The sequence below is a fragment of the Dyella psychrodurans genome, from assembly GCF_003363265.1.
Classification (GTDB): domain Bacteria; phylum Pseudomonadota; class Gammaproteobacteria; order Xanthomonadales; family Rhodanobacteraceae; genus Dyella_B; species Dyella_B psychrodurans.
In genome coordinates, this window is record NZ_QRBF01000001.1 from 280,723 (window position 1) to 336,282 (window position 55,560).

Sequence of the window (55,560 nt, forward strand, 5' to 3'; positions counted from 1 at the left end):
GCTCGTGAAAAAGCGCGGCTGGAATGGTGGAAGGCAAGACTTGGCTCATGGCAAATGGACGTCCAAACGAAGCACGACTATAACATGGGGCAGGAAAACGGAAATGCGAGTTATTCGCGAAAGCGGGGGAGCGGGTTGGACGGCGTTACGATGGTGGGAGTCGCCGCAGTCCTGCGGCAGGCACACTGTGATGAGGATTGTTATGTCCGGGCATGAAGATATCGAGTCACGTCGTCGTTTCCTCAAGCTGGCCGCTGGCGGTGCCGCGGCAGCCGTTCTGGTGGGTGGATTGCCGCGCGTCTCGCGCGCCGACGATCTGCCGCACGTTTCCGAATCCGATCCGACGGCCAAGGCACTGGGCTACGTGGAAGACGCGGCCACGACCAAGGATCCGAAGCACAAGGCCGGCGACACGTGCGCCAATTGCCAGTTCTATTCGGGTGCCTCGACGGGTTATGGCCCATGCCAGCTGTTCCCCGGCAAAGCGGTGAGTGCGAAGGGCTGGTGTATTTCGCACACGGCGAAGAAAGCCTGAGAGGAAGGTTTTAACGCGTTCTACAAAGGCCGGCCATGTGCCGGCCTTTTTCATGGCTGTCGCAGAAAAAGAAAACGCCTGTCCAGGACAGGCGTTTGATGAAAAACGAAGGGGTGATGCTGGAAGGTGCTACCCGGACGCGTCAGGCTGAGGAGCTGGCTCGCCTGACGCGCCGGGTCGCGATCCGGGGCCCACTGCCAAGTGATCAACCCGGGCTGGTGATGATACTCCGGTTGCTCGAAGTGGGGCGAACGGCGACGAGAAATTTGTGATGACGTTTTTATTTATCTATAAATAACAACGATTTACGTCAAATTTTAAAAGCCCGACGTTCAACTCATTAAAAGACCGTTCGCCGCAAGTTAGCCACAGATCGCGGCGCTTTCTCCACATTTCGCGGTAGATCGTCGACGATCACGCTTTTCGGGAGCTATTGGCAAGACGCAGGCGACTATGCCGAACCCCATAGGAGAAATAAATCGCAAAGCCGAACACGGTCCAGACGATCATCAGGGCCCAGTTGAACCAGTCGAAGGTAATGAGCAGGGCGGCACAGCTCAGCACGCCAGCGACGCAGATGACATGTGCCCACGGCACCCGGAAGGTGCGCGGCAACTCGGGCGCCGTGTAACGCAGGATCAGTACTCCCGCGCACACCGCAACAAACGCAATCAGCGTACCCATCGACGTGAGATTCGCCAGCAGATCGAGCGGGAATATTGCCGATAGTGCTGCGATGCTGGCGCCGGTGATAAGCGTGTTGATGTGCGGCGTGCGATGGCGTGGGTGGATGCGATTGAACACCTGCGGCAGGAGGCCGTCGCGCGACATGATCATGAAGATGCGCGGCTGCGCGATGATCATCACCAGAATCACCGACGACAGCCCGATCAGAGCACCGATTTCCACGATCATGCGCAGCCAGCCGAGTTCGGGGTGTGCCTTGATCGCCGTTACCACAGGCTCGTCTGTCCCGAGTTGTGTATATGGGATGAGACCGGTGAGCACGGCCGCCATCGCCAGGTAGAGCACGGTGCAGATCACCAGCGACACCAGCGTGCCAAAGGGAAGATCGCGTTGCGGATTCTTGCATTCCTGCGCGGCCGTCGAGGTTGCCTCGAAGCCGATATAGGCAAAGAACACCATGCCGGCACCGCGCAGGATCCCGTCCCATCCGTATTTGTGGTTGCCTTGCGCGGCGGGAATGAAAGGATGCCAGTTGGCTGGGTCGACATAGCGATAACCGGCCACCACCACGACAATGATCAAACCGACCTTCAGCGCCACCATCATCAGATTGATGCCGGCCGATTCGCGAATGCCGATGTAACACACCCAGGTGAGCGCGAGCACGATCGCTACCGCAGGCAGATTGAAAAGATGCCCCGTCGAGACGAGCGCACCGTTGGTGTATGCGAGCGGTGCATCGGTAAGCGTGACAGGCAGGTGGATGCCGACGTGATCGAGGAGACTGACGAAATAACCGGTCCAGCTCGTCGCCACCGCAGAGGCCGAGATGCCGTATTCCAGCACCATGTTCCAACCGATGAACCACGCCACCGACTCGCCGAGTGTGGCGTACGCATAGGAATACGAACTGCCGGAAATGGGGATCAGCGTGGCGAATTCGGAGTAGCACAAAGCGGTGAAGCCGCTGCAGATCGCCGCAAGAATGAACGAGATGAGTACGGCAGGGCCCGCATGATCCGCGGCGGCCTGGCCCGTCACCACGAAAATGCCGGTACCAATGACGGCGCCGATGCCCAACGCCGTGATGCCCCAGGGACCCAGTGTTCGTCGCAGGGCGGGGCCGTGCGAGGATTCGTCATCGGAAAAATCGGTCTTGCGAGCGAACAACTGTTTAAGCATAGGGCTTCCGGACATGAAACCGGCACGACGTCGTCGTGCCGGTGGCGTAACGTTTGGAATGCGCGGGTGCGGGAATCAGTCCACCTCGACACCGCGAGCCAGGTTGCTCTTGCGGTAGCCGTACAGGAAATACACCACCAGGCCGATCACGGCCCACGCGAAGAATGTGGCCTTCGCTTCCTTCGACAGGTTGAGGAACAGCAGCAGGCAGCCGAACACCGCCAGCGGGCAGACCAGCCACGGCATCGGGGTGCGGAACGGACGCGGACGGTCGGGTTGGGTGCGGCGCAGGATCAGGACGCCTATCGCGACCATGATGAATGCGAACAGCGTGCCCGAGTTGGTGATGTCGGCAAGGATGCCTACCGGGAACAGCGCGCCGAACAGCGACACGAAGGTGCCGGTGATCAACGTGATCACGTGCGGCGTGTGGAAGCGCGGATGGATCTTGGCCAGCGAGGTCGGTAGCAGGCCGTCGCGAGACATGGTGAAGAAGATGCGGGTCTGGCCGTAAGTCATCGTGAGGATCACCGACGGCAATGCGATGCCGGCGGCAAAGGCAATGAAGGCGCCGACGGTATTGTGGTTGAGCAGGCGTACCACATGGGCGAGCGCCTCCTTGCTGCACACCAGTGCCTGTGAACCGTTGCAGGCTGCGGCGAAGGCCGGCGTGCCCGGCTCGAGCGCCACGCCACTTGCGTCAAGCATGGGCTGCGCACCTACCGAACCCACGGCGGCGTAGCTCACCAGCAGGTAGTAGATGGTGCATACGCTCAGCGACGCTATCAGGGCGATCGGGATGTTGCGATTCGGGTTCTTCGTTTCCTCGGCCGCCGTGGAGATGGCGTCGAAGCCGATGTAGGCGAACACGATGGAAGCTGCCGCACCCAATACGCCGATGCCGCCCATCGGGCTACCCCAGCCGTTCGGCACGAAAGGCGTGAAGTTCTGGTCCTTCACCGCGGGCAGCGCGATGAAGATGAAAGCGGTGAGGGCGGTGATCTTGATCAGCACCAGTACGGTGTTGACCTTCGCCGACTTCGAGGTGCCTATCACCAACAGCCCAGTGATGGCCAGGCCGATCAGGCAGGCAAGCAGGTTGAAACTGCCGCCGTCCATCGGGCCCGCCTGCAGGAAATGCGGCAAGCCGAATCCTGCGTGCGAGAGGAGGCCGTTGACGTAACCGGACCAGCCCACGCAGACCGTGCTCGCGGCGATGGTGTATTCCAGCACCAGTGCCCAGCCCACTATCCACGCAGTGCCCTCGCCGAGCACGCCGTAGGTATATGTATAGGCCGAGCCGGCGACCGGCACCATCGAGGCCAGTTCCGCATAGGCCAGCGCGGCGAACGCGCAGACCACCGCGGCGATCACGAACGCGATCATCATGCCGGGGCCGGCTTTCTGTCCGGCTTCCGCCGTAAGTACGAAGATGCCGGTACCGATGATGGCGCCAATGCCCAACATCGTGAGCTGGAACGCGCCAAGTTGTCGGACGAGGCTCTTCTTCTCGGCTGTTGCAATGATCTGATCGAGTGGCTTGACGCGCTTGAAAAGCATGTAGGAGTGCTCCCGGTGTGGACAGACATCACACCTATCAAGCGTCGCGGCAACTCCTGGCGCATCGATCCGAGGTGACGCCCAACCATAGCCTAGCGGAGGGAGAGCGTACAAGTTGCATTGCGGCTAGATTCGGCGTGGGACGTATGGTTGGGTCCCCCAACGCCAGCTTTCCATGGGAGGCTGGCGATGGGCGAAACGTTTAGGGCGACTTGCTCAGAAAACCATGTTGACGGCGACTTGTGGAGTGATGAACGCGTCGCTGTTGCGCCCTGCTGCACTGAACTGCACGCCGCCGATCACGCCGATACGATCATTGAAGTTGTATTCGATTGCGGGTGCCAGGCTCACGACCTTGCTTGTGGGATTCCGACTCTCCAGCGGCACCAGTGCCGTACCCGTGTCCTGCACACCTTGCAGTTGCGAAGCGTATACGCGGTTGTAGGCAACATCGAGCGCAAGCACCCATTGGGGATCGATACTGTATTCGGCACCGACCGACACGCCGAACGAACTACCCAATCGGATCTGTCCACGAAAATCTTGCGGCGTACCGTAGACGCTTACGCCGTTTATAGCGACTTGATTCGGAGGCAAGGTGTAGGAGACGGCCGCGCGCACGCGCAACGGCCTGCCATTCGGAAACCAAATGTATTGCTGGGCAAGTACGGAAAAAGTATCCGTCGACGCACCGTTGCCCGTTCCGTTCAGCGGATTTGAACCAAGGTGATCGTAAGGGCCTGTGGGAAATTGATGTGAATATCGCACTGACACAGCGGGTATGTCCCGACTCTTGTCGGGTGCAATCAGCATGTATTGCGCAGAGATTGTCGTATCGGTCAAGCCAAAACCGCTCGTGTGCGATCCCGCCGAATCGCTGCGTGCCAGGCCGGCGGTGAGCTGCAGTTGGAGGCGATCGGTGACACCGTAAAAAACCGGGACGATGGTCAGCCATTGGCCGGTTCCCTCGTCTTTCGCGTAACGATCCCATTGATCGTTGTACGCATCGCTGCTGCTGTTATGAATCAGGTAGGGTTCCACCAGCCAAGTGCCGGCAGGGAGGTTTTGCGGGTTGGGTGTCAACAGCGGGCCGGTGAAATTGACCGCTGAGGTTGTCGCATCGGAAGAATCCGTAGCAGCGACCGTGCCGCAACAGAATGCTGGCACGAGCAAAAAAGTGAGCTGGCCGAGTGTTCGGCTGGAGCGTGTCATGGCTTGGGCACCTTGATAGTCCATTTGAAAGGTGTAGTCGTCTTCCTGAGGACTCAGAGACGGCGTGGCTTCAAGATAAGGAGCGCCATGAACGCGATCTATGGTACAAATCTTAAATTGCCATACGCACGATCGTGCGCGTTGCTATCGCACCATGTATCGGATGCAATCTTTCGCATCATGGATTTTCGAATTCACCCAAGAGCTTCGTCATGAGTTTGTACGAGTCGTTGCGCGGTTACGCCGCGCATTATCCGAACGATTCGCACGTAGTTGCGTGCATGACCTTTCTGAAGGAGACCGAACGCCCCTTCGATCGAGATCATGCGGCCGGGCATTTCACCGGTTCGGCTTGGCTCGTCGATCCAGAAGGTCAGCATGTGTTGTTGACCCATCACCGCAAGTTGGATCGGTGGCTGCAACTGGGTGGTCACGCGGATGGCGACAGCGATCTCGCCGCTGTTGCATTGCGCGAAGCGCACGAGGAGTCGGGCATGACCGGATTAAGCGTCGATCCGGCTATTTTTGATGTCGACCGGCATTGGATTCCCGCGCGCAACGATGAACCAGGTCACTGGCATTACGATGTGCGCTATGTGGTGCGAGCGCGTGCCCGGGACGCTTTCGTTGTCAGCGATGAATCGCTGGACTTGGCTTGGGTATCGATCCGCGCGCTAGCGGACGACGACGCTACCGACGAATCGCTGCGGCGCATGGCGCGCAAATGGCTGGCGCGCGATCGCTAACCGTATCTGGCCGGTGCGGTATTCAAATGACCGCACTTGCCGCAGGTTCGTGCGTCGCGCGATGCGTAGAAGCGATCGAATACCGGCGGAAAATCGGTTTCGATGTCATGCAGCGTGAAATATTCTTCGTAGAGCTTGTGGTTGCATTTTTCGCAAAACCATAGCAAGCCGTCTTTTTCGTGACCGAGCCGTCGGCGTTCGATCACCATGCCTATCGAATCGGGCATGCGTTGCGGCGAATGAGGTACGCGCGGCGGCAGGTAGAAGATCTCGCCGGCGCGGATCGGAATGTCGCGCGCCACGCCATCGTCCTGCACCTTCAACACCATCTCGCCTTCGATCTGGTAGAAGAATTCCGGACCTTCGTCATAGTGATAATCGGTGCGCGCGTTCGGCCCGCCGACGATCATGATGATGAAGTCGCCGTCCACAATGCATTTGTTGCCGACCGGCGGTTTGAGCAAATGGCGGTGCTCGGCGATCCAGCGTTGCAAGTCGAAGGGAGGTGTCAGGGCCATAGGGACGATCCGTTGGAGTTCGCTTTCGCTTCTCAGACCTCGAGCGTAGCCAGGTCGCCTTTCTCTTCCAGCCAGTTCTTGCGGTCCGAAGCGCGCTTTTTGGCCAGCAGCATGTCCATCAGCTTGGCCGTGCCGTCGTTATCTTCCACAGTGAGCTGCACCAGACGACGTGTATCCGGATAGATGGTCGACTCGCGCAACTGCGAGGGGTTCATTTCACCCAAACCCTTGAAGCGCGTTACCGTGACTTGCCCCTTGATCTTTTCGCGCTCGATGCGTTGAAGCATCGCTGCTTTTTCGTTCTCGTCGAGGCAGTAGAACACTTGCTTGCCTACGTCGACGCGGAACAGCGGCGGCATGGCGACGAAGACGTGCCCTTCGCGCACCAGCGACGGGAAATGACGCAGGAAAAGCGCGCTCAGCAAGGTGGCGATGTGCAGGCCGTCGGAGTCTGCGTCCGCAAGAATGACGACCTTGCCGTAACGCAGGCCGCTCAGATCGTCCTTGCCCGGATCGCAGCCGATCGCCACGGCCAGATTGTGCACTTCCTCCGAGGCGAGCACCGACGTGGATTCCACTTCCCACGTGTTGAGGATCTTGCCGCGCAGGGGAAGGATCGCCTGGAACTCCTTGTCTCGTGCCTGCTTGGCGCTACCGCCCGCCGAATCGCCTTCGACCAGGAAAAGCTCGGTGCGCGTGAGATCGGTTGCCGTGCAGTCGGCAAGCTTGCCGGGCAGGGCGGGACCTTGCGTGATCTTCTTGCGGACGACTTGCTTGGCGGCCTTGAGGCGGGCGCTGGCGCGTTCGATCGCCAGCTGCGCGATGCGCTCGCCGAGATCGACATGCTGGTTGAGCCACAGGCTGAAGGCATCGTGCACCACGCTTTCCACCAGCGCGGCGGCGTTGCGCGACGACAACCGCTCCTTCGTCTGACCCGCGAATTGCGGGTCCTGCAATTTCGCGGAGAGCACGAAAGCGAGCCGCTCCCATACGTCTTCCGGCGCAAGCTTCACGCCGCGAGGAAGCAGATTGCGGATGTCGCAGAATTCGCGCACCGCATTGGTGAGGCCCGTGCGCAAACCGTTGACGTGCGTACCGCCCTGCACGGTCGGGATCAGGTTGACGTAGCTCTCCTGCACCAGTTCGCCTTCCGGCAGCCAGGTGAATGCGGCATCGAGGCCTTCCGTGTCGCGAGCGACGTGATGCACGAACAGGTCGGCAGGCAGGCATTCCGCGCCGTCGAGTTCGCCGCGCAGGTAATCGCGCAGGCCGTCTTCGTAATACCATTCGCTGACTTCGCCGGTGGCTTCGTCGACCAGCTTTACATTGAGTCCGGCGCAGAGCACCGCTTTCGCGCGCAGCAGATGCTTGAGCTTGGGCAGCGAGATCTTTGGTGAATCGAAATATTTCGGGTCGGCCCAGAAGCGCACCGTGGTACCGGTCTTCTTTTTCGGTACGGTGCCGAGGGTTTCCAGCGGGCTCGCGCGATCGCCGTTGGCGAATGTCATGCGATATTCGTTGCCGTCGCGGCGGATGGTCACTTCCACCTTGTTCGACAACGCATTCACCACCGACACGCCCACACCGTGCAGGCCGCCGGAGAAGTTGTAGTTCTTGCCGGAGAATTTGCCGCCCGCATGCAGGCGGGTCAGGATCAGTTCGACACCCGGAATGCCTTCCTCCGGATGGATGTCCACCGGCATGCCGCGCCCATCGTCGGTGACTTCCACCGAGCCATCAGCGTGGACGACCACTTCGATGGATTTCGCGTGGCCGGCCAGCGCCTCGTCCACCGAGTTGTCGACGACTTCCTGCACCAGGTGGTTCGGGCGCGTAGTGTCGGTGTACATGCCCGGGCGGCGCTTGACGGGGTCAAGACCGGAGAGGACTTCGATATCGGCGGCGTTGTAGCGACTGCTCATGCGGAGATGCGGACTTCCATGGAAGTTAAGCGCGGGAGGATGGTTGGCGGCTCGATGGAGGTCAAGAGTGTGCTCGCCATCCTCGTCGATTCAAAGCGGTGCGCAATGTTTTTCCAGCCAGGCCAGATCGGCATCTTCCAGCAGCGGCGCAAGCGCCGCGCGCACGGAAGCATGGTAATCGTCCAGCCAGGCGCGTTCTTCGGGATTGAGCAGTCCGGGTTCCAGCGCACGCCGGTCGAAGGGGCAGAGGGTCAGTGTTTCGAAAGCGTAGAACTCGCCGAATTCGCTCTGTTCGGCCTCGACCACGACCGCGAGATTTTCGTGACGGATACCGTGACGAGCCGGCTTGTACAGTCCGGGCTCGATCGAACTGATCATGCCCGGCTCCAGCGCCACCAGCGCGCCGCCCGAGATCGGCGGGCGAATGCCGTGGGGGCCTTCGTGCACATTGAGGAAGTAGCCTACGCCGTGACCGGTGCCATGGCCGTAATCCATGCCGGAGGCCCAGAGCGGCGCGCGAGCCAGTGCGTCGAGCTGCGGACCGCTGGCCCCTTTCGGGAAGCGTGCCCGCGACAGCGCGATCATGCCTTTCATGACCAGGGTAGCGTCGCGTCGCTGCTCGGCCGTGGTCGGACCCAGCGCCAGCACACGGGTGATATCTGTCGTGCCGCCCAGGTATTGCCCGCCGGAGTCGACCAGCAGCAAGCCGTGACGCTGCAAGGTGTTATGCGACTCTTGCGTGGCGCGGTAATGCGGCAGGGCACCGTTTTCCATATAGCCGGCAATCGTGGAGAAACTTTCGCCAACGAAATTCGGCTGCGCGGAGCGTTCCTCGCGCAGCAAGGTGTCCACATCCAGTTCGGTTTGCGTCATGCCCGCGGCGAGGCGCTCCTCCAGGCGGCGGAACGCGCGCACCAGCGCGACGCCGTCGCGACGCATGACTTCGCGAATGTGGCTCAGTTCGGTCGTGCTCTTGCACGCCTTGAACGCCGTGGACGGATTGGCGCCTTCGATGCGTTTCGCCGACGCTCCCACGGTCTCCAGCACGGAGCCGACGACGCGGCCGGGATCGAACAGCAATGTGTCGTTGGCGCCGAGTTCTCCCAGCACAGTTCCCAGCGTGGCGTAGTTGGCGATGCGGATGCCGTCGCCAGCCAGCGCCGCGACGAGAGTGTCACTGAGCTTGGCGCGATCGACGAACAGCGTGGCATGACCCGCCGTCTCGATCAGCAGGTGTGCCAGGAACACGGGATTGCATTCGACATCGCTGCCCCGAAGATTCGTCAGCCAGGCGATGTCGTCGAGGCTGGAGACGAGATGGTGCGTGGCGTGCTGCTTGCGCAAGGCGCTGCGCAGCTTGTTGAATTTCTCTGCGCGAGGCGTTCCGGCATAGGCAAGCGGGTGCTCGACCACGGGTGCCTTGGGCAGAGCGGGGCGCTCGGGCCAGATGATGCCCGGCAGGTCCAGATCGACGCGCAGCTTCGCACCCACGGCGTCGAGCAGGCGCTCGATCTGCCGTTGCGTGGCCACCGACACGCTATCGCCGGCGACAGCGACGACATCGCCCTGGTGCATGTGCTGCTGCAGCCAGGTCAGATGTTCGGGAGCGTGAGCGACGCGCTGTTTCATCAGCGCGATGCCGCTGCCGGCAAGTTGCTGCTCGGCTTGCGAGAAATAGCGCGAATCGGTCCACAGCCCGGCGTCGGTGGCGGTGACAAGCAAGATGCCGGCGGAACCGGTGAAGCCCGAGAGCCACTCGCGCGCCTGCCAGTGTGCGGGCAGGTATTCCGACAGATGCGGGTCGGCCGTGGGAACGAGACAGGCAGCGACACCATGCTTGACCATGGCCTCGCGCAAGGCGGCAACGCGTGCAGGAATCGGGTGGCTCATTCGCGCATGTTAGCAGGCCGCCGTGTCGCTGCCGCGTGCGCGTGAAAATAAGCGATTTCGCGTTCGAAATCGACGAATTTCGATTCACGCGTTATCGGGTTGCGAATGTCAACAAAGAAATGATAGAGCGCAACGAAAAGCGCGACATTCTGTCCCGGGCTGGTCAATGCTTGCTGCGGCGCGATATTCTATGCAGGTCGTCCCCGCGACAAATCCCATCAGCCTGTCTAAGAGTCGTACGTGAACAAGCGCACCTTTGTGTCCGCTTTGCGCTGGTCGTGCGCAAGCGTCGCCGTGTTTCTCAGCGGCTGCAGTTTGGATGTCCTGGCGCCCGAGGGTGATATCGGAGCGCAGGAAAAGTCTCTGATCCTTATCGCCACAGGACTGATGTTGGTGGTCGTGGTGCCGGTCATCGCGATGACCCTGTTTTTCGCTTGGCGCTACCGCGCGTCCAACACCAAGGCCACGTATGCACCCAAGTGGTCGCATTCGACCGCCATCGAAGCGGTGGTGTGGACCATTCCGTGCATCATCATCGCGATTCTCGCGACGATCACGTGGCGAACCACGCATGCGCTCGATCCGTACAAGCCGCTGCAGTCCCAGGCCAAGCCGATCACCATCCAGGCCGTGGCGATGGATTGGAAGTGGCTCTTCATCTATCCGGACTACGGCGTGGCCAGCGTCAATGAACTCGCGTTCCCGACGAACGTGCCGGTGCATTTCGAAATCACCTCCGATTCGGTGATGAATGCGTTCTTCATTCCGCGACTCGGCAGCCAGATCTATGCGATGGCGGGCATGGACACGCAGCTCAACCTGATCGCGAACGAACCGGGCAGCTACGCCGGCCTGTCGTCGAACTACAGCGGTCAGGGCTTCTCGGACATGCACTTCACAGCGATCGCGACGTCGCAGCAGGGCTTCGCGGATTGGGTCAACAAGGCCAAGGCCAGCTCGGCCAACCTCGACGACCAGGCGTATCACACGCTGACGCAGCCGAGCGAGAAGGTGCCGGTGTCGTACTACACCAACATCAAGCCTGGCTTGTTCGGCAGCATCATCAATCAGTACATGGGCGATATGTCGATGGACAAGATCGGCACGCCGTCGCCTGCGCAAGCGAGTGCCATTCCCTCGCATAACGATCACGCCAAGGCTTCGGAGTAGGCCATGTTCGGAAAACTTTCTCTATCGGCCATTCCTTACAATGAGCCGATCATCATGGGCACCCTGCTTATGGTGTGCCTCGCCGGTGCGGCGTTGCTTGGCTGGGTGACTTACCAGCGCAAGTGGGGCTATCTGTGGACCGAATGGTTCACTTCGGTGGACCACAAGCGTATCGGTGTCATGTACGTCATCATGGCGCTGGTCATGCTACTGCGCGGCTTTGCCGACGCCATCATGATGCGCGCGCAGCAAGCGATTGCGGCGTCCGACGCAGCGGGCTACCTGCCGCCGCATCACTACGACCAGATCTTCTCCGCGCACGGCGTGATCATGATTTTCTTCGTCGCCATGCCGTTCGTGGTGGGGTTGATGAATCTGGTGGTGCCGCTGCAGATCGGCGCGCGCGACGTGGCGTATCCGTTCCTGAACTCGCTCAGCTACTGGCTCACCGCTTCCGGTGTGGTGCTGGTCATGCTGTCGATGTTCGTGGGCGACTTCGCCGCGACCGGCTGGCTGGCCTATCCGCCGCTGTCGGAGCTGAAGTTCAGTCCGACCGTGGGCGTCGATTACTACATATGGGCGTTGCAGCTATCCGGTCTCGGTACAACGCTTAGCGGTATCAACTTCGTCGTCACCATCCTGCGCATGCGTGCGCCCGGCATGACGTTGATGAAGATGCCGGTGTTCACCTGGACGGCGCTGGTCACCAACATCCTGATCGTGGCCGCGTTCCCGGTGTTGACGGTGGCGTTGGCGCTGCTGGCGGCAGACCGTTACCTGGACATGCATTTCTTCACGAACGAGCTCGGCGGCAACGCCATGCTCTACATCAACCTGATCTGGATCTGGGGTCACCCGGAGGTGTACATCCTGATCCTGCCGTGCTTTGGCGTGTTCTCCGAGATCGTGTCCACCTTCTCGGGCAAGCCGTTGTTCGGTTACAAATCGATGGTGTACGCCACGGCGGGCATCGGCGTGCTGTCGTTCGTCGTCTGGTTGCACCACTTCTTCACGATGGGCTCGGGTGCGGACGTCAATGCCTTCTTCGGCATCTCGACGATGATCATTTCCATCCCGACCGGCGTGAAGCTGTTCAACTGGCTGTTCACCATGTATCGCGGCCGTATTCGCTTCACGGTGCCGATGCTGTGGACCGTTGGCTTCATGGTCACCTTTACCATCGGTGGCATGACTGGCGTGCTGATGGCGGTGCCGGGTGCGGACTTCGTGCTGCACAACAGCCTGTTCCTGATCGCGCATTTCCATAACGTGATCATCGGCGGCGTCATCTTCGGTTGCATGGCGGCGATCAACTATTGGTTCCCGAAGGCGTTCGGCTTCAAGCTGGAAGAGCGTTTTGGCCGATACTCGTTCTGGTGCTGGCTGGTCGGCTTCTATATGGCCTTCATGCCGCTGTACGTGCTGGGCCTGATGGGCATGACGCGTCGCATGAACCACTACGCCAATCCGGCGTGGCAGCCATACCTGATCGTGGCCGCCGTCGGCGCCGGCATCATTGCGCTGGGCATTGGCTTCACCATCCTGCAGATTGCGGTGAGTATCCGTAATCGCGCCGAGAACCGCGACCTGACCGGCGATCCGTGGGGTGGCCGTACGCTCGAGTGGTCCACCAGCTCGCCGGCGCCGTTCTATAACTTCGCCGTGGTGCCGCAGATCGAAGAGCTGGACCAGTTCCAGGCCGACAAGGAACACAAGCGCGCCTACAAGCTCCAGTCTCAGTACGCGGATATCCATATGCCGCGCAACACCGGAGTTGGCGTGTTCATGGCCGCGTTCGGCACCGTCCTGGGCTTTGCCATGGTGTGGCATATCTGGTGGCTCGCCATCTTCGGTCTGGTCGGCATGGTTTCTTCGTTCATCAGTCGCGCTTACGACACCGACGTCGATTACTACGTGCCGGGTGCTGAAGTGCTGAAGACCGAGCGTGCACGTCTGGTGCCGCTGCAGAAGTTGGTCGATCACGTGGATCCGGCATCGGCCGGCCAGAAGGTTGCTTAAGCCATGAGCAGTTCCGTTATTACCGCAAATCACGGCGTCGTCGCGCACGGCGACGCCGGTCACCACGAGCATCACGACGACGGATCCAAGACCCTTCTGGGGTTCTGGATCTACCTGATGAGCGACTGCCTGATCTTCTCGGCGCTGTTCGCTTCGTTTGCCGTGCTCTGCAATGCCACGGCCGGCGGCCCGACCAGCAAGGAACTGTTCGAGCTGCCTTACGTGCTGGGTGAAACCATGCTGCTGTTGTTCAGCAGCTTCACGTTCGGCGTGGCGATGCTGAACATGCATGCCGGCAAGCGCAACAAGGTCATCGGCTGGCTGTTTGTGACGTTCCTGTTCGGCCTGGGCTTCATTGCGATGGAAGTCCACGAGTTCGCACACCTCATCCATGAGGGTGCCGGTCCGAGCCGCAGTGCATTCCTGTCGTCGTATTTCGCGCTGGTGGGCACCCACGGCCTGCACGTGAGTGCTGGCCTGATCTGGATCGTGGTGATGATGCACATGGTCGGCAAGTTCGGCCTGAACGACGTCGTGCAGCGCCGCCTGTCCTGCCTCAGCCTGTTCTGGCACTTCCTGGATGTGGTCTGGATCTGCGTGTTCACCATCGTTTACCTGCGGGGAGTGCTCTGATGTCCGCTCATCACAGTCATGCGCACGTTGCGGATCACCAGCACGCCAATCACGGCTCGCTGAAGTCCTACATCGTCGGTTTTGCGCTCTCCATCATCCTGACGTTCATGTCGTTCGGCTGCGTGATGTCGGGTGCGGTGCCGCACGACCTGGTCATGCCGGGCATCATGGTGCTCTGCGTCGCGCAGGTGCTGGTGCAGTTGGTGTTCTTCCTGCATCTGAGCGCCAAGCCGGGCCAGCGAGACAACCTCTCGATCGGCGTGTTCACGGTGCTGATCATCGCGATCGTCGTGGTGGGCTCGCTGTGGGTGATGCACAACATGAACGTCTACATGATGCATCCGGCCACGCAGTCCATGTCGTCCAGCATCGGCTGATGCCGGCTCGCGGTCCCGTCCGCCATGGACGGGACCTTGGCCCCGGTTTGGGGCCCTGTTTTCGGTGGCCAAGCCTGAGATTGCCCTGACACCACCTCGGGCACCCAGCGGACGGAACCTCACGACAACGCCGGATTGTCACGATAACTGAACTTTTTTTCAGACTTCGACGACACAGCATCTCGCGGCTGGAGCGATCTACCGCTAAAATGCTGATTTCCAGCACGGCTGCTTTCCATGACCCCCCTGATTTTCGTCACTGGCGGTGTGGTGTCCTCGCTTGGCAAGGGCATCGCGGCGGCGTCGCTTGCGTCCATTCTCGAGGCCCGCGGCCTCTCGGTCACCATGATGAAGCTCGATCCCTACATCAATGTGGATCCGGGCACCATGAGCCCCTTTCAGCACGGCGAGGTCTATGTGACCGACGACGGCGCGGAAACCGACCTGGACCTGGGCCACTACGAACGCTTCGTTCACACCCGTCTCACCGGCAAGAATTCGATCACCACCGGCAAGATCTACGAATCGGTGATCCGCAAGGAACGCCGCGGCGACTACCTGGGCGCAACCGTTCAGGTCATCCCGCACATCACCGACGAGATCAAGCATTGCATCCACGAGGCCACCCGCGGCTTCGACGTGGCCCTGGTGGAGATCGGCGGCACGGTCGGCGACATCGAGTCCCAGCCGTTCCTGGAGGCCATCCGCCAGCTGCGCATCGAACACGGCCCGGAAAAGTGCCTGTTCATGCACCTTACCCTGGTGCCGTACATCAAGGCGGCCGGCGAGATCAAAACCAAGCCGACCCAGCATTCGGTGAAGGAACTGCGCTCCATCGGTATCCAGCCGGACGTCCTGCTGTGCCGCTGCGAACAGCCGCTGCCGGACGGCGAGCGCCGCAAGATCGCCCTGTTTACCAATGTGCCGGAGCAGGCGGTCATCAGCGCGGCCGACGTGGACATCATCTACAAGCAACCGTTGTGGCTGCACCAGCAGGGGTTGGACGACATCGTCGTCAAGAAGCTGGGCCTCGACGCCAAGCCGGCCGATTTGTCGGGTTGGCAGCGCACGGTGGATGCCGTCGAGCATCCGAAAGACGAAATCACGATCGCCATCGTCGGCAAGTACGTCGAGCACAAGGATGCCTACAAGTCGTTGGGCGAGGCCCTGCGTCATGGCGGCATCAAGCAACAGACACGTGTGAACTTGGAGTGGATCGATTCCGAGCAGATCGAAGCCGACGGTGCGGCCAAGGTGCTTGGCGGCGCTGATGCGATCCTTGTTCCGGGCGGTTTCGGCAAGCGCGGTTTCGAAGGCAAGGTGCTGGCCGCCAGATATGCCCGCGAACATGGCGTGCCGTATTTCGGCATCTGCTACGGCATGCATGCGGCAGTGGTGGATTTCGCCCGCAACGTTGCTGGGCTGACCGACGCCGATTCCAGCGAGAACGACCGCCATACGCCCAACCCGGTCATCGGGCTGATCACGGAGTGGACCACGGCAACCGGCGAAGTCGAGCAGCGCAACGAGCGCTCCGATCTGGGCGGCACCATGCGCCTGGGTGCGCAGGAATGCCGACTCAGGGCCGGCACGCTGGCGCGTCAGTTGTACGGTCAGGACATCGTGCGCGAGCGTCATCGCCATCGCTACGAATTCAACAATCGCTACCGCCAGACGTTCGAAGATCTCGGTTTGGTGATCTCCGGCAAATCGATGGACGACCTGCTGGTGGAAATCGTCGAACTCCCGCTGCAGAAGCATCCGTGGTTCCTCGGTTGCCAGGCGCATCCGGAATTCACCTCCACGCCGCGCGACGGCCATCCGCTGTTCATCGGCTTCGTCCGCGCCGCGCGCGAATACAAGGCGGTGCGCGATGGTCAGAAGTTGGCGAAGGAGTCGGTCGCATGAAGTTATGCGGTTTTGAGGTCGGCCTGGACAAACCGCTGTTCCTGATCGCCGGCCCCTGCGTGGTGGAATCCGAACAACTTCAGATTGACACCGCCGGCACGCTGAAGGAAATCACTACCAAGCTCGGCATCAACTTCATCTTCAAATCCAGCTTCGACAAGGCGAATCGTTCCTCGGGCGGCAGTTTCCGTGGCCCCGGCATGGAAGAAGGTTTGCGCGTGCTGAGTGAAGTAAAGCGCCAGCTCGGCGTGCCGGTGCTCACCGACGTGCACGAGTACACGCCGATGAACGAAGTGGCCGCGGTCGTCGACGTGCTTCAGACGCCTGCGTTTCTCTGCCGCCAGACCGATTTCATCCAGAACGTGGCCCGCGCCGGCAAACCGGTGAACATCAAGAAAGGCCAGTTCCTCGCGCCGTGGGATATGAAGAACGTTGTCGAAAAGGCCAAGGCCGTCGGCAACAGCGACATCATGGTGTGCGAACGCGGTGCCAGCTTCGGCTACAACAATCTGGTGTCGGACATGCGCTCGCTAAGCGCCATGCGAGATACCGGATGCCCGGTCGTGTTCGACGCCACTCACTCGGTGCAACTGCCGGGCGGGCAGGGCACCAGTTCCGGTGGCCAGCGCGAGTACGTACCGGTTCTCGCGCGTGCGGCCGTGGCCGTGGGCGTCGCCGGTCTGTTCGCCGAGACCCATCCGGACCCCAGCAAGGCGCTCAGCGATGGACCGAACGCCTGGCCGCTCGCCAAGATGGAAGCCCTCCTGCAAACCTTGCTGGAACTGGATGCCGTGACCAAGCGCCACGGATTCCTGGAACAGACTGTCTGATGTCGATGCGCGATTGCCGCGCAGCGATGTCTCTTTTTCCTTTGAACTGGATAGGACATGAGCACCCAAATTACCCGCATCCATGCCCGCGAAATTCTCGACTCCCGCGGTAACCCGACGCTTGAAGCCGAAGTGACACTGGCCGATGGCGCATTCGGCCGCGCCGCGGTGCCGAGCGGCGCGTCGACCGGTACGCGCGAGGCGGTGGAGCTGCGCGATGGCGACAAGTCGCGCTATCTGGGCAAGGGTGTAAAAAATGCGGTTGCCAACGTCAACGGTGCGATTGCCGACGCGCTGAAAGGTTTCGACGCCGCCGACCAGAAAGGCCTGGACGCCAAGCTGATCCAGCTGGATGGCACGCCGAACAAAGGTCGCTTGGGCGCCAATGCCTTGCTGGGCGTTTCGATGGCTGCCGCGCATGCTGCCGCTGCGTCGCGCCACGAGCCGCTGTGGAAGTACCTGTCGAACGGCAAGCCGGGTGCGCTGCCCGTGCCGATGATGAACATCATCAACGGCGGTGCGCATGCCGACAACAACGTCGACGTGCAAGAATTCATGGTTCTCCCCGTGGGTCTGCCGAGCTTCGCCGAAGCGCTGCGCGCCGGCACGGAAATCTTCCACGCGCTGAAGAGCGTGCTGAAGGGCAAGGGCCTCAACACCGCCGTCGGCGATGAAGGCGGTTTCGCGCCGAACCTGCGCTCCAACATCGAAGCGCTCGATACGATTCTCGAAGCGGTCAACAAGAGCGGCTACAAGATCGGCAGCGACATTCTGCTTGGCCTCGACGTGGCCAGCTCCGAATTTTTCAAGGACGGCAAGTACGATCTCGAAGGCGAGGGCAAGGTCTACACGCCGGCCCAGTTCGTCGACCTGCTTGCCAGCTGGGCGCAGCAGTATCCGATCGTCACGATCGAAGACGGCATGGCCGAAGGCGACTGGGACGGCTGGAAGCTGCTCACCGACAAGATCGGCAGCAAGGTGCAGTTGGTGGGCGACGACCTGTTCGTGACCAATCCCGCGATCTTCCGCGAGGGCATCGAAAAAAAGATCGCCAACGCGATCCTCATCAAAGTGAACCAGATCGGCACGCTGTCCGAAACGCTGGAAGCCATCGCCATGGCCGATGCGGCCAAGTACGCGGCGATCGTGTCGCACCGTTCGGGCGAAACCGAGGACACCACGATCTCGGACATCGCCGTGGCCACCACCGCCACCCAGATCAAGACGGGTTCGCTGTGCCGCACCGATCGCGTGGCGAAGTACAACCAGCTGCTGCGCATCGAAGAACAGCTGGGTGCCGCAGCGCGCTATGCTGGCCGCAACGCATTCCCGAACTTGGCTCATTTGCCTAGCTAAACGAGGTAAGCCGCGACGATGCTGCGTTGGGTCGCTTTGATCCTCCTGCTTTTGCTGATCGGACTGCAGCTCAAGCTGTGGTCCAATCACGGCGGCATGTCCGAAGTGAACAGCCTGCGCGTCGCCGTGAAAAAGCAGAGCGACGAGAACGACAAGCTGGTCCAGCGCAACCAGGCGCTGGCCGCTGACGTCAACGATCTCAAGCACGGCGAACAGGCGGTCGAGGCGCGTGCGCGCGGCGAGCTGGGCCTGATCAAGCCGGGCGAAACCTTCTATCAGGTCGTCGAAAAGCCTGCCAACGCCGCCAGTGCCGCCGCACCGGCGGCTTCGGGTACCAGCGGCAACTAGGTCGCTTCGGTCGATATTGACTGCCTTCGCTGTTGAAAACCGCTTCGGTGCCAGCCGGAATGTCGGTTTGGCGAGCGTTACCCTCTCCAATAGGTTGTGATTCTCGCAACCGAACGATCAGAATCGCATTCATGACATCCGAATCAGAGCTACCCCGTGCCTACGGTCCGCCGCCGCTGACGGCTGAATTGCGCCGTACGCCCGAAGATTTTCGCGTTGAAGAAATTCTTGGCTACGAAGCCGACGGCGACGGCGAGCACGCGCTTCTCTGGGTGGAAAAGCGCGAAGCGAATACCGATTGGGTCGCGCGCGAGCTGGCGCGCTTCGCGAATGTGTCGCCAGTCAATGTGGGCTATGCCGGCCTCAAGGATCGTCACGCGGTAACCCGGCAAGCTTTTACCGTGCAGCTAGCGGGCAAGCCCGATCCCGACTGGGCCACTTTCCCGCACAGCGAGGTCAAGGTGCTGGCCAGCACGCGGCACAAACGCAAGCTCAAGCGCGGCGCGTTACGCGGCAATCGTTTTGTGCTCGTTCTGCGCGATGTTCGTGGCGATCGTGCACATGCCGAACAAGTGCTGCAGTCGATCGTTACGCGCGGCGTACCCAACTATTTCGGCGAGCAGCGTTTTGGTCGAGAAGGCGGCAATGTCGCGCAAGCCCGTGCGATGTTCGCGGGGCGGCGCGTGGACCGTGACAAGCGGTCCATCCTCCTTTCAGCAGCGCGTTCGCACATCTTCAACAGCGTTCTTGCAGCGCGCGTCGAGCGCGATGTCTGGGACAAACCGCTGGACGGTGAAATCTGGTCGTTGGCCGGCTCTCGCTCGTGGTTTGGACCGGAACCGTTCGACGACGTGCTTGCCGCGCGCCTTGCCCAGGGCGATATCCATCCGTCCGGACCGCTGTGGGGGCAGGGCGAATCACCTGCCGCCGGTGCAGTGGGCGAACTGGAACGCGAAGTTTCCGCCGCATTCAGCGATCTGGCCGATGGTCTTGTTGCAGCGCGCATGGATCAGGAGCGGCGCCCTTTGCGCCTGCTTCCAAAGGAATTGCGCTGGCGCTGGCTCGACGACGAAACGCTCGAACTAGGTTTCGAATTACCTGCGGGAGCCTACGCCACTGTCGTGGCGCGTGAATTGATCGCGTAAATATTCACGCTTTCGCCGCAGGCGCATACATCCACAGCGTAAGTAAAGCGCGCGCGACACGATGACGCGTGGATTCAAACCCGCAATCTATCCGGCTTGACTTAGTTTGACGACGTTGAACGCACCAAAGTCGCAATATCATTGATCAGCGCGCCATGCGTGGCGGGCTGTTCGTTGTTGGGGTCGTTGTTGCTTTTGAATGGCCGGCTACGCGGCAGCCAATACGGCGCTGTCACATAGAACGGGATGCGATGGAATGCCTCTGTTGTGGACACCGGCGTCAGGGCGAGATGGATGTTGGCAGGACCCGTGAACCGATCTGCTGAGCCAGGGATCGGCGAGCTGCTTTTCCAGTCATTGGCTTGGACTGGATTTGTGCCCCACGCACCAGATGTACCCGTGATGGATAGCACAGGCATGCCAGCCAGCTTCGGCAATGGCGTGGCGACATTCTGTGCGCCAATTTGAGACGACAGCGCCAGTCCAAAAACAAACCAAGCGGTGGCGATGACTTTGTTTTTCATCGGTACACTCCTTTGCAATTCCAATGGTTGTTCCGGCACGACGGCTTGCCTGCATCCGCCGCCTGACGGCCAAGGCTAGCAAAAGACCGCGTGGGTGGTGGTCACCGCCGACGGATCATAGGGGCATTGTTCATAGACGCGCTTTCGATTTCAGCAATACGACCACCGCCCCAGTCCCGCCCTGCATCGGTCGCGCCGAGGCAAAGGCGATGACATCATCCCGGCGGCGCAACAGGCGATCGGTAAGCACTTTCAGCACCGGCCCGGCGGCCTTGGAGCGCAACCCCTTGCCGTGCACGATGCGGACGCAATGCAGATCGCGCGTGGATGCTTGGGCCAGGAAATCGGCGATGGTTGCCTGCGCGGCGGCGGCGTTCATCTGGTGCAGATCGATCTCATCCTGCACGCTGTACTGGCCGCGTTTGAGCTGGCGCAGCAGCTTCGGCGAATAGCCGTCGCGGAGGTAGCTGAGTTCCTCGCCGACCTCCATGAGGCCGGGATCGAAAGCCATGTTCAAAAGCTCGCGCGGAACGGCTGCCTCGTCGGCCTCGAGCATGTGAGGATGAGGTTCCGGCTTGGGGCCGGCTGGCGGCGGTGCGACCGGATCCATACGGCGGACCTCGCCGATGGCCTCGCGAAACAGTCGGCTGTCGTCTTCGTTGACAGTGGCGGGCGTGCGGCGCTTCATGGAATTCATCCTAACGAATGAGAGACTGTTGCGGCGAGGTTTCAGCCTGAAATCGCGGCCGCGGCGGTGAAACCGGCGGGCCGCTCGGTTAGACTCCAGAGTTCAGGGAGCGTGCGATGAAGCCTCCGGGCCGCACACCGTAAAACAGCTTTGAACGGATCACGATGCGAGTTCTTGTCAGCAACGACGATGGCGTGGATGCACCGGGCATCCGCGTGCTTGCCGAGCGCCTTGGTGCGGTCGGCCAGGTCACGGTGGTGGCCCCGGACCGCGACCGCTCGGGCGCGAGCAATTCATTGACGCTCGATGCGCCCATCCGCGCCCTGCGCATGGAGAACGGTTATTACCGCGTAGCGGGCACGCCCACGGACTGCGTACACCTTGCGCTGGCCGGCATGATCGACCACGAGCCGGATATCGTCGTTTCGGGCATCAACAATTCCGCCAACCTTGGCGACGACGTGATCTATTCCGGTACGGTTTCAGCGGCGATGGAAGGCCGATTTCTGGGGCTGCCGGCGATTGCCGTATCGCTGGTGAGCAAGGATCACCAGGGCGAACATTACGAGTCCGCCGCCAAGGCCGTGTTGCTGCTGATGGAACGCCTGCTGGTCGATCCACTGCCGGCCGACACCATCCTCAACGTCAACGTACCGGATCGCCCGTGGGATGAAATCCGCGGTTTCGAGGTAACCCGGCTGGGCAAGCGGCATCGTTCCGCGCCGTGCATCAAGCAGACCGATCCGCGCGGCAAGACCATCTGGTGGATCGGCCCCGCGGGCGATGTCGACGACGCAGGCCCCGGCACCGACTTCCACGCCGTGCAGCGCGGCTATGTGTCGGTCACGCCGATTCACGTGGATCTCACGCGTTTCCAGGCGTTGGAGAAGGTGAGCAGTTGGGTGCATGCCTTGACCGACGGCATGGCCGACAAAACCGATGGCAAGGCAGCGTGAGGTGACCGTGCATCCCCTGCCTCCATCCGCACTCAAAGGCGAAGGCATGACATCGCAGCGTGCGCGCGATCGTCTCGTCGCCAAGCTCAAGGAAGAGGGCATCCACGACAAGCGCGTGCTCGATGTCATTCGCAATCTTCCGCGTCATCATTTCATCGACCAGGCGCTGCACTCGCGTGCCTACGAGAACACCGCGCTGCCGATCGGCCACGGTCAGACGATCTCGCAACCCTGGGTCGTGGCGCGCATGACCGAGGCCTTGCTGGAACCGTTCGACCAGAAAGACGGGCGGCCAAAGAAAGTGCTGGAAATCGGTACCGGCTCCGGTTACCAGGCCGTTGTGCTCGCCAGCCTGGTTCCACAGGTTTTCACGGTCGAGCGCATCGAGGAACTGCTGCGCCAGGCGCGCCGCCGCTTCCGCCAGCTCGGCATCGAGAACATTCGTTCGCGCCATGACGACGGCAAGCTGGGATGGGCCGTCGAGGCACCGTTCGATGCAATCATCCTCACCGCTGCCGGCGATGCGATTCCCACCCAGATACTCGATCAACTGAGTCCCGATGGCGTGCTGGTCGCACCCGTCGGTTCCCCGAGCAGTCAAACCTTGATCCGCATGCGCGGAGACGGCAAAGGCGATTTTGTGCAAGAAGAACTGGCTGCAGTGAGTTTCGTACCTTTGCTGGGTGGCATCGGCTGATGCGTCTTTTTGGAAAGCTTTACGCGCGCGTTCTGGTCTGGGCGCGCGATCCCAGAGCGGTTCATTACCTTTGCGGTCTGAGCTTCGTCGAAGCCTTCATCTTTCCGGTCATGCCGGAGGTGATGTTGGCGCCGATGATGCTGGGCAAGCGGCACCGCGCGTTCTTCTACGCCAACATCAGTTTGCTGTTTTCGCTTCTTGGATCATTGGTCGGTTATGCGCTGGGGCATTGGGCGTTTCATGCTCTGACGCCGTTGCTGCAGTCGTTGCATCTTTACGACCCTATCCAGCGTGGCGTGGACAGCCTGCGTTCGCAGATGAACGAGCATTGGCTGGAGCTGCTGCTGGTGCTGATGCTTGCGGCACTGCAGCCGGTGGTGCCGATGAAGTTTGTGACCTGGGCATCGGGCATTGTCGGCGTGCCCATCATGCCGTTCCTGGTTTGCATTCTGCTTGGCCGCGGCAAGCGCGTTTGGCTGCTCGCGCTATTGATCCGTCTGTTCGGCGAGCGTGCCGAGCGGATGCTCCACAAGCATATCGAATGGATTGGTTGGGCTGCGCTGGTGGTGCTGGCGGCACTCGCGGCTTGGTGGGTGCTGAAGCATTAACGCGCGGCAATCTTTTCCGATGGGGTCGTATGAAAACTCCGCGTGACCCCGTTATGCTCCAGCGCATGAAAGGATTGATGCGATGGTCCGTACTTGCCACTACTGCACTCCTCATGACCGCCTGCAGCACGGTCGTGGTCCAGCCGCCGCCCGGCGGATCCGCGACGCCCGAGTCGCCTGTGCCGAATGCAAGCGCCGTGGGTACCTACACGGTCGTCAAGGGTGACACGCTTTATTCCATCGCCTTTCGCAATGGCACGGACTTTCGCGATCTGGCGCGGGTGAACGGTATTTCCGCGCCGTATACGATCTGGCCTGGCCAAGTACTCAAATTACCGGGTCATGGCGCAGCAGTTCCTACGCGCGCACCTGCGACCGTGGTGGTCGCCAAAGCGCCACCTCCCGCACCGAATACCGGTCCCCAAACGGGTGGACCTGCGTTGCCGCCACCTGCGCATACGGCGACGACGTCACCTGCCACCGTGGCAACAGCTCCCGTCCCGTCATCGATGGCCGTCGCGACGACCAACGTGCCACCGCCGACCCCCATTGCAACCCCCGTTGTCGCAAGCGGCGGCACTCGCACGGCAGGTGGCGTGAAATGGCGCTGGCCGGCATCAGGGCAGGTTGTCGGTCGCTTCCAGGCCAGTGCGGCAATTCCGGGGGTCGACATTGCCGGCAAGGAAGGCGACCCGGTGGTCGCTGCAGCGGACGGCGTCGTCGTCTACAGCGGCAATGGCCTGGTCGGCTACGGCGAACTCGTCATCATCAAGCACAACGACAGTTTCCTGTCTGCTTACGGCCACAACCGCAAACGCCTGGTCACGGAAGGCCAGCAGGTGAAGGCCGGCCAGGAGATCGCCGAGATGGGCTCCAGCAGCAGTTCGCGCGACGAGTTGGAATTTCAGATCCGCAAGGATGGCAGCCCGGTCGATCCGCTGGATTACCTGCCTTCGCGCTAAGCCTTCTTATCCGCCTGGAAGAATGAAGGCGACGACGACCCGACGTCCTTCGGCGGCAAGCAGGTCGTAGGTGCGCGCGGCGGCGGCATTGTCCATCACTTCGATGCCCACGCCTCGGCGCAGAAAACCTGCAAGAAAAGACGCCGGCGGAAACTGCTGGCGTGCACCGGTGCCGAGCAAAACCAGTTCGGGTTTCAGTTCAAGAATGCCTTCGACATGGCTCTCGTCGAGCGCGAGCGCGCTTGAAACAGGCCATTGCTCGATGGCGCGATCAGGCGCCAGCACGAAGCTGTCGCTCAACTCGCGGTCCACGACTGTTACGGCATGGGGTGTGACACGGCGGACGAACAGGAATCCCTCCGGCCGATCCAGCGACAAATCCATGATGCGTCCTTACCGGGGCAGGGCGAGCCGCGGATCGTCTTCGTTGCGCCGGAACAGCACCACGATATGACCGATCTGTTGCACGTTTTCGGCGCCGGTGCCGTCGATCAGGGTGTCGATCTGCGCATCGCGTTCGTCCTTGTCGCCGCCTGAAAGCTTCACTTTCACCAGCTCGTGGTGAGACAGCGCAAGGTCGAGTTCCTTCACCACCGCCTCGGTTGCACCCTTGGCTCCGAGCAAGATCACCGGATGAAGATCGTGGGCGAGGCTGCGCAGATAGCGCCGCTGGGAAGGGGAAATTGCCATTCGTTCAGTCTCGGATTCGCGACGAGGGGATCGCAAAGGGTATCATGGGCACCCCTGTTCCCGGCCGTTGCCGACCATGCCTCGCAGCAAGAGCAGTTCCCGCTGGCTGCGGGAGCATTTTGATGACGTCTACGTCAAGAAGGCCCAGGCCGAAGGCCTGCGTTCGCGTGCCGTATTCAAGCTGGAAGAGCTGATCGAGCGGGATAACCTGCTCAAGCCCGGCATGCGGGTCGTCGACCTTGGCGCCGCCCCCGGGGGCTGGTCGCAATTGGTTCGTCAGCGTCTGGGCGATAGTGGTACCGTGGTGGCCCTGGATATCCTGCCAATGCAGGGCATCGCCGGAGTGGACTTTCTGCAGGGCGATTTCCGCGAGGAGAGCGTGCTGCATGCCCTGGAAGCTCGCCTGGATGGCCAGAAGCTCGATCTTGTGCTGTCTGACATGGCCCCCAATATGAGTGGTGTGGCCCTGGCCGACCAAATCCGGGCGATGGATTTGGCCGAACTGGCGCTTGATTTCAGTAGGCACTGGCTCAAACCGGGCGGAGCGTTTCTAATCAAGCTGTTCCAGGGAACGGGCTTTGACGATTACTTGCGAGGCTTGCGCGCGGATTTCACGCGCGTAAGCATGCGTAAACCCAAGGCCTCACGTGCGCGTTCACGTGAGGTGTATGCGCTGGCAACCGGTTTCAAACCGGGAAGCCGGCAGAATGGCGAGAACCGCGCATGAATGAGACATGGAAAACCCTGTTGCTCTGGCTGGTCATCGCGGTGGTGCTCATCACCGTGTTCCAGAGCTTCAACCCGCACGGTGGCGCCTCATCGGACCTGCCTTACAGCAGCTTTGTACAGAGCGTGGATAGCGGCAACGTCGCTACCGCCACCATCAGCGCCGAAAACCCTGCCACCATCAGCGGCAAGCTGAAGGATGGCAGCAACTACCGTAGCGTCGCGCCTGTGCTCGGCTTCTCCACCAGCACGGTGGTCAAGCAGATGCAGGACAAGAACGTCATCGTCACCCAGGATTCCGGCACGGGCTTCTCGCTGATCGGCCTGCTGGTGAACTGGTTGCCGGTGATCCTGATCGTCGGTGTCTTCATCTGGTTCATGCGCCAGATGCAGCAAGGCGGTGGTGGACGCGGGGCGATGAGTTTCGGCCGCTCGCGTGCCAAGCTGCAGGGCGAGGATCAGGTCAAGGTCAATTTCAGCGACGTCGCCGGTTGCGATGAAGCGAAAGAGGAGGTCGGCGAACTGGTCGAGTTCCTGCGCGACCCAGGCAAGTTCCAGCGCCTGGGCGGCAAGATTCCGCGCGGCGTGCTGATGGTTGGCCCGCCCGGTACCGGTAAGACCCTGCTCGCGAAGGCCATTGCAGGCGAAGCCAAGGTGCCGTTCTTCTCAATCTCCGGTTCCGATTTCGTCGAGATGTTCGTCGGCGTGGGCGCGTCGCGCGTTCGCGACATGTTCGATCAGGCGAAGAAGCACGCACCGTGCATCATCTTCATCGACGAAATCGATGCCGTGGGTCGTCATCGCGGCGCCGGTCTCGGCGGCGGTCATGACGAGCGCGAACAGACGCTCAATCAGCTGCTGGTCGAAATGGACGGTTTCGAAGGCACCGAGGGCATCATCGTCATCGCCGCCACCAACCGTCCGGACGTACTCGATCCCGCACTGTTGCGCCCGGGTCGCTTCGACCGCCAGGTCGTCGTCGGCCTGCCGGACGTAAAGGGGCGCGAGCAGATCCTCAAGGTGCATCTGCGCAAGGTGCCGACGGCGAGCGACGTGGATCCGATGGTGATCGCACGTGGTACGCCGGGTTTCTCCGGTGCGGACCTGGCCAACCTCGTGAACGAGGCGGCCTTGTTCGCCGCGCGCGAGAACGCCCGCGAAGTGCGCATGAACCACATGGACAAGGCACGCGACAAGATCTTGATGGGCACCGAGCGCCGTTCGATGGCGATGAGCGAAGACGAGAAGAAGCTCACCGCCTATCACGAAGCCGGCCATGCCATCGTCGGTCGCCTCGTTCCCGAGCACGACCCTGTTTACAAGGTCACGATCATTCCGCGCGGCCGTGCGCTGGGTGTCACCATGTACTTGCCGGAAGGCGACAAGTACAGCATGAACAGGACCGCGATCGAATCGCAGCTGTGTTCGTTGTACGGCGGCCGCGTGGCGGAAGAGCTGATCTTCGGCACCGACAAGGTCACCACCGGCGCATCGAACGATATCGAACGTGCGACGAAGATGGCGCGCAATATGGCGACCAAGTGGGGCCTTTCCGATGAACTGGGTCCGGTCACCTACGGCGAGGAGGAGGACGAAGTCTTCCTGGGTCGCTCGGTCACGCAGCACAAGAACGTATCCAACGAGACAGCGCGCAAGATCGATGAGGTTGTGCGCGACATTCTCAATCGCGCTTACGGGCGTACCAAGCAGATCCTGACCGACAACATCGACAAGTTGCACGTCATGGCCGATGCGTTGCTGCAGTACGAAACCATCGATGCGCGCCAGATCGACGACATCATGTCCGGTCGCGTACCGGGTCCACCGGCGGACTGGTCGAAGACGGCTTCGTCCGGCCCGTCCGTGCCGCCTCCGCCGCCGCGCGGTGATGCCGGAGCGAAGGTGGGAGATCCGGCGACGCAGACCCGAGTCTGATTCGCAGTCCGTAACGTAAAAGGCCGCCTTTGCAGGCGGCCTTTTTGTTTGCGCGGGGAGTGTCGACTCGAATCATTTTACCCGGACGACAAAGCCAGGTTTGGCGATTACGCTGCGTAAACGGAACGTCAGAGTATCTGCAATACAGCTTCCGGCGGACGACCGATAACCGCCTTGCCGTTCGACACCACAATGGGGCGTTCGATCAGGCGCGGATGCTTCGTCATCGCGTCGATCAATGCTTCGTCATCGAGCGAAGGATCGTCGAGACGCAGCTCCGTGTAGATATCCTCGCCGCTGCGCAGCAACTGTCGCGCGGTCATGCCGAGCAGCGACAGCAAGGTCTTCAGCTCGCTGGCACTGGGCGGCGTTTCGAGATAGTTGATGATCTCGAAAGGTTTGCCATGTTCTTCAACCAGAGCCAGCGCGCTGCGCGATTTCGAGCAGCGGCTATTGTGGTAAATGCGGATCATGCCTGGCGCAGATTCCTGGAATCAGCGGTTGCCTGAGCGATTACCACCGCCGCCGCCATGAGGCCGGCCACCGCCGTGCCCATGCGGACGATTGCCGCGACCTTGCGGGCGTCCACCTTGGCCGGGACCTTGACCGGGACGACCTCCACCACCGCCACCACCACGATTGTTGCGATTATTGCGATTGGCGTTGCCGCCCGCGTTGAAACCGCCATAGGGACTCGCGTTGCCGGTACCGCCGCGGCGATTGCCAGCGCCAGAGGCATTGGCACTACCGCCACCACTGCGCCCGCCTTCGCGACTTTCGCCGGCGAACCATGTGCGCGCCGGCGGCAGCTCCTGGCCTGGACCGATACCACGCTTTTTCTTGTTGCGGTTGTTGGCGGGACGATCAGGCTTGGCGATGTTGCCGTTCACTTCGCGATTTGGATTCGCGCGGCGACGTTGTTGCTTGCCGCGCGCGGGTTCCTCGCGGATGCGGTCGAACGCGCGCAACTCGCGGGCTTCGTCGTGATACCCGCCGCTCCAAGCGGTACTGGAGCCTTTCTCAGGACGGTACTCGGTGACATTGCGCGGTGCGCGGCGCTGGTGCAGCACGGGACTGAGCGTCAGCACCGGTTGCGGCGCGCCGAGACCGGCGACTTTGCGCAGTTCTTTTACCGTTTCTTCGTTGAGCGCTTCGCAGTCGCTGCGGCGCAGGGTGCGCGGCAACTCGATGTTGCCGTAGCGGATGCGCTTGAGGCGACTCACCAGGAAACCCTGCGAGTCCCACAGGCGGCGCACTTCGCGGTTGCGGCCCTCGCGGATCACCACGCGGAACCAGCTATGGCTGCCGCCGCGGCTGATGATGGCGATTTCGTCGAAACGGGCGGGGCCGTCTTCCAGTTCCACGCCGGCTTTCAGTTTTTCGATGACTTCATCCGGCACTTCGCCGTGCACGCGGCACAGGTATTCGCGTTCCAGGCCGCTGCGCGGATGCATCAACGCGTTGGCGAGTTCGCCATCGGTGGTAAGCAGCAACAGGCCGGTGGTGTTGATGTCCAGGCGTCCCACTGCGACCCAGCGCGCGCCTTTCAGTCGCGGCAGCTGTTCGAAAACGGTCGGGCGGCCTTCGGGGTCTTCACGCGTGGTCACCACGCCTTCGGGCTTGTGATAGACCAGCACTTCGGCATCGTCGCGATTGTCGGTGGCCACGACGAACTGCTTGCCGTCGACCACCACGCGATCACCGGCGCGGACGCTGGCGCCGATGTTGGCGGCGCTGCCGTTGACTTCGACTTCGCCTGCCTGGATGCGTTGCTCAAGCATGCGGCGCGAGCCAAGACCGGCATTGGCGAGCACTTTGTGCAGGCGCTCCTCGATCTGTGGCGTGTTTTCGTCGGGCGCGGCGGGGCGCTTGAGGCTCAATACGGATTTTTGCGGCGCATTCATGCGCGGTACTCCTCGGTGTCTTGCGTGTGGCTGCCTTCGTCGGCATCCACACTGTCCGCTGCCTCGTCGGCAGTGGCGGGATGGGTTTCGACCTGATCGTCCGCTTCGTCGGCGGGTTCGTCGTGATGCGATTCGGTAATGCCCGCGTGATCGTGGTGATCGTCTTCGACGTGGTCGTGTTGGGTTTCTTCGGCGTGATGTTCGCTTTCGGTTTCTTCGCCCGCTTCAGTTTCATGCTCTTCGGCATCAGGATCGATCGGGAGATCGCGAATGATGCGGGGCGGGAAGGGCTCGTCGTCCAGACGGAGTTGCGGATCTTCCATGTCGCGGATTTCCGAGAGAGGCGGCAACTCGTCCAGCGATTTGAGGTTGAAGTAGTCGAGGAAGGCGCGTGTGGTGCCAAACAAGGCCGGCTTGCCGGGTACGTCGCGGTGGCCGACCACGCGAATCCACTCGCGTTCTTCCAGGGTCTTGACGATGTTGGACGACACCACCACGCCGCGGATCTGCTCGATTTCCGGCCGCGTGATCGGTTGGCGATAGGCGATCAGCGCCAGCGTTTCCAGCAGCGCGCGCGAGTAGCGGCTGGGCTTTTCGCTCCACATGCGCGATATCCAAGGATGCACGTCCTGGCGAACCTGGTAGCGGAAACCGGAGCCGACTTCCTTAAGTTCGACACCACGGCCGTTGCAATCCTCGGCGAGCGCTTCGAGCGCCATGGCGATCTGCGCACGGTCGACGCCATCTTCTTCGACAAACAGCTCGCTCAGTTGCAGCACGCTCAGCGGCTGGCTGGCGGCAAGCAGGGCTGCTTCGATAATCGCTTTCAGTTGCTCGATCTGCATAAGCTTAGGATCGGGTGTCCATGACGGGTTGTGCGCTGTTTATTCGGTGCCGGACGCGGTCTGCTGCTCTTCATCAAAGGCATCGTCGTCGGCGGCCACTTCGGCTTCTTCCTCGGCCGAGCTGGCGTTGGCCTTGACGTAGATCGCGGCCAGCGGTTCTTCCTGCACGATGTTGATCAGGAATTCCTTGGCCAGCTCCAGCATGGCCAGGAAGGTGACCACCACGCCCAGGCGCCCCTCGGTGACGTCGAACAGGGTTTCGAAACGGTGGAACTGATCGTCGTCCAGCTTGCTGAGCAGCTCGCCCATGCGCTGGCGCACACTCAGCGCCTCGCGCTTGATGGCGTGATGCCCGAACAGTTCGGCCCGGTGCAGCACATCCTTGAGGGCCAGCAACATTTCCTTCAGATCCAGCGGCGGCGGCAGCTTGATCACGTTGCGCTCGCCCACGTCGGCCTGTACCGCCACCGTGTCGCGCTCCATGCGGGGCAGGGTGTCGATGTCCTCGGCGGCTTTCTTGAACCGCTCGTACTCCTGCAGGCGCCGCACCAGCTCAGCGCGCGGGTCCTCTTCCAGGCCTTCTTCCGTGGGCGGCCTGGGCAGCAGGAGGCGGGATTTGATCTCGCCCAGGATCGCTGCCATCAGCAGGTATTCCGCGGCCAGCTCCAGGCGCATCACATCGCGCATCATATCGATGTATTCCATGTACTGCCGGGTGATTTCGGCAATCGGAATGTCGAGGATGTCCAGGTTCTGTCGCCGGATCAGGTAAAGCAAAAGATCCAGCGGTCCCTCGAAGGCTTCCAGAATGACTTCCAGCGCATCCGGGGGGATGTAAAGGTCCTGCGGCATTTGCAGGATCGGTTCGCCGCGCACGATGGCCAGCGGCATTTCCTGCTGCTGCGGAACCCCTGCAAACGCGTCGTGCGTTGCTTGTACAGGCTGAGACTCGGTTGGCTCAGTGCTCATCAATGCATGTCATTGGGCCGCCCGACAGGGCTGGCGTTTCGTTCTGTTGATGATCAGAACCTGTCTGTCGATCCTTAATCGAAGAAAGGTTCATGCCCGGAATGCCTGGATTGCGGAGGCGATTCCCATGAAACCAAATCCCGCGGTGTCCAGCCGGTCGTGCGGTTTTCCGCTGTTGCAAGTCCTGATGAAGCCACGTGTCGCGGTTCGGTCAGGTGTGCGGTCGCTGGTGCCGGGCTGGTCGTGATGGGAGCGATCAGGCTGAAACCACGCGTGACGCCGCCGGCGTCGCCCGCGAATCGTAATAGTCGGCTGGATACATCGGGTGGAGGCCATCCCGACCGGGATCCCCGGCGGACATCCGTTTTTGGCTCCACACGCGGGTTACAGATTAACTGCAGTCCGAAGGCATGTCCAGCGAGTGCTTCAGCTGCGGTAGGGGTTGGAAGGAGAGGGAGCGGCAGGTTGCGGCAGCATGTGACCTATCGCGTCTATCTTCGTTTTTGGCAGTCCGCTGAAATACGCGGAACAGGCCTTTGAAACCTGGTTGTAGCAGTGGCATGTGGCTTGCTTCATTATAGGGAGATATGCGGGCACCTCGGCCGACAAGGCCGTTGCGCACGCGATAAGGCCGGGCCGACGGAGGGCTTGGTTCTTGGCGCGAAACGGAACAGGGGCTGGCGTGCGGCGGTAACGCTGCGCGGGAGGGAGACGAAAGACATGATGACTATGGGTGACGATGCCATGGACGGTTCCGACAGCGAGCATCTGCGTCCGGCGCGCATGCGCATCAAGACGACGGTGCTGATGAGTCATGGCGACGAATCGCATCCGACCGACCTCATCGACATTTCCGCGACAGGCGTTCTGCTGCGCAGGCCGCGCGAGTGGGGCGGCAAGGCCGGGGAAAGCTGGGTGCTGGACATGATTTTCGGCCACGATCTGCATATCCACCTCGAAGCCAAGGTGGCGCGCGTGTCGGAAAAGCACATCGGTTTTGCTTACACTCGCATTCCCGAAGACAAACAGGTGCCGCTCTGGAACCTCTTGGGCGGCTACGCCGACATCCTGGAGATGTGGCACGACGAATGAGCGTGCCTACACCCTGCCAGGTGAGCTGCAGGGTGTGCGTTTGTGATGCTTTTATCGACGACGATCAGCCGGCGGTGACGGTTTTCTTTTCGTCGCGCAATTCGCGACGCAGGATCTTGCCGACATTGCTCTTGGGCAACGCATCGCGGAATTCGATCACCTTCGGGCGTTTGTAGCCGGTCAGGTTCTCGCGGCAGAATTCCTTGAGCTGTTCCACCGTCAGATTCGGGTCCTTGCGCACCACGAAAAGCTTCACCACTTCGCCGGAGTGCTCGTCCGGTACGCCGATTGCGGCGACTTCGGCCACGCCCGGGTACTTCATCACCGTATCCTCGATCTCGTTCGGATACACGTTGAAGCCCGACACCAGGATCATGTCCTTCTTGCGGTCGACGATGTAGATGTAGCCCGATTCATCCATGCGGCCGATATCGCCGGTTCGCAACCAGCGATCTGCACTGAGCACCTTGCTGGTCTCGCCGGGCTGATTCCAATAACCCTTCATGACCTGCGGGCCCTGGATGCAAATCTCGCCGACTTCTCCGATTCCCAGATGCTTGCCATCCTCATCCTGGATGCTGATGGATGTGGACGGAACCGGGAGACCGATGGAACCACTGAAATGCGCGCCGTCCACCAGCGGATTGATCGTGGCGACCGGCGAACTTTCGGTCATGCCATAGCCTTCGATCAGCGCACAACCCGTGATTTTTTCCCACTTTTCAGCCACGGCGCGCTGCACGGCCATGCCGCCGCCGAAGCTCATGCGCAAGCTGGAGAAATCGATCTGATCGAACCCGGGCGTGTTCAACAGGCCATTGAACAGCGTGTTGACGCCGGTAATCGCCGTGAACTTCGTTTTGCTCAGTTCCTTCACGAAGCCCGGCATGTCGCGCGGGTTGGTGATCAGCATGCTGCGGCCGCCGAAGCGCAGGAAGATAAAGCAGTTACAGGTCAGCGCGAAGATGTGATACAGCGGCAACGCGGTGATGATCGTTTCCTCGCCGGCTTTGATCTTCGAGCCGAACCATGCGCCGGCCTGCAGCATGTTTGCGATCATGTTGCCGTGCGTGAGCATCGCGCCTTTGGCCACGCCGGTGGTGCCGCCGGTGTATTGCAGGAAGGCGATGTCGTCATGACTCAGTGTTGGCTTGGGTACGTCATGCTGCGCGCCACGTGCGAGCGCGTCGCTGAAGCGCACGGCATGCGGCAACGAATAAGGGGGCACCATCTTCTTGACGTGCTTCAGTACGAAGTTGACCAGCACGCCCTTGGCACCGAGCAAATCGCCGATGCCGGTGGTGACGATGTGTTTGACGCCAGTCTCGCCGACAACTTCCTGCAGCGTCGAGGCAAAGTTGTCGAGCACCACGATCGCCTGTGCGCCGGCATCGGTGAGCTGATGCTTGAGCTCGCGCGCCGTGTACATGGGGTTGGTGTTCACCACCACCAGGCCGGCGCGCAGCGCGCCGAACAGGGCGATGGGATACTGCAGGATGTTGGGCAGCATGATTGCGAGGCGATCACCCTGCTTGAGCTTGAGTTCGCCGGTCAGGTAGCCCGCGAACTGGCGGCTGAGCGCGTCGATCTCGCCGTAGGTCAGGCTTTTGCCGAAGTTGGAGAACGCGATGCGCTGCCGATAGTGTTCAAAGGCTTCGTCCAGTACCGCAGCCACGGAAGCGTATTGATTGATGTCGATTTCCGCAGGTACGCCATCCGGATAGTGATTCAGCCACGGACGCTCATTGCTCATGTTCAATCCCAAGCTCCAATAGTGACGATCCGATGGTGACGACGGCAGGCATCAGGCATCATGCGGGCGAGGCATTGGAGCATACGCCCGCGTATAGCGGCAAGCGGCGCTGCAGCGAGATTCGAGCATGTCGAAACTAAACCAGATGTGCCGATTTGTATGCCTGTTGGCCCTCTTGGCCGTGGGTGTCGTCGGCTGCCACCGGGCGCCCGACGAAGTGTTGATCCGGCAGGCCATCGACACGTCCTCGCAGGGTGTCCAGCAGGTCGATGCGTCCGTGGTCACGGGGCAGCTCGCGGACGACTTCGATGGAAACAGCGGCGATATGAGCCGGAAAGACATCGGCAACCTGCTGCGCGTGGCAAGCTTTCGAGGCGAGACCTTGCACGCCGTGCTTGGACCGGTGGATGTCCAGCCGCGAGGGGATCGTTACGTGGCCGACTTCACCGTCACCCTCACGAGTGGCGGCAAGTTGTTCCCTTCGCAACTGGGCGTCTACCACGTCGAAACAGCCTGGAGGCGCGACGGACACGATTGGCGCTGCTACCAGGCGACCTGGACACAACAGCTTTGAGGCGAGCGTTCAACTGAAGACGCTGCCCCAAGAGGCAGCGTCTTCACGGCCTGCTGATCAGGCAGCCTTCTTGCCGGCCAGCTGACGCAGCACGTACTGCAAGATGCCACCGTGACGGAAGAACTCGCGTTCCTTCGGCGTCAGCAACAGCACTTTCACCGTGAACTTCTTCTCGCCGCCGTCGCCCTTGGCAACCACCGTGGCTTCCTTCGATTCGCCATCCTCGAGTCCGGTGATCTCGAAGGTTTCCTTGCCCGTCAATCCCAGCGACTTGGCGTTCTCGCCGTCCTTGAACTGCAGCGGCAGCACGCCCATGCCGACCAGGTTGGAGCGATGGATGCGCTCGAAGCTTTCGGCGATCACCGCCTTCACGCCGAGCAACAAGGTGCCTTTCGCCGCCCAGTCGCGCGATGAACCCGTGCCGTACTCCTTGCCTGCGATCACGATCAGCGGCGTCTTGTCGGCCTTGTACTTCATGGCCGCGTCGTAGATGGCCATCTGTTCGCCCGAGGGCACGTACAGCGTGTAGCCACCTTCCACGCCGTTGAGCATCAGGTTCTTGATGCGAATGTTGGCGAACGTGCCGCGGACCATCACGTCATCATTGCCGCGGCGCGATCCATAGGAGTTGAAGTCCTTCGGTTCCACGCCCTTGGAGATCAGGAAGCGGCCGGCAGGGCTGTCTTTCTTGATCGAGCCGGCCGGCGAGATGTGGTCGGTGGTGATCGAATCGCCGAACAATCCCAGCACGCGTGCACCGTGGATGTCCTCGATCTTGCCCGTCTCCATCGTCATGCCCTCGAAGTAGGGCGGGTTCTTGATGTAGGTGGAATCGTCCCACTTGTAGACCGAGCCGTCCGGCGAGGCGATGTTGTTCCAGCGGCTGTCGCCCTTGAATACGTCGGCGTAGTTCTTCTCGAACATCTGCGGATTGATCGCACCGGCGATCACGTCGGAGATTTCCTTGTTGCTCGGCCAGATATCTTTCAGATAGACCGGCTTGCCATCCTTGTCCTGGCCGAGCGGATCTTTCGAGAGATCCACATCCAGCGAACCGGCGAGCGCATAGGCAACCACCAGCGGCGGAGAAGCGAGATAGTTCATCTTCACTTCCGGATGCACGCGGCCTTCGAAATTGCGATTGCCGGACAGCACGGATGCGACGGCAAGATCGCCCTCGGCAATACCCTTGCTGATTTCCTGCGGCAGCGGACCGGAGTTGCCGATGCATGTGGTGCATCCGTAGCCGACAATGTAGAACCCGACTTTTTCCAGTTCCTTGAGCAGCCCGGTTTTTTCCAGATAGTCGGTCACCACGAGTGAGCCAGGCCCGATCGAGGTCTTCACCCAGGGCTTCGCCGTCAGGCCCTTGGCAGCGGCTTTTTTAGCGAGCAGGCCGGCGCCCAGCATCACGGCAGGGTTGGAGGTGTTGGTGCACGAGGTGATCGCCGCGATCACTACCGCACCGTCACCGAGCGTGAAACTTGCGCCGTCCTTTTCTACGCGCACGCCCGTGTTGGTGATGTTGTTGGCCACGTTGCCGATGGCGGCGGCGCCACCTTCATTCTGGAAGCTGCCGCCATCGCCGTTGGATTTGCGGTTCGCGACCAGCGGCCCCAGAGCATCGTGGAAACTCTTCTTCACGCCTTCGAGCAGCACGCGATCCTGGGGACGTTTCGGGCCGGCGAGCGACGGCTTCACATCGGCGAGGTCGAGTTCCAGCGTGGTGGTGAATTCGGCATGAGGAGTGTTCTCGTCGTGCCACAATCCCTGAGCCTGCGCGTACGCTTTGACGAGTTCGATATGGTCTTCTTTGCGACCCGACAAGCGCAGGTAATTCAACGCTTCCTGGTCGACGGGGAAGATGCCGCACGTCGCGCCGTATTCCGGCGCCATGTTGCCGATGGTGGCGCGATCGGCGAGCGGCAAGTGCTTCAAGCCGTCGCCAAAGAATTCGACGAACTTGCCGACGACGCCAAGCTTGCGCAGCATCTGGGTAACGGTCAGCACCAGATCGGTGGCAGTCACGCCTTCGGAGAGTTTGCCCGTGAGCTTGAAGCCGACCACTTGCGGAATCAGCATCGACGACGGCTGACCCAGCATGGCCGCTTCCGCTTCGATGCCGCCCACGCCCCAGCCCAGCACACCGATGCCGTTGATCATCGTGGTGTGCGAGTCTGTGCCGAATACGGTGTCGGGATACAGCCAGTTCTCGCCGTCGACTTCTTTGGCGAATACCACACGGGCAAGATGCTCGAGATTGACCTGGTGCACGATGCCGGTGCGCGGCGGCACGACTTTGAAGTTATTGAACGCCTTCTGGCCCCAGCGCAGGAAGGAGTAGCGCTCCTGGTTGCGATGAAATTCGATCTCGACGTTCTGCTCCAGCGCCTGCTCGGAACCGTAAACATCGACTTGTACCGAGTGGTCGATTACTAGTTCGGCGGGAGCGAGCGGATTGATCTGCTTCGCATCGCCGCCTAGCTTCACCACGGCATCGCGCATCGCGGCAAGGTCGACCACGCAGGGGACGCCGGTGAAGTCCTGCAGCACCACGCGTGCGGGCATAAAAGAGATTTCGGTGTCGGGTTCGGCCTTCGGATTCCATTTTGCCACCGCTTCGATTTCCTTCGCGGTGACGTTGACGCCGTCCTCGTGGCGCAACAGGTTTTCCAGCAGGATCTTCATGGAGTAGGGCAGTCGCTTGATGTCGAAGCGCTGTCCCAGCTTGGTCAGACTGGCGATGTGATACGAGCTGCCGTTGACCTTCAGGGTGTCGCGGGTGGCGAATGAATCCAGCATGGGGATAACTCCTGTTGCTTGAAGTCAGGCGGACGCACGGGGCGTAGCAGAGCAATGCTAGACCAGCGTACGTTAGGGGAATTGAAAAGGGGATGCTTCTTCCGTTTTGGGGATGCCGCAAAGTTTGGGACAAATCGAAAGGCCCGCAAGCCACCTTTGAGGCATTTCGACACGATCACATTGCAAGATTTCGAACGCAGCCGGAAATGCCATCTCCGATTGCGGCACTTGCGGCGCGGCTGGCAAAATATGCGTCTGAAATAAGGCCCGAAACGGCACGAGGGCGGGCTTTCCGGCTTGCCCGACCCAGGCAGCGGTCATGCCGAACCTAATTTACGGGGACGTTCCGCCTTTACCGGTGGAGGCAGCCCCTTTGTCAGCCAAAGGACGAGATCACATGCTCCAAGCCTATCGCCAACATGTTGCCGAGCGCGCCGCGCTGGGCATTCCCCCGCTGCCCCTGTCGGCCCAGCAGACCGCCGATCTGGTCGATCTGCTGAAGAACCCGCCGGCTGGCGAAGAGGCGTCCCTCGTCGAACTGATCGCCTATCGCGTGCCGGCCGGCGTGGACGACGCGGCCAAGGTCAAGGCCTCGTATCTCGCCGCCGTGGCGTTCGGCACCGAGAAGTGCGTGCTGATCACCCGCGAGAAGGCGACCGAACTGCTCGGCACCATGCTTGGCGGCTACAACATCCACCCGCTGATCGAACTGCTCGACGATGCGCAGGTGGGCGGCATCGCTGCCGAAGCACTGAAGAAGACCTTGCTGATGTTCGACTCCTTCCATGACGTGAAGGAAAAGGCCGACAAGGGCAATGCCAACGCGAAGGCCGTGCTACAGAGCTGGGCCGATGCCGAATGGTTCACCAGCCGTCCGGAAGTGCCGCAGAGCCTCACCATCACCGTCTTCAAGGTACCGGGCGAAACCAACACCGACGATCTCTCGCCGGCTCCCGACGCGACGACGCGCCCGGACATCCCGCTGCACGCGCTCGCGATGTTGAAGAACAAGCGCGACGGCGCACCGTTCCAGCCGGAAGAAGACGGCAAGCGCGGCCCGATCCAGCAGATTCTCGATCTCAAGAATCAGGGCCATCTGGTTGCCTATGTCGGCGACGTGGTCGGCACCGGTTCCAGCCGCAAGTCCGCTACCAACTCCGTGCTGTGGTGGACGGGCGAAGACATCCCGTTCATTCCGAACAAGCGCTTCGGCGGCGTGTGCCTGGGCAGCAAGATCGCGCCCATCTTCTACAACACGATGGAAGATGCCGGTGCACTGCCGATCGAGCTCGACGTGTCCAAGATGGACATGGGCGACGTGATCGAGCTGCGTCCCTATGAAGGCAAGGCGTTGAAGAACGGCCAGGTCGTCGCCGAATTCCAGGTGAAGTCCGACGTGCTGTTCGATGAAGTGCGAGCCGGTGGCCGCATTCCGCTGATCATCGGCCGCGGCCTGACCGCCAAGGCGCGCGAAGCGCTGGGCCTGGCGCCGTCGAACCTGTTCCGTCTGCCGCAGAGCCCGGCCGATACCGGCAAGGGTTACACGCTGGCGCAGAAGATGGTCGGCCGCGCCTGTGGCCTGCCGGAAGGCAAGGGCGTTCGTCCGGGCACCTATTGCGAGCCGAAGATGACCTCTGTCGGTTCGCAGGACACCACCGGCCCGATGACGCGCGATGAGCTGAAGGATCTGGCCTGCCTCGGCTTCTCGGCCGATCTCGTCATGCAGTCGTTCTGCCACACCGCCGCTTATCCGAAGCCGGTGGACGTGAAGACCCACCATGAGCTGCCCGCTTTCATCTCCACCCGCGGCGGCATCAGCCTGCGTCCGGGTGACGGCGTGATCCACTCCTGGCTCAACCGCATGCTGCTGCCCGACACCGTCGGTACCGGCGGCGACAGCCACACGCGTTTCCCGATCGGTATTTCGTTCCCGGCCGGTTCCGGCCTCGTGGCCTTCGCGGCGGCGACCGGCGTCATGCCGCTGGATATGCCCGAGTCGGTGCTCGTTCGCTTCAAGGGCGAACTGCAGCCGGGCGTGACGCTGCGCGATCTGGTCAATGCGATCCCGCTGTATGCGATCAAGCAGGGTCTGCTCACCGTTGCCAAGCAGGGCAAGAAGAATATTTTCTCCGGCCGCATCCTCGAAATCGAAGGTCTGCCGAATCTGAAGGTGGAGCAGGCGTTCGAACTTTCCGACGCGTCCGCCGAGCGTTCGGCCGCTGGCTGCACGGTGCATCTCAACAAGGAACCGATCATCGAGTACCTCAACTCGAACATCACCTTGCTGAAGTACATGATCGCCCAGGGCTACCAGGACGTGCGCAGCCTGCAGCGCCGCATCAAGGCGATGGAAGCATGGCTGGCCAACCCGCAGCTGATGGAACGCGATGCGGACGCCGAATACTCGGCCGTGATCGAGATCGATCTCGCCGACGTGCACGAGCCGATCGTGGCCTGCCCGAACGATCCGGACGACGTGAAGACGCTTTCCGATGTCGCCGGCGCGGCGATCGACGAGGTGTTCATCGGTTCGTGCATGACCAACATCGGCCACTTCCGTGCCGCGTCGAAACTGCTGGAAGGCAAGCGCGATATCCCGACCAAGCTGTGGGTTGCGCCGCCGACCAAGATGGATCAGAAGCAGCTCACGGAGGAAGGCCATTACGGCGTGCTCGGCACCGCCGGTGCGCGCATGGAAATGCCGGGCTGCTCGCTGTGCATGGGCAACCAGGCGCAGGTGCGCGAGGGCGCGACGGTGTTCTCCACCTCCACGCGCAACTTCCCGAACCGCCTGGGCAAGAACTCCAACGTGTACCTGGGTTCGGCCGAACTGGCGGCGATCTGCTCGCGTCTGGGCCGCATCCCGACCAAGCAGGAGTACATGACCGACATCGGCGTGATCAACGCCAACGGCGACAAGATCTACCGCTACATGAACTTCGACCAGATCGAAGACTTCAAGCAGGTCGCCGATACCGTCGAGGCCTGATCCTCAGGTCAGCGGAACGCGAAGCCCGGCCCGGTGCCGGGCTTCGTCGTTTATGCTTCGCGCAAGGCAACGATGGAGCGAACGCGCGGATGATGTCCTCCCAACTATCGGTAGTGTCGTTGCGCGATCTAACCCTGGTGCAGGCGGTGCATCGCTATGGCAGCTTCAACAGTGCCGCGCGCGCCATGCACATCAGCCCGTCCGGCTTGTCGCATCAGGTGCAGAAAGTGGAGCAGGCGCTAGGTGCGCCCTTGTTCGAACGTGGCGGGCGTCGCATCGTGCCCACTGCGGGTGGTCAGCGACTGCTCGAGCAGATCGATGCGGTATTGCTGGCCGCCGAACATCTTCAACAGGCCGCGCGTGCCGGTGCGGTGGCTTTCGGTGGCGAGCTGCGGCTCGGTGTGCCGGTTTCGCTCGGGCCCTATTTGCTGCCGCACCTGATCGAGCCCTTTCCCCAGCATTTTCCCGGTGCGCGCTTGAGCCTTTCGGAGGGCAAGCCGCGTGGCCTGCTGCGTCGCCTGCACGAAGGCGAGTTGGATGCGGTCCTGGCTCCGCCGGCAACAACCGTCAGTGGCATCTGCATGAGCCCGCTGTTCTTCGAGCCATGGGAATTGATGCTGCGTGCGGATCATCCGCTGGCCGGCAAACGCAACGTCGCGTTGGATCAACTTGAAGCCAACGATGCGATCTTGATGGCCGAGAGTCACGCCGATGGCGAGGGCTACGTGCAGGATGTAAGCCTCGAGAGTCTCGCTGCGCTGGTCACGCTGCGTGGCGGCTACGCGCTGGTGCCGGCGCTTGCGCATGATCGTCTCGCCTCGATGCCGGACATCGTTCTGGCGAAGATCAAGGGGCAGGCGACAGGACGGCAGATTGCGCTGTATTGGCGCGAAGCCTCGCCCTGGCGCGGCGACTTGCAGGCGTTTGCGGAACTGCTGCGCAGGCTGGCGCGTCAGCGCCCGGGCCTGCGCGTGATCGACGCGGAGCGCTGATTCAGCGATTGTCGAGAGTGGTGCCCGTCAGCAGGCCGCGTGCGAGCATGCTGCATTGACGGCGATGCAGAAGCAGCTGCCATTGCCTACCGCCGATCTGTCGCCATAGCACCGCCGAGCGCACGGCTGCCAGCAGGCTGGCGCGTACACGCTCCACCAGCGCGGGTTGCTGCAACCATTGCGGGTTGCCCGTCACCATCACGCGGGGCCGCAACGTGGAGATAGTGTTGGTGTAGAGCCCAGCCAACCGGCTGAAAACCTGGGGTGAGCTGAGGCCGAAATGATCCACCTGCCGTTTGGCCGCTACGATGCCTTGCTGCAGGTCGTCGAGCAGATCCTTGCGATGGGCGAGGCTGCGTTCCAGCCGCATCACCGTGACAACCATGCGGGTGACGGACATGTCGCGGCTGTTTTCGTCCAACTGCCCGATCAAGGTGCGCAGTCCCAGGCGGATGCCGGAGACGTTGCCGTACACGCCGATCACCGAGGGGGCATCGATGCGAAACACGCTGGCGAGGCTGGCATCCAGGGCCAGATCGTCGCAACGCCCTTCGTTGGCCAGCTGGTGCGCAAGCGCCGAGGCCTGGAACAGTCCGGCCAGGGCCAGTACGCGTTCCTCGTTGATGGCTAAAGCATTAAACACGCAGGGGTACTCTCGTTGCTGAGTCGTGGAGACCGCCGAAGGCGGCGTCGGTCGCGGAGATGACGGCGCCACCCAGGCATTCCTCGCGGTCGTAAAAGACCACCGATTGCCCCGGTGTGACGGCGCGTTGAGGGTCGTCAAAGCGCACTTCTATCCGATCCTCGTTTACGGACACCACGCAGTCCTGGTCGTTCTGGCGATAACGTGTCTTGGCAGTGCAGCGGAACTCTGTCGCCGGCGGGTTTCCAGCCACCCACGTAGGCGGTTCGGCGACCAGCCGCCGAGCATGCAGCCACTGGCTTTCGCCGCCCTGTGCGACATACAGCACGTTGGCCGCTACATCCTTGCCGACCACGTACCAGGCTTCGCCGCTGGCCCCTTGGCGACCGCCGATCCCCAAGCCGTTGCGTTGGCCCAGGGTGTAATACATCACGCCCTGGTGCTCGCCGATCAGGCGACCGTCGGGGGTTCGCATCTCGCCCGGTCGGGCAGGGATGTATTGCGTCAGAAACTGCCGGAAATCGCGTTCGCCAATGAAGCAGATGCCGGTGGAGTCTTTCTTGGCGTGGGTGGGCAGCGCCGCGTCGCGGGCCATTTCGCGCACTCGCGATTTCTCGATTTCGCCGACCGGGAAGAGCGTGGCCGCCAGTTGCTGCTGGCCCAGCGCGTGAAGGAAGTAAGTCTGGTCCTTGCTCGCGTCGACCGCGCGCAGCAGGCGATAGCGGCCGTCGACGCAATCGACCCTTGCGTAGTGGCCGGTGGCGATCTTTTCTGCTCCGAGCGCGCGCGCTTCATCCAGGAATGTCTTGAACTTGATCTCGCGGTTGCACAGGACATCGGGGTTGGGCGTGCGACCGGCGCGGTATTCGGCCAGGAAGTGCTCGAACACGCCATCCCAGTATTCGGCGGCGAAATTGCGGGCATGGAAAGGAATGCCAAGACGGCCGCACACGGCGACGGCATCTTTGCGGTCGGCGTCGGTGGTGCAGGGGCCGCTGCGATCGTCTTCTTCCCAGTTCTGCATGAACAGGCCTTCGACCTCGTAGCCTGCGTGCTGCAGCAGCAGCGCAGCGACCGACGAATCGACGCCGCCGGAAATGCCCAGCATCACTTTCATGGATTGCCACCGTTGGGCATCAGGTTGCCCACGATGGACAGTGGCAGACGCTGGCCGCCCAGCCAGTCGTCGATGGTCATCAGCACCATGGGGCTGCGCAGGCGCTCGCCCAGATCGGCGATTTCGCGCCGTGTCAGCCATAGCGCGCGGCGAACGCCGGTGTCGAGCTGTTGCTCAAGATCGTGGTGCAGGGGCTTTGCCGCAAAGGTGAAGCGCACGATGACCTCGCCATGCTCGCTGCTGCGCCACTGATGCACGCCGATCAGGTGGGTGAGCTCCACCGTCCAGCCGGTTTCTTCCCGTGTTTCGCGCACGGCGGCTTGATGCAGGCTTTCCTTGTCATCCAAATGGCCTGCTGGCTGGTTATAGGCAAGACGGCCGTTTACTTCCTCTTCAACCATGAGGTAACGGTCGCCGTCGCTGACGACGCAGGCCACCGTGACACGCGGGCGCCAGACGTCGTTCGTGGAATTGTCACACTGGGTCATCGAGAGTCAAAGGCCCGGGGGAGGGCACTGGAAATGGCGTTATTGTGCCATTACCTCAAGCCTGGCCGCCGAGGAGCAGAATCACTCAAGGCGTATACTGGAACCGAACAGGCACAAATCCGGAACGATGGCGAACGAACCCGAACAAGAACATGGCGGTGGACACGGACTCACCGTCGAAGTATCCAAACCGGAAGTAGCGCGTCCGCCGCTATTTCAGGTTTTGCTGCTCAATGACGATTTCACACCTATGGACTTTGTGGTCGAGGTACTGCGTAGCTTCTTTGGTATGGACCAGGAGAAAGCCGTACAGATCATGTTGCACGTACACACCCGCGGTAAGGGCGTGTGCGGGGTGTTCACCCGGGAAGTGGCCGAAACCAAGGTCACCCAGGTGAACGAGTATTCACGTGCCAACCAGCATCCTCTGTTATGCACGATGGAAAAGGTCTGACTGGAAAAGGTCTGGTTGGCCCCCATTTTGCATCCAACGCGGTGAATCCGCCCATCATTGCAGTGGAGTAGGTCCGGATGTTCAGCAAGGATCTCGAAGTCACAATTGGCCAGTGCTACAAGCAGGCACGCGAACAACGCCATGAGTTCATGACGGTGGAGCACTTGCTGCTCGCCCTCACCGAGAACCAGTCGGCGCTGGGTGCCCTGCGAGCCTGCGGTGCGGATCTTCCGCGTCTCACTCATGAGCTGGAAAAAATCATCGCCGAGACCGTGCCGGTGCTGCCGCATGGCGACGAGCGCGATACCCAGCCGACGCTAGGTTTCCAGCGCGTACTTCAACGCGCGGTCTATCACGTGCAGTCTTCCGGCCGTAAGGAAGTGACCGGCGCGAACGTGCTGGTGGCCATCTTTGGCGAGAAGGACTCGCACGCGGTGTACTTCCTGCACCAGCAGGAAATTACGCGCCTGGACGTCGTGAACTACATCTCCCACGGCATCGCCAAGATCGGCGACGAGCCGTCGTCGAGCATGCCCGGCAGCGAGCGCGACCCCGAGGAAAGCGGCGAGGGCAAGGGCAATCCGCTCGGCGAATATGCGTCCAACCTCAACGAGCTGGCGCTGGAAGGCAAGATCGACCCGCTGATCGGCCGCCAGGACGAGATCGAACGCACCATCCAGGTGCTGTGCCGCCGCCGCAAGAACAATCCGCTCTACGTCGGCGAAGCCGGCGTGGGCAAGACGGCGCTGGCCGAGGGTCTGGCCAAGCGCATCGTCGACGGCGAAGTGCCGGAAGTGCTCGAGAACGCCACCATCTGGGCGCTGGACCTCGGCGCACTGGTGGCCGGCACCAAGTATCGCGGCGACTTCGAGAAGCGCCTGAAAGCCGTCATCGGTCAGCTGAAGAAGCAAACCGGTGCGATTCTCTTCATCGACGAGATCCACACCATCATCGGTGCGGGCTCCGCGTCGGGTGGCACGATGGACGCCAGCAACCTGATCAAGCCGATGCTGGCATCGGGTGAGCTGCGCTGCATCGGCTCCACCACGTTCCAGGAATTCCGCGGCATTTTCGAGAAGGATCGCGCGCTGGCGCGTCGCTTCCAGAAGATCGACGTGGTCGAACCCACCGTGGCGGACAGCTTCGAGATCCTCAAGGGTCTGAAATCGCGCTTCGAAGAGCACCACAACGTGTCCTACACGGTGGAGGCGCTGAAGGCGGCGGTGGATCTGTCGGTCAAGCACATTCCCGATCGCCTGCTTCCCGACAAGGCCATCGACGTGATCGACGAGGCGGGTGCGCGTCAGCGCCTGCTGCCGGTCGATCAGCGTACCGGCAAGGTCGATGTGCCGGAGGTGGAATACATCGTCGCCAAGATGGCGCGCATTCCGGCCAAGCAGGTGTCGGCGTCCGATCGCGACGTGCTGAAGAATCTCGAGCGCAATCTCAAGATGGTCGTGTTCGGTCAGGACCCGGCGATCGAAGCTCTGGCCGCTTCCATCAAGATGGCGCGTTCGGGCCTGGCCGATCCGTCCAAACCGATCGGTTGCTTCCTGCTCGCCGGACCGACCGGCGTGGGCAAGACCGAGGTCACCAAGCAGCTGGCGATGCAGCTGGGCATCGAGATGATCCGCTTCGACATGTCCGAGTACATGGAAGCGCATTCGGTCTCGCGCCTGGTCGGCGCGCCTCCGGGCTACGTCGGTTTCGACCAGGGCGGTCTGCTGACCGAAGCGGTCACCAAGCATCCGCACGCGGTGCTGCTGCTCGACGAAATCGAGAAGGCGCACCCGGATGTCTTCAACATCCTGCTGCAGGTGATGGACCGCGGTGTGCTCACCGACACCAATGGCCGCGAAGCGAACTTCAAGAACGTGGTCGTGGTAATGACCACCAATGCGGGCGCGCAGCAGGCATCGCGCCGCGGCATCGGTTTCGTGAAGCAGAACCACTCGATGGACGCCATGGAAGTGATCCGCCGCAGCTTCACGCCGGAATTCCGCAACCGCCTCGATGCGATCATCCTGTTCAACGCGCTGGACTTCGACCACATTCTGCGCGTGGTCGACAAGTTCCTGATCGAACTGGAATCGCAGCTCAGTGAGAAGCACGTGACGCTGGACGTGGACGCCGATGCCCGCCGTTGGCTGGCCGAACACGGCTTCGACCCGCAGATGGGCGCCCGCCCGATGGCCCGTGTGATCCAGGAGAAGGTCAAGCGGGTGCTGGCCGACGAGTTGCTGTTCGGCAAGCTGGCCGAGGGTGGCAAGGTGATGCTGAGCGTGCGCGACGGCGAGCTGCAGGTGAATACCGAAGCGGCGGAGCCGGTGCCGGCAACCGTGTCCTGACGCAAGCCAGCGATGAAGCAACAAAAAAGCCGCGCAGCATGCGCGGCTTTTTTTAGCGCCGACGAATCGCTCGGCTTACTTCATGCGATAGGTGATGCGCCCCTTGGTCAGGTCGTACGGCGTCATTTCCACCTTGACCTTGTCGCCCGTGAGGATGCGGATGTAGTGCTTGCGCATGCGGCCTGAAATATGGGCAATGACAATGTGGCCGTTTTCCAGCTGCACACGAAACATGGTGTTGGGCAGGGTTTCCACAACCGTGCCTTCCATTTCAATGACGTCGTCTTTGGCCATGTGTTCCGGGAGATGCCGCAGACCACCATGGCCGCGTAAGCCCTCGATTATGCCACGTTTCGGACTTCGGTCAAAGAAGCGTTAAGCGAAGTGCTCGTCGAGCTTTCGCCGGATTTCCTGTTCGATCATGGTCTTGAGCGGGGAAAACAGCATTCCGAGCTGGGCGCTCACGTGGATTTCATCGCCGCCGACAGCAATCTTGCCGTTAATCCCCGGCCGCTCGAACATCAGCGCGCCGTCCTGCCAGCGGCTTTTGACGTCGAACTTCTCGCGCATGCGGTCGGCCACTTTGTTGATGACAGTGAGAGCGTCGGCTTCGGAAAGGCCGTGAGGTCGGCGGATGTCGATGCTTGGCATGGTCGGCTTCGCTTAGGTAATCGAGCATCATAAAACGTTATAGGTGCCGATAGTTCCTACGCATCTGATAGAGTCGCGCCGTCACGTTGTTGGCCAGTTCATGCGCATCGAGTTTCCTCATTCCACCCGGGCAAGCTTTCCTTGGAGTCAGTCGCTGCTGCGCATCGGCAGCGAGCCCGACAACGACCTGATACTTGCCACGGGCCAGGCTGCGGCGCACCACCTGCGTATCTGCATGGATCGCCGCGGCTGGGTGCTGGAAGTATTGCCGGATGCCACGCGCGTCTACGTGAACGCACGGCCGGTGCGCGAGCGCGCCATTCTGCGTCCTGGCGATACCTTGAGCGTCGGCGATTGCCGGATGCTGCTGTGCGCGGATGAAGCGCCGGAAGGACGGACTTCGCCCAGCATGCCCGAGCAGGAGCGCTACACCGTCGCGCTGCGCGCGATTGCCGGGCCACTCTCCGGACAGGTACTCCCGGTGCTGGAACGCTTGGAGCTCGGCCTCCACGGGCGCCTTCCCCTGGATCTTCCCCAGGGCGAAACTGCCTCGCTGATCATTTTCTGGCGCGACGCCCACCTATGGCTCGAGACCGAACAGGCTATCGAGTCGCGCTACCCCGTGCGGGTGAATGGAAGCGCTACCCGGCAGACGGTGCTTTTGCCGGGGGACCAGATCGGCATAGGCATGCACCGTTTCGCCCTCGATGCTCCTGGCTTGGAACCCGAGCCTGAGATCGTGGTGCCAGACCCACCCGCCGAACCGCTGCCCGAAGATTCGGCTGGCCCAAGGGGTGAGGTCTGGTGGTTGATCGTGACCGCCGCCGTACTCGCTTTGGGAATAGCCCTACTGCTGTTTGTGCATTTCTGACAAATCCGAGACGGAAGCCTTGCATCCCGTTGACGATGCCTTGCTGCGGCGCGCCATAATGCAGCGGTCATCCTCGACGGGAAACGATGCGTGAGCAGGATCTGGAATTTCAGCGCAGGACCGGCGGCACTGCCGTTGCCAGTGCTCGAGCGCGCACAGCGCGAATTGCTCGATTGGAACAGCAGTGGCGCTTCGGTGATGGAGCAATCCCATCGCGGCAAACGGTTTATCGCCATGACCGAGCAGATCGAAGCGGATCTGCGCGAGCTGATGGGCATTCCATCCGACTACGCAGTGTTGTTTCTGCAAGGCGGCGCCACGCAGCACTTTGCCCAGATACCGATGAACCTCGCGGGCGAGGGCGAGAGTGCCGACTACATCATCACCGGTCACTGGAGCGAAAAGGCCGCGAGCGAAGCGGCGCCGTATGTGCGCGTCAATGTCGCCGCGACCAGCAAGGCCGACAACTACCTGCGCATGCCCTCGCACGACACGTGGCATCTCGACCCCAAGGCGGCTTACGTCCACATCGCGACCAACGAAACCATCCACGGCGTCGAGTTCGAGGATGTCCCGCGCGTTGGCGACGTTCCCCTTGTGGCGGACATGTCGTCCAACATCCTGTCCTGGCCGGTCGATGTCAGCCGCTATGGGCTGATCTACGCGGGTGCGCAGAAAAACATCGGTCCTTCCGGATTGGTGCTGATGATCGTGCGCCGCGACCTGCTTGAACGGCAGGCGCGCCCGATGGCGAAAATCTTCCGTTACGCCGAGCACGCCGCCAACAGCTCCATGCTCAACACGCCCAACACATGGGGCTGGTATCTCGCGGGCCTTACCTTCCAGTGGCTGAAGGAAAACGGCGGCCTGCAGGCGATGGCCGAACGCAATCGTCTGAAGGCCGCGCTGCTGTACACGGCCATCGACGGCTCGGGCGGTTTCTACAGCAATCCCGTCGATCCGGCCGTGCGTTCGCGCATGAATGTCCCTTTTACCTTGCACGACAGCGCGCTCGATTCGCTGTTTCTGCAGGAGTCGGAAGCGGCCGGCCTGATGGCGTTGAAAGGACACAAAGCCCTGGGCGGCATGCGCGCTTCGCTCTACAACGCCGTGCCGGTGGAGGCCGTGCAGACGCTTGTCGTCTTCATGCACGATTTTGCCGCCCGCCACGGCTGACCTGGTTTGCGAGGTACGGACATTCCGACCCGTTTCAGGCACTATGTGGTTCCGATTCAGACTTCTTTACGCTTGGACATCCATCGCATGAACGACCCCAAGTCCTCGCTGGCAGAGGTGCGCGAGCGCATCGACAGCATCGACCGGCAGATCCAGGAATTGATCTCCGAACGCGCCAACTGGGCCCGTGAAGTGGCCCGCGTGAAAGGCGAGGGGCTGTCCGCGATCGACTATTACCGCCCGGAACGCGAAGCGCATGTGCTGCGCATGGTGGTGGATCGCAACCACGGCCCGCTGTCCGATGCCGAGATGGTGCGCCTGTTCCGCGAAATCATGTCGTCGTGCCTGGCGCAGGAAGATCCGCTCAAGGTGGGTTATCTCGGACCCGAGGGCACTTTCAGCGAACAAGCCGTCCGCAAGCATTTCGGCCATGCCGCCTACGGCTTGCCGCTGGGCAGCATCGAGGAAGTGTTTCAGGAAGTCGCCGCCGGTCATGCCGATTTCGGCGTGGTACCGGTGGAGAATTCCGGACAGGGCATGATCCAGGTCACGCTGGATCTGTTCCTGACTTCCGAAGCGCGCATCTGCGGCGAAGTGGAGCTTCGGGTGCATCATTGCCTGCTTTCGCAGAACGACTCGCTCGAAGGCATCAAGCGCGTCTACGGCCATGCGCAGGCGTTGCAGCAATGCAAGACATGGTTGCGTGTGAATCTGCCCGATGTGGAATGCATTACCGTCAGCAGCAATGCCGAAGGAGCGCGCCTGGCGCGCCACACCGACGATGCGGCAGCGATTGCCGGCGCCACGGCGGCGAAAGTTTACGGTCTCAAAGTGGTCGCCAATGCGATCGAGGATCGCGCCGACAACACCACGCGATTCCTGGTGATCGGCCGCTCCCTGTTCCCGCCGTCGGGCAACGATCGCACGTCATTGCTCATTACCGTCAACGACAAACCCGGCGCGCTTTACGACGTGTTGAGTCCGTTCGCCAAGCACGGCGTGAGCATGAATCGCATCGAGTCGCGACCGGCGCACACGGGTAAATGGCAATACGCTTTCTTCATCGACGTTTCCGGCCATATCGACGATGCGTCGCTTCAGTCCGCGCTGAAGGACATGGGGCCGGTCGCCACTCAGGTTCGTGTACTTGGTTCTTATCCGGTGGCTCTTCCATGAGTGGTGCAACGCGTTTGGATTGGAGCAGTCGTTCCGTTGGATCTTTGCAAGGCAACATCGTGGTACCGGGCGACAAATCCGTGTCGCATCGTTCGATGATGTTGTCCGCCATCGCCGAAGGGACGTCGCACATTCGCGGATTCCTGGAAGGTGAAGACACGCGCGCCACGGCAGCGGTGCTCGCGCAATTGGGTGTTTCGATCGAAGCGCCGTCTGCGGGCGAACGCATCGTGCATGGCGTCGGCCTGCATGGCTTGCGCAGCTCGGACAAACCGCTCGACTGCGGCAATGCCGGCACGGGTATGCGCCTTCTTGCCGGGTTGCTGGCAGGACAGCGTTTCGACAGTACGTTGATTGGCGATGAGTCGTTGTCGAAGCGCCCCATGCGGCGAGTGACAGACCCCCTTGCGAAAATGGGCGCTCAGATCGACAGCCAGGACGGTCTCCCGCCGCTGCATGTGCGGGGCGGCCGATCGCTGCATGGCATCCGCTACGAACTGCCAGTGGCGAGTGCGCAGGTCAAATCCGCGTTGTTACTGGCAGGCTTGTATGCCCAGGGCGCTACGGAAGTGATCGAACCGCATCCGACGCGCGATTACACCGAACGCATGCTTGCCGCTTTCGGCTGGCCGATCACGTTTTCGCCAGGGCACGCGAAACTTGAAGGCGGCCATCGTCTGCGCGCTACCGATGTCGTCGTGCCGGCGGATTTTTCGTCGGCCGCATTTTTCCTCGTTGCAGCCTGCATCGTCCCCGGTTCCGAGTTGCGCCTGCCTGCCGTCGGCTTGAACCCGCGACGCACAGGGTTGCTGGAGGCGCTGCGATTGATGGGCGCCGATATCCGCATCGAGAATCGGGCCGAAAGCGGCGGTGAAGCCATCGGCGACCTGATCGTGCGACATGCTCCGCTGCACGGCATTGAATTGCCGCAGATGCTGGTCCCCGACATGATCGACGAGTTTCCCGCGCTGTTCATTGCCGCGGCGGTTGCGAAAGGACGCACCGTCATCCGCGGAGCGGCCGAGCTGCGCGTCAAGGAATCGGATCGCATTGCCACGATGGCGGCCGGCATGCGCGCGCTGGGCGTGCAGATCGAGGAAACGCCGGACGGTGCGATCATCGATGGTGGCCCCATCGGTGCCGGCGCTGTGGATGCGCACGGCGACCACCGTATCGCCATGAGCTTCTGCGTGGCAGGCCTGGTGGCGAAAGGCGAGGTGACCATCCGCGATTGCGCCAATGTCGCCACCTCGTTCCCGGGATTCCTCGAACTCGCCAACGGCTGCGGATTCGCGTTGAAGCTGGCCGGCTAGCTCGTCTGCGGACGCGGTTGCAGGTACGCTTGCGCGCGTTCGCAACGAGGTCATTATGTCCGCCGCCCATCCGCCCTTTATCGTCGCCATTCCCGCTCGCTATGGTTCGACGCGCTTGCCGGCCAAGCCCTTGAGGGCCATCGCCGGCGTGCCTATGGTCGTCCGAGTCGCGCAGCGAGCGTTGCTGGCCGGTGCGTCACAGGTTGTCGTGGCGGTGGACGATACGCGTGTCGCCGATGCCTTGAATGGGCAGGGCGTGGATGTCTGCATGACGCGCAGCGATCACGCTTCCGGCAGCGATCGCCTGGCCGAATGCGCGGCGCATTACGGCTGGCCCACCGATGCGATCGTCGTGAACCTGCAGGGCGACGAACCTTTTGCCCCCGCGGCCGGCATTCGCGAAGTAGCCCGCGCACTGGCCGACGACGATGCCCCCATGGCGACGCTCGCCACGCCGGTCACGGATGCGCACGAGCTGTTCGATCCGAACGTTGTGAAAGTCGTGGGATCGGCCAACGGTCGCGCCCTGTATTTCAGTCGCGCGCCGCTTCCGTGGGCGCGCGACGCCTTTGCGACGCATCGAAACGTGTTGCCTGAAGGACTGCCGTTTCTGCGGCACATCGGCATCTACGCGTACCGCGCCGGCTTTCTCCAGCAATACACCGCGCTGTCGCGCACTCCGCTGGAACAGGCCGAGTCGCTGGAACAACTTCGCGTGCTCGAACACGGTTATCCGATTGCGGTGCGCCTTACGCCGGAGCCTTTCCCGCCGGGCATCGATACCGAGGCCGATTTGCAGCGCGCGGAAGCGTGGCTAGGCAGCCAGTCGCCATGATCCATCGCATTCTGTTCGTCTGTCTCGGCAATATCTGCCGGTCGCCGCTGGTCGAAGCGGTGGCGCGCAAGCGTTTCGCCGACGCGGGGCTGGATATCGAGGTGGCGTCCTGCGGAACCGGTGGTTGGCATGTGGGCACCGGTGCGGATGGGCGCATGCGCGAGGCAGCTGCCGCGGCCGGGTATCCGCTGGACGCACATCGCGCCAGGCAGCTTAATGCCTCGGACTTTGCGCGCTACGATTTGCTGCTCGCGATGGATCTCGCCAATTTGCAGGACATGCGGCGTATCGCGCCAGCGCATCAAGTCGAACGGACAGCGCTGTTCCTCGAATGGGCCGGTGTGGCCTCGCTGCAGGAGTTTCCCGATCCGTACTTCGGTGAGCAGGCGGGTTTCACGGACTCGGTGCGGCTCGCGGAGCAGGGGGTTGCGGGCCTGATCGAACGCCTGCGCACCGGCTGAAAATCTTGCCGCAGCCGACCCGGAAAGTAGGGTAAACAGGCTAGAATCGCAGGTATGCAGCCCGTCTCTCCACAGGCCTTCGACGGGAAGGCTTTTGTTCGCACGCTTGCCACTTCTCCCGGCGTTTATCGTTATTTCGACGAGGACGGCGAGCTGCTGTATGTCGGCAAGGCGGGCAACCTCAAGAAGCGCGTCAGCAGCTACTTCCTCAAGCCGCGCATGGAACCGCGCATCGCGGCGATGGTGTCGCAGATCTCACGCTGCGAGATCACCGTCACACGCACCGAAGCCGAAGCGCTGCTGCTCGAATCGCAGCTGATCAAGGCGCTCAAGCCGCGCTACAACATCCTGCTGCGCGACGACAAAAGCTATCCCTATATCTATCTCTCCGGTGGCGAGGATTACCCGCGGCTCGCCTTTCATCGCGGCGCGCGCAATCAGCCGGGACGCTACTTCGGTCCGTTCCCAAGCGCGTTCGCCGTGCGCGAAAGCCTCAATCTGATGCAGAAGCTGTTCAAGGTCAGGCAATGCGAGGACAGCTATTTCCGCAACCGTTCCCGGCCGTGCCTGCAATACCAGATCGGCCGTTGCACCGGCCCTTGCGTCGGGCTGATCAGTCCGGACGACTACCGCAATGACGTGCGCCACGCGGAAATGTTCCTCGAAGGGCGCAGCAGCGCGGTGATTGACGAACTGGTGGGTGGGATGGAGCACGCCAGTACGTCGCTAAATTTCGAACGCGCCGCCGCACTGCGCGATCAGATCGCCGCGCTACGCAAACTGCACGCGCAGAACCACGTGCAAGGCGCAACGGCGGACATGGACGTGATCGCCTGCCGCATCGAATCGGGCATCGCCTGCGTCAGCGTGCTGTTCTTCCGCAACGGCATCAGCCTGGGTACGCGCGATTTCTACCCGCGGTTGCCGCTTGATGCCGAGCCTTCGGATGTACTGGCGCAGTTCGTCGCCCAGTACTACCTGGATCGACCCGTGCCGCGCGAAATCATCCTCGGCGAGACGATCGCGGACGAGCAGCTTCTGGGCGAGGTGCTGGCGCAACAATCCGGGCACGCCGTGGAGATCAAATCGCGCGTCCGTGGCGACCGTGCGCAGTTCCTGCAGATGGCCGAGCGCAATGCACAGGCCTCGCTGACGTCGCGCATCGCCAGTCGGCAAACCCTGGGTACGCGCTTCGATGATCTCCAGAATCTGTTGGGCCTCGACGAGTCGCCGCGCCGCATCGAATGCTTTGACATCAGCCACACGCGCGGCGAAGCGACGGTGGCGTCCTGCGTCGTGTTCGGTCCGGAAGGTCCTGAGAAATCCCACTACCGCCGCTTCAACATCGCCGGCATCACGCCCGGCGACGATTACGCCGCCATGCACCAGGCGCTCACGCGCCGCTTCCGCAAGGTGGCGGAAGGCGAGGGTGCCCGCCCGGACATCCTGCTCATCGACGGTGGCACGGGGCAGGTGGCGCAGGCGCTGGACGTGCTGCAGGAGCTGGGCATCACCGGCATCGAAGTGGTGGGCGTCGCCAAAGGCCCAGGCCGGCGCGCCGGCGAGGAAACCCTGATATTGGCCGGATCGGGCCGTGAAATTCACCCCGGCCCCACGTCGCCGGCGTTGCACTTGGTGGCGGCCGTGCGTGACGAGTCGCACCGCTTCGCCATCAGCGGCCACCGCAAGCGCCGCGAAAAGGCCCGTGAACGAAGCGTCCTTGAAGATGTCCAGGGCGTAGGTGCGCGTCGACGTGCCGCGCTGCTCAAGGCTTTCGGCGGCCTGGCTGGCGTCGAAGCCGCCGGTGTCGAAGAACTGATGCAGGTCAAGGGGATTGATCGCGGCCTGGCCGAACGCATCTATGACGCGCTCCATGCTTGATTTGCCCCTCTCGTGCGACACTGAACAAAACGGAAGAGACTGATGCGCATCAACCTGCCGACCTGGCTGACGCTGTTCCGCGTAGCGCTGCTGCCGGTGATGGTGCTGGTTTTCTACCTGCCGTTCCACGGTCACAACCTTACGGCCGCCATCGTCTTCGCCCTGGCAGGCGTCACGGACTGGCTCGACGGCTATCTGGCCCGCCGATTGAACCTGACCTCCAAGTTCGGTGCCTTTCTCGATCCCGTCGCCGACAAGCTGATGGTGGCGGTGACGCTCTTCATGCTGGTCAACTCCCAGCGCGGCGACTGGTCCGGGATCGTCATGGCCATCACGGCCGCGATCATCGTCGGGCGCGAAATCAGCGTCTCCGCCTTGCGCGAGTGGATGGCCGAGATCGGC

The 55,560-nt window shown here is 61.8% G+C and carries 53 protein-coding genes (2 of these 53 cut by a window edge); 31 read left to right on the top strand and 22 right to left on the bottom strand.

Going from position 1 to position 55,560, the window contains the following annotated elements; translation table 11 throughout:
- A protein-coding gene (locus DWU99_RS01405) for a methylthioribulose 1-phosphate dehydratase (protein WP_115476214.1) crosses the window boundary here: on the bottom strand, positions 1-49 show its 5' portion. 599 nt of this gene lie to the left of the window's left edge; only the first 49 of its 648 coding nucleotides appear in the window; its start codon is at positions 47-49; its stop codon lies beyond the left edge, outside the window.
- Between the two features lie 153 nt (positions 50-202).
- On the opposite strand from DWU99_RS01405, the gene DWU99_RS01410 reads away from it, so the two are divergent.
- Positions 203-535, top strand: coding sequence for a high-potential iron-sulfur protein (locus DWU99_RS01410; protein ID WP_115476215.1), 333 nt, complete (start codon positions 203-205; stop codon positions 533-535).
- 414 nt (positions 536-949) lie between these two features.
- On the opposite strand, the gene DWU99_RS01420 is transcribed toward DWU99_RS01410, so the two are convergent.
- The 3 genes from DWU99_RS01420 to DWU99_RS01430 form a co-directional block, all read right to left on the bottom strand.
- A complete protein-coding gene (locus DWU99_RS01420) occupies positions 950-2,404 on the bottom strand; it encodes an amino acid permease (protein ID WP_115476217.1) in 1,455 nt (484 codons plus the stop codon).
- 75 nt (positions 2,405-2,479) lie between these two features.
- Entirely contained in the window at positions 2,480-3,964 is a 1,485-nt protein-coding gene (locus tag DWU99_RS01425; protein WP_115476218.1) for an amino acid permease, read from the bottom strand.
- Between the two features lie 216 nt (positions 3,965-4,180).
- Positions 4,181-5,176 carry a transporter gene (locus tag DWU99_RS01430; RefSeq protein WP_147292869.1) on the bottom strand — a complete coding sequence of 332 codons (996 nt, stop codon included), beginning with the start codon at positions 5,174-5,176 and terminating at the stop codon, positions 4,181-4,183.
- A 212-nt stretch (positions 5,177-5,388) separates the two neighbouring features.
- On the opposite strand from DWU99_RS01430, the gene DWU99_RS01435 reads away from it, so the two are divergent.
- Positions 5,389-5,922 carry an NUDIX hydrolase gene (locus DWU99_RS01435; protein WP_115476220.1) on the top strand — a complete coding sequence of 178 codons (534 nt, stop codon included), beginning with the start codon at positions 5,389-5,391 and terminating at the stop codon, positions 5,920-5,922.
- Here DWU99_RS01435 and DWU99_RS01440 read toward each other — a convergent pair.
- The 3 genes from DWU99_RS01440 to DWU99_RS01450 all read right to left on the bottom strand — a co-directional run bounded on the left by DWU99_RS01440 (position 5,919) and on the right by DWU99_RS01450 (position 10,252).
- Complete coding sequence (locus DWU99_RS01440) at positions 5,919-6,440, bottom strand: 3-hydroxyanthranilate 3,4-dioxygenase (protein WP_115476221.1); 522 nt, start codon at positions 6,438-6,440, stop codon at positions 5,919-5,921. The genes DWU99_RS01435 and DWU99_RS01440 overlap by 4 nt on opposite strands.
- Positions 6,441-6,472: 32 nt before the next feature.
- Positions 6,473-8,362 carry a DNA topoisomerase IV subunit B gene (gene parE, locus DWU99_RS01445; RefSeq protein ID WP_115476222.1) on the bottom strand — a complete coding sequence of 630 codons (1,890 nt, stop codon included), beginning with the start codon at positions 8,360-8,362 and terminating at the stop codon, positions 6,473-6,475.
- A 90-nt stretch (positions 8,363-8,452) separates the two neighbouring features.
- Positions 8,453-10,252, bottom strand: a complete 1,800-nt coding sequence (locus tag DWU99_RS01450; RefSeq protein WP_115476223.1) for an aminopeptidase P family protein — start codon at positions 10,250-10,252, stop codon at positions 8,453-8,455.
- Positions 10,253-10,492: 240 nt separating this feature from the next.
- On the opposite strand from DWU99_RS01450, the gene cyoA reads away from it, so the two are divergent.
- From cyoA to truD, 9 genes are all read left to right on the top strand, one after another.
- The gene (cyoA, locus tag DWU99_RS01455; RefSeq protein ID WP_199535663.1) at positions 10,493-11,422 is read left to right on the top strand and encodes a ubiquinol oxidase subunit II; all 930 of its coding nucleotides are present in this window, start codon (positions 10,493-10,495) and stop codon (positions 11,420-11,422) included.
- A 3-nt stretch (positions 11,423-11,425) separates the two neighbouring features.
- On the top strand, positions 11,426-13,441 hold the full coding sequence (cyoB, locus tag DWU99_RS01460) for a cytochrome o ubiquinol oxidase subunit I (protein ID WP_115476224.1): 2,016 nt from the start codon (positions 11,426-11,428) through the stop codon (positions 13,439-13,441).
- 3 nt (positions 13,442-13,444) lie between these two features.
- Positions 13,445-14,074, top strand: coding sequence for a cytochrome o ubiquinol oxidase subunit III (cyoC, locus tag DWU99_RS01465; RefSeq protein ID WP_115476225.1), 630 nt, complete (start codon positions 13,445-13,447; stop codon positions 14,072-14,074).
- Positions 14,074-14,451 (top strand): cytochrome o ubiquinol oxidase subunit IV, encoded by a 378-nt coding sequence (cyoD, locus tag DWU99_RS01470; protein WP_115476226.1) that lies wholly within the window; start codon positions 14,074-14,076, stop codon positions 14,449-14,451. Before cyoC ends, cyoD begins: the two co-directional genes overlap by 1 nt.
- 237 nt (positions 14,452-14,688) lie before the next feature.
- Positions 14,689-16,359, top strand: coding sequence for a CTP synthase (gene pyrG / locus DWU99_RS01475; protein ID WP_115476227.1), 1,671 nt, complete (start codon positions 14,689-14,691; stop codon positions 16,357-16,359).
- Positions 16,356-17,189 carry a 3-deoxy-8-phosphooctulonate synthase gene (gene kdsA, locus DWU99_RS01480; protein ID WP_115476228.1) on the top strand — a complete coding sequence of 278 codons (834 nt, stop codon included), beginning with the start codon at positions 16,356-16,358 and terminating at the stop codon, positions 17,187-17,189. Before pyrG ends, kdsA begins: the two co-directional genes overlap by 4 nt.
- Before the next feature lie 57 nt (positions 17,190-17,246).
- The gene (gene eno / locus DWU99_RS01485; RefSeq protein ID WP_115476229.1) at positions 17,247-18,545 is read left to right on the top strand and encodes a phosphopyruvate hydratase; all 1,299 of its coding nucleotides are present in this window, start codon (positions 17,247-17,249) and stop codon (positions 18,543-18,545) included.
- 18 nt (positions 18,546-18,563) lie between these two features.
- Positions 18,564-18,893: a cell division protein FtsB gene (gene ftsB, locus DWU99_RS01490; protein ID WP_115476230.1), complete on the top strand. Its 330-nt coding sequence runs from the start codon at positions 18,564-18,566 to the stop codon at positions 18,891-18,893.
- Positions 18,894-19,024: 131 nt separating this feature from the next.
- Complete coding sequence (gene truD / locus DWU99_RS01495) at positions 19,025-20,038, top strand: tRNA pseudouridine(13) synthase TruD (RefSeq protein ID WP_115476231.1); 1,014 nt, start codon at positions 19,025-19,027, stop codon at positions 20,036-20,038.
- A 101-nt stretch (positions 20,039-20,139) separates the two neighbouring features.
- Here the strand turns inward: truD and DWU99_RS01500 are convergent, their stop codons facing one another.
- Positions 20,140-20,562 carry a hypothetical protein gene (locus DWU99_RS01500; RefSeq protein ID WP_115476232.1) on the bottom strand — a complete coding sequence of 141 codons (423 nt, stop codon included), beginning with the start codon at positions 20,560-20,562 and terminating at the stop codon, positions 20,140-20,142.
- A 130-nt stretch (positions 20,563-20,692) separates the two neighbouring features.
- Positions 20,693-21,250, bottom strand: coding sequence for a Smr/MutS family protein (locus tag DWU99_RS01505; protein ID WP_115476233.1), 558 nt, complete (start codon positions 21,248-21,250; stop codon positions 20,693-20,695).
- A 164-nt stretch (positions 21,251-21,414) separates the two neighbouring features.
- On the opposite strand from DWU99_RS01505, the gene surE reads away from it, so the two are divergent.
- The 4 genes from surE to DWU99_RS01525 are packed head-to-tail and all read left to right on the top strand — an operon-like array spanning position 21,415 to position 24,473.
- Complete coding sequence (surE, locus tag DWU99_RS01510) at positions 21,415-22,206, top strand: 5'/3'-nucleotidase SurE (RefSeq protein WP_115476234.1); 792 nt, start codon at positions 21,415-21,417, stop codon at positions 22,204-22,206.
- Positions 22,190-22,903: a protein-L-isoaspartate(D-aspartate) O-methyltransferase gene (locus tag DWU99_RS01515; RefSeq protein ID WP_199535664.1), complete on the top strand. Its 714-nt coding sequence runs from the start codon at positions 22,190-22,192 to the stop codon at positions 22,901-22,903. Before surE ends, DWU99_RS01515 begins: the two co-directional genes overlap by 17 nt.
- A complete protein-coding gene (locus DWU99_RS01520) occupies positions 22,903-23,511 on the top strand; it encodes a YqaA family protein (RefSeq protein ID WP_115476236.1) in 609 nt (202 codons plus the stop codon). Before DWU99_RS01515 ends, DWU99_RS01520 begins: the two co-directional genes overlap by 1 nt.
- 53 nt (positions 23,512-23,564) lie before the next feature.
- Positions 23,565-24,473: a peptidoglycan DD-metalloendopeptidase family protein gene (locus tag DWU99_RS01525; protein WP_115476237.1), complete on the top strand. Its 909-nt coding sequence runs from the start codon at positions 23,565-23,567 to the stop codon at positions 24,471-24,473.
- Positions 24,474-24,479: 6 nt separating this feature from the next.
- Here DWU99_RS01525 and DWU99_RS01530 read toward each other — a convergent pair whose 3' ends face one another.
- Together DWU99_RS01530 and yhbY are read right to left on the bottom strand one after the other, a co-directional pair.
- On the bottom strand, positions 24,480-24,857 hold the full coding sequence (locus DWU99_RS01530) for an Mth938-like domain-containing protein (protein WP_115476238.1): 378 nt from the start codon (positions 24,855-24,857) through the stop codon (positions 24,480-24,482).
- A gap of 9 nt (positions 24,858-24,866) precedes the next feature.
- Positions 24,867-25,163 (bottom strand): ribosome assembly RNA-binding protein YhbY, encoded by a 297-nt coding sequence (yhbY, locus tag DWU99_RS01535; protein WP_115476239.1) that lies wholly within the window; start codon positions 25,161-25,163, stop codon positions 24,867-24,869.
- 76 nt (positions 25,164-25,239) lie between these two features.
- On the opposite strand from yhbY, the gene rlmE reads away from it, so the two are divergent.
- Positions 25,240-25,890, top strand: a complete 651-nt coding sequence (gene rlmE / locus DWU99_RS01540; RefSeq protein ID WP_115476240.1) for a 23S rRNA (uridine(2552)-2'-O)-methyltransferase RlmE — start codon at positions 25,240-25,242, stop codon at positions 25,888-25,890.
- Positions 25,887-27,824, top strand: a complete 1,938-nt coding sequence (ftsH, locus tag DWU99_RS01545; protein WP_199535665.1) for an ATP-dependent zinc metalloprotease FtsH — start codon at positions 25,887-25,889, stop codon at positions 27,822-27,824. The genes rlmE and ftsH overlap by 4 nt, the downstream gene beginning before the upstream one ends.
- Before the next feature lie 128 nt (positions 27,825-27,952).
- Here the strand turns inward: ftsH and arsC are convergent, their stop codons facing one another.
- From arsC to DWU99_RS01565, 4 genes are read right to left on the bottom strand one after another with little or no spacing between them, the layout of a single operon-like run.
- Positions 27,953-28,297 (bottom strand): arsenate reductase (glutaredoxin), encoded by a 345-nt coding sequence (gene arsC / locus DWU99_RS01550; protein ID WP_115476241.1) that lies wholly within the window; start codon positions 28,295-28,297, stop codon positions 27,953-27,955.
- A 21-nt stretch (positions 28,298-28,318) separates the two neighbouring features.
- The gene (locus DWU99_RS01555) at positions 28,319-29,728 is read right to left on the bottom strand and encodes a pseudouridine synthase (RefSeq protein WP_115476242.1); all 1,410 of its coding nucleotides are present in this window, start codon (positions 29,726-29,728) and stop codon (positions 28,319-28,321) included.
- The gene (scpB, locus tag DWU99_RS01560) at positions 29,725-30,573 is read right to left on the bottom strand and encodes an SMC-Scp complex subunit ScpB (RefSeq protein ID WP_115476243.1); all 849 of its coding nucleotides are present in this window, start codon (positions 30,571-30,573) and stop codon (positions 29,725-29,727) included. The genes DWU99_RS01555 and scpB overlap by 4 nt, the downstream gene beginning before the upstream one ends.
- A gap of 39 nt (positions 30,574-30,612) precedes the next feature.
- Positions 30,613-31,542 (bottom strand): segregation and condensation protein A, encoded by a 930-nt coding sequence (locus tag DWU99_RS01565; RefSeq protein ID WP_115476244.1) that lies wholly within the window; start codon positions 31,540-31,542, stop codon positions 30,613-30,615.
- Positions 31,543-32,265: 723 nt separating this feature from the next.
- Here DWU99_RS01565 and DWU99_RS01570 point away from each other — a divergent pair.
- The gene (locus DWU99_RS01570) at positions 32,266-32,634 is read left to right on the top strand and encodes a PilZ domain-containing protein (RefSeq protein WP_115477133.1); all 369 of its coding nucleotides are present in this window, start codon (positions 32,266-32,268) and stop codon (positions 32,632-32,634) included.
- A gap of 64 nt (positions 32,635-32,698) precedes the next feature.
- Here the strand turns inward: DWU99_RS01570 and DWU99_RS01575 are convergent, their stop codons facing one another.
- The gene (locus DWU99_RS01575) at positions 32,699-34,387 is read right to left on the bottom strand and encodes a long-chain-fatty-acid--CoA ligase (RefSeq protein WP_115476245.1); all 1,689 of its coding nucleotides are present in this window, start codon (positions 34,385-34,387) and stop codon (positions 32,699-32,701) included.
- A 127-nt stretch (positions 34,388-34,514) separates the two neighbouring features.
- Here DWU99_RS01575 and DWU99_RS01580 point away from each other — a divergent pair, with 127 nt between their 5' ends.
- On the top strand, positions 34,515-34,961 hold the full coding sequence (locus tag DWU99_RS01580) for a hypothetical protein (RefSeq protein WP_115476246.1): 447 nt from the start codon (positions 34,515-34,517) through the stop codon (positions 34,959-34,961).
- A gap of 57 nt (positions 34,962-35,018) precedes the next feature.
- Here the strand turns inward: DWU99_RS01580 and acnA are convergent, their stop codons facing one another.
- Complete coding sequence (acnA, locus tag DWU99_RS01585; protein ID WP_115476247.1) at positions 35,019-37,763, bottom strand: aconitate hydratase AcnA; 2,745 nt, start codon at positions 37,761-37,763, stop codon at positions 35,019-35,021.
- Between the two features lie 397 nt (positions 37,764-38,160).
- Between acnA and acnB the strand changes: the two genes are divergently transcribed.
- Both acnB and DWU99_RS01595 read left to right on the top strand, forming a co-directional pair.
- Positions 38,161-40,752 (top strand): bifunctional aconitate hydratase 2/2-methylisocitrate dehydratase, encoded by a 2,592-nt coding sequence (gene acnB / locus DWU99_RS01590; RefSeq protein ID WP_115476248.1) that lies wholly within the window; start codon positions 38,161-38,163, stop codon positions 40,750-40,752.
- 89 nt (positions 40,753-40,841) lie between these two features.
- Positions 40,842-41,744, top strand: a complete 903-nt coding sequence (locus tag DWU99_RS01595) for a LysR family transcriptional regulator (protein ID WP_115476249.1) — start codon at positions 40,842-40,844, stop codon at positions 41,742-41,744.
- Between the two features lies 1 nt (position 41,745).
- Here DWU99_RS01595 and hflD read toward each other — a convergent pair whose 3' ends face one another.
- From hflD to DWU99_RS01610, 3 genes are read right to left on the bottom strand one after another with little or no spacing between them, the layout of a single operon-like run.
- Positions 41,746-42,369 carry a high frequency lysogenization protein HflD gene (gene hflD / locus DWU99_RS01600; protein ID WP_115477134.1) on the bottom strand — a complete coding sequence of 208 codons (624 nt, stop codon included), beginning with the start codon at positions 42,367-42,369 and terminating at the stop codon, positions 41,746-41,748.
- Between the two features lie 10 nt (positions 42,370-42,379).
- Positions 42,380-43,504 carry a tRNA 2-thiouridine(34) synthase MnmA gene (gene mnmA / locus DWU99_RS01605; RefSeq protein ID WP_115476250.1) on the bottom strand — a complete coding sequence of 375 codons (1,125 nt, stop codon included), beginning with the start codon at positions 43,502-43,504 and terminating at the stop codon, positions 42,380-42,382.
- The gene (locus DWU99_RS01610) at positions 43,501-43,992 is read right to left on the bottom strand and encodes an NUDIX hydrolase (RefSeq protein ID WP_115476251.1); all 492 of its coding nucleotides are present in this window, start codon (positions 43,990-43,992) and stop codon (positions 43,501-43,503) included. The genes mnmA and DWU99_RS01610 overlap by 4 nt, the downstream gene beginning before the upstream one ends.
- A 127-nt stretch (positions 43,993-44,119) precedes the next feature.
- On the opposite strand from DWU99_RS01610, the gene clpS reads away from it, so the two are divergent.
- Both clpS and clpA read left to right on the top strand, forming a co-directional pair.
- Positions 44,120-44,446 (top strand): ATP-dependent Clp protease adapter ClpS, encoded by a 327-nt coding sequence (clpS, locus tag DWU99_RS01615; RefSeq protein ID WP_115476252.1) that lies wholly within the window; start codon positions 44,120-44,122, stop codon positions 44,444-44,446.
- Between the two features lie 77 nt (positions 44,447-44,523).
- On the top strand, positions 44,524-46,794 hold the full coding sequence (gene clpA / locus DWU99_RS01620) for an ATP-dependent Clp protease ATP-binding subunit ClpA (RefSeq protein ID WP_115476253.1): 2,271 nt from the start codon (positions 44,524-44,526) through the stop codon (positions 46,792-46,794).
- Between the two features lie 75 nt (positions 46,795-46,869).
- Here the strand turns inward: clpA and infA are convergent, their stop codons facing one another.
- Together infA and DWU99_RS01630 are read right to left on the bottom strand one after the other, a co-directional pair.
- Complete coding sequence (infA, locus tag DWU99_RS01625) at positions 46,870-47,088, bottom strand: translation initiation factor IF-1 (RefSeq protein WP_115476254.1); 219 nt, start codon at positions 47,086-47,088, stop codon at positions 46,870-46,872.
- An 81-nt stretch (positions 47,089-47,169) separates the two neighbouring features.
- Entirely contained in the window at positions 47,170-47,445 is a 276-nt protein-coding gene (locus DWU99_RS01630; protein ID WP_115476255.1) for a polyhydroxyalkanoic acid system family protein, read from the bottom strand.
- Between the two features lie 100 nt (positions 47,446-47,545).
- Here DWU99_RS01630 and DWU99_RS01635 point away from each other — a divergent pair, with 100 nt between their 5' ends.
- The 8 genes from DWU99_RS01635 to pgsA form a co-directional block, all read left to right on the top strand.
- Positions 47,546-48,316, top strand: a complete 771-nt coding sequence (locus tag DWU99_RS01635; protein WP_115476256.1) for an FHA domain-containing protein — start codon at positions 47,546-47,548, stop codon at positions 48,314-48,316.
- Positions 48,317-48,406: 90 nt separating this feature from the next.
- Positions 48,407-49,492 carry a 3-phosphoserine/phosphohydroxythreonine transaminase gene (serC, locus tag DWU99_RS01640; RefSeq protein WP_115476257.1) on the top strand — a complete coding sequence of 362 codons (1,086 nt, stop codon included), beginning with the start codon at positions 48,407-48,409 and terminating at the stop codon, positions 49,490-49,492.
- Positions 49,493-49,579: 87 nt separating this feature from the next.
- The gene (gene pheA / locus DWU99_RS01645) at positions 49,580-50,668 is read left to right on the top strand and encodes a prephenate dehydratase (protein ID WP_115476258.1); all 1,089 of its coding nucleotides are present in this window, start codon (positions 49,580-49,582) and stop codon (positions 50,666-50,668) included.
- Positions 50,665-51,981, top strand: coding sequence for a 3-phosphoshikimate 1-carboxyvinyltransferase (aroA, locus tag DWU99_RS01650; protein ID WP_115476259.1), 1,317 nt, complete (start codon positions 50,665-50,667; stop codon positions 51,979-51,981). The genes pheA and aroA overlap by 4 nt, the downstream gene beginning before the upstream one ends.
- Positions 51,982-52,036: 55 nt before the next feature.
- Positions 52,037-52,816 (top strand): 3-deoxy-manno-octulosonate cytidylyltransferase, encoded by a 780-nt coding sequence (gene kdsB / locus DWU99_RS01655; protein ID WP_115476260.1) that lies wholly within the window; start codon positions 52,037-52,039, stop codon positions 52,814-52,816.
- Entirely contained in the window at positions 52,813-53,277 is a 465-nt protein-coding gene (locus DWU99_RS01660; protein ID WP_115476261.1) for a low molecular weight protein-tyrosine-phosphatase, read from the top strand. Before kdsB ends, DWU99_RS01660 begins: the two co-directional genes overlap by 4 nt.
- A gap of 54 nt (positions 53,278-53,331) precedes the next feature.
- Positions 53,332-55,158, top strand: a complete 1,827-nt coding sequence (gene uvrC / locus DWU99_RS01665; protein ID WP_115476262.1) for an excinuclease ABC subunit UvrC — start codon at positions 53,332-53,334, stop codon at positions 55,156-55,158.
- A gap of 42 nt (positions 55,159-55,200) precedes the next feature.
- Positions 55,201-55,560, top strand: partial view of a CDP-diacylglycerol--glycerol-3-phosphate 3-phosphatidyltransferase gene (gene pgsA / locus DWU99_RS01670; protein WP_115476263.1) — the 5' portion only. 252 nt of this gene lie beyond the right edge of the window; only the first 360 of its 612 coding nucleotides appear in the window; its start codon is at positions 55,201-55,203; its stop codon lies beyond the right edge, outside the window.

Coding starts and splice junctions, on each gene's coding strand:
- DWU99_RS01410 (WP_115476215.1), top strand. CDS start 203: ATGTCCGGGCATGAAGATATCGAGTCACGTCGTCGTTTCCTCAAGCTG.
- DWU99_RS01420 (WP_115476217.1), bottom strand. CDS start 2,404: ATGCTTAAACAGTTGTTCGCTCGCAAGACCGATTTTTCCGATGACGAA.
- DWU99_RS01425 (WP_115476218.1), bottom strand. CDS start 3,964: ATGCTTTTCAAGCGCGTCAAGCCACTCGATCAGATCATTGCAACAGCC.
- DWU99_RS01430 (WP_147292869.1), bottom strand. CDS start 5,176: ATGACACGCTCCAGCCGAACACTCGGCCAGCTCACTTTTTTGCTCGTG.
- DWU99_RS01435 (WP_115476220.1), top strand. CDS start 5,389: ATGAGTTTGTACGAGTCGTTGCGCGGTTACGCCGCGCATTATCCGAAC.
- DWU99_RS01440 (WP_115476221.1), bottom strand. CDS start 6,440: ATGGCCCTGACACCTCCCTTCGACTTGCAACGCTGGATCGCCGAGCAC.
- parE (WP_115476222.1), bottom strand. CDS start 8,362: ATGAGCAGTCGCTACAACGCCGCCGATATCGAAGTCCTCTCCGGTCTT.
- DWU99_RS01450 (WP_115476223.1), bottom strand. CDS start 10,252: ATGAGCCACCCGATTCCTGCACGCGTTGCCGCCTTGCGCGAGGCCATG.
- cyoB (WP_115476224.1), top strand. CDS start 11,426: ATGTTCGGAAAACTTTCTCTATCGGCCATTCCTTACAATGAGCCGATC.
- cyoC (WP_115476225.1), top strand. CDS start 13,445: ATGAGCAGTTCCGTTATTACCGCAAATCACGGCGTCGTCGCGCACGGC.
- cyoD (WP_115476226.1), top strand. CDS start 14,074: ATGTCCGCTCATCACAGTCATGCGCACGTTGCGGATCACCAGCACGCC.
- pyrG (WP_115476227.1), top strand. CDS start 14,689: ATGACCCCCCTGATTTTCGTCACTGGCGGTGTGGTGTCCTCGCTTGGC.
- kdsA (WP_115476228.1), top strand. CDS start 16,356: ATGAAGTTATGCGGTTTTGAGGTCGGCCTGGACAAACCGCTGTTCCTG.
- eno (WP_115476229.1), top strand. CDS start 17,247: ATGAGCACCCAAATTACCCGCATCCATGCCCGCGAAATTCTCGACTCC.
- ftsB (WP_115476230.1), top strand. CDS start 18,564: ATGCTGCGTTGGGTCGCTTTGATCCTCCTGCTTTTGCTGATCGGACTG.
- truD (WP_115476231.1), top strand. CDS start 19,025: ATGACATCCGAATCAGAGCTACCCCGTGCCTACGGTCCGCCGCCGCTG.
- DWU99_RS01500 (WP_115476232.1), bottom strand. CDS start 20,562: ATGAAAAACAAAGTCATCGCCACCGCTTGGTTTGTTTTTGGACTGGCG.
- DWU99_RS01505 (WP_115476233.1), bottom strand. CDS start 21,250: ATGAAGCGCCGCACGCCCGCCACTGTCAACGAAGACGACAGCCGACTG.
- surE (WP_115476234.1), top strand. CDS start 21,415: ATGCGAGTTCTTGTCAGCAACGACGATGGCGTGGATGCACCGGGCATC.
- DWU99_RS01515 (WP_199535664.1), top strand. CDS start 22,190: ATGGCAAGGCAGCGTGAGGTGACCGTGCATCCCCTGCCTCCATCCGCA.
- DWU99_RS01520 (WP_115476236.1), top strand. CDS start 22,903: ATGCGTCTTTTTGGAAAGCTTTACGCGCGCGTTCTGGTCTGGGCGCGC.
- DWU99_RS01525 (WP_115476237.1), top strand. CDS start 23,565: ATGCTCCAGCGCATGAAAGGATTGATGCGATGGTCCGTACTTGCCACT.
- DWU99_RS01530 (WP_115476238.1), bottom strand. CDS start 24,857: ATGGATTTGTCGCTGGATCGGCCGGAGGGATTCCTGTTCGTCCGCCGT.
- yhbY (WP_115476239.1), bottom strand. CDS start 25,163: ATGGCAATTTCCCCTTCCCAGCGGCGCTATCTGCGCAGCCTCGCCCAC.
- rlmE (WP_115476240.1), top strand. CDS start 25,240: ATGCCTCGCAGCAAGAGCAGTTCCCGCTGGCTGCGGGAGCATTTTGAT.
- ftsH (WP_199535665.1), top strand. CDS start 25,887: ATGAATGAGACATGGAAAACCCTGTTGCTCTGGCTGGTCATCGCGGTG.
- arsC (WP_115476241.1), bottom strand. CDS start 28,297: ATGATCCGCATTTACCACAATAGCCGCTGCTCGAAATCGCGCAGCGCG.
- DWU99_RS01555 (WP_115476242.1), bottom strand. CDS start 29,728: ATGAATGCGCCGCAAAAATCCGTATTGAGCCTCAAGCGCCCCGCCGCG.
- scpB (WP_115476243.1), bottom strand. CDS start 30,573: ATGCAGATCGAGCAACTGAAAGCGATTATCGAAGCAGCCCTGCTTGCC.
- DWU99_RS01565 (WP_115476244.1), bottom strand. CDS start 31,542: ATGAGCACTGAGCCAACCGAGTCTCAGCCTGTACAAGCAACGCACGAC.
- DWU99_RS01570 (WP_115477133.1), top strand. CDS start 32,266: ATGACTATGGGTGACGATGCCATGGACGGTTCCGACAGCGAGCATCTG.
- DWU99_RS01575 (WP_115476245.1), bottom strand. CDS start 34,387: ATGAGCAATGAGCGTCCGTGGCTGAATCACTATCCGGATGGCGTACCT.
- DWU99_RS01580 (WP_115476246.1), top strand. CDS start 34,515: ATGTCGAAACTAAACCAGATGTGCCGATTTGTATGCCTGTTGGCCCTC.
- acnA (WP_115476247.1), bottom strand. CDS start 37,763: ATGCTGGATTCATTCGCCACCCGCGACACCCTGAAGGTCAACGGCAGC.
- acnB (WP_115476248.1), top strand. CDS start 38,161: ATGCTCCAAGCCTATCGCCAACATGTTGCCGAGCGCGCCGCGCTGGGC.
- DWU99_RS01595 (WP_115476249.1), top strand. CDS start 40,842: ATGATGTCCTCCCAACTATCGGTAGTGTCGTTGCGCGATCTAACCCTG.
- mnmA (WP_115476250.1), bottom strand. CDS start 43,504: ATGAAAGTGATGCTGGGCATTTCCGGCGGCGTCGATTCGTCGGTCGCT.
- DWU99_RS01610 (WP_115476251.1), bottom strand. CDS start 43,992: ATGACCCAGTGTGACAATTCCACGAACGACGTCTGGCGCCCGCGTGTC.
- clpS (WP_115476252.1), top strand. CDS start 44,120: ATGGCGAACGAACCCGAACAAGAACATGGCGGTGGACACGGACTCACC.
- clpA (WP_115476253.1), top strand. CDS start 44,524: ATGTTCAGCAAGGATCTCGAAGTCACAATTGGCCAGTGCTACAAGCAG.
- infA (WP_115476254.1), bottom strand. CDS start 47,088: ATGGCCAAAGACGACGTCATTGAAATGGAAGGCACGGTTGTGGAAACC.
- DWU99_RS01630 (WP_115476255.1), bottom strand. CDS start 47,445: ATGCCAAGCATCGACATCCGCCGACCTCACGGCCTTTCCGAAGCCGAC.
- DWU99_RS01635 (WP_115476256.1), top strand. CDS start 47,546: ATGCGCATCGAGTTTCCTCATTCCACCCGGGCAAGCTTTCCTTGGAGT.
- pheA (WP_115476258.1), top strand. CDS start 49,580: ATGAACGACCCCAAGTCCTCGCTGGCAGAGGTGCGCGAGCGCATCGAC.
- aroA (WP_115476259.1), top strand. CDS start 50,665: ATGAGTGGTGCAACGCGTTTGGATTGGAGCAGTCGTTCCGTTGGATCT.
- kdsB (WP_115476260.1), top strand. CDS start 52,037: ATGTCCGCCGCCCATCCGCCCTTTATCGTCGCCATTCCCGCTCGCTAT.
- DWU99_RS01660 (WP_115476261.1), top strand. CDS start 52,813: ATGATCCATCGCATTCTGTTCGTCTGTCTCGGCAATATCTGCCGGTCG.
- uvrC (WP_115476262.1), top strand. CDS start 53,332: ATGCAGCCCGTCTCTCCACAGGCCTTCGACGGGAAGGCTTTTGTTCGC.